The sequence below is a fragment of the Dysgonomonas sp. 37-18 genome (genome assembly GCF_001899125.1).
Lineage (GTDB): Bacteria > Bacteroidota > Bacteroidia > Bacteroidales > Dysgonomonadaceae > Dysgonomonas.
Genome location: NZ_MKVC01000024.1, coordinates 1 through 57,671 on the forward strand (window position 1 = coordinate 1; position 57,671 = coordinate 57,671).

General features: G+C 37.8%; 51 protein-coding genes, 1 tRNA gene and 1 pseudogene (1 of these 53 running past the window's edge). 22 read left to right on the forward strand and 31 right to left on the reverse strand.

Going from position 1 to position 57,671, the window contains the following annotated elements; genetic code table 11:
* The 7 genes and pseudogenes from BGO84_RS09330 to BGO84_RS09360 all read right to left on the reverse strand — a co-directional run.
* A pseudogene (locus tag BGO84_RS09330) lies at positions 1-223 on the reverse strand (arsenite S-adenosylmethyltransferase); the annotation flags it as partial.
* A gap of 21 nt (positions 224-244) precedes the next feature.
* Positions 245-1,279 (reverse strand): ACR3 family arsenite efflux transporter, encoded by a 1,035-nt coding sequence (arsB, locus tag BGO84_RS09335; protein ID WP_291028912.1) that lies wholly within the window; start codon positions 1,277-1,279, stop codon positions 245-247.
* Entirely contained in the window at positions 1,272-1,697 is a 426-nt protein-coding gene (locus BGO84_RS09340; protein WP_291028913.1) for an arsenate reductase ArsC, read from the reverse strand. The genes arsB and BGO84_RS09340 overlap by 8 nt, the downstream gene beginning before the upstream one ends.
* 73 nt (positions 1,698-1,770) lie before the next feature.
* Positions 1,771-2,232, reverse strand: a complete 462-nt coding sequence (locus BGO84_RS09345; protein ID WP_291028914.1) for a GNAT family N-acetyltransferase — start codon at positions 2,230-2,232, stop codon at positions 1,771-1,773.
* 4 nt (positions 2,233-2,236) lie between these two features.
* The gene (locus tag BGO84_RS09350) at positions 2,237-2,557 is read right to left on the reverse strand and encodes a metalloregulator ArsR/SmtB family transcription factor (RefSeq protein ID WP_291028915.1); all 321 of its coding nucleotides are present in this window, start codon (positions 2,555-2,557) and stop codon (positions 2,237-2,239) included.
* Positions 2,558-2,907: 350 nt separating this feature from the next.
* Entirely contained in the window at positions 2,908-3,993 is a 1,086-nt protein-coding gene (locus BGO84_RS09355) for a site-specific integrase (RefSeq protein ID WP_291028916.1), read from the reverse strand.
* Between the two features lie 458 nt (positions 3,994-4,451).
* Positions 4,452-4,524 (reverse strand) — tRNA-Lys (locus BGO84_RS09360).
* Positions 4,525-4,750: 226 nt separating this feature from the next.
* Between BGO84_RS09360 and BGO84_RS09365 the strand changes: the two genes are divergently transcribed.
* The 4 genes from BGO84_RS09365 to queF all read left to right on the forward strand — a co-directional run bounded on the left by BGO84_RS09365 (position 4,751) and on the right by queF (position 8,043).
* Positions 4,751-5,122 carry a BlaI/MecI/CopY family transcriptional regulator gene (locus tag BGO84_RS09365; RefSeq protein WP_135103511.1) on the forward strand — a complete coding sequence of 124 codons (372 nt, stop codon included), beginning with the start codon at positions 4,751-4,753 and terminating at the stop codon, positions 5,120-5,122.
* The gene (locus tag BGO84_RS09370) at positions 5,122-6,753 is read left to right on the forward strand and encodes a M56 family metallopeptidase (protein WP_291028917.1); all 1,632 of its coding nucleotides are present in this window, start codon (positions 5,122-5,124) and stop codon (positions 6,751-6,753) included. Before BGO84_RS09365 ends, BGO84_RS09370 begins: the two co-directional genes overlap by 1 nt.
* 164 nt (positions 6,754-6,917) lie before the next feature.
* Positions 6,918-7,574 carry a 7-cyano-7-deazaguanine synthase QueC gene (gene queC, locus BGO84_RS09375; protein WP_291028918.1) on the forward strand — a complete coding sequence of 219 codons (657 nt, stop codon included), beginning with the start codon at positions 6,918-6,920 and terminating at the stop codon, positions 7,572-7,574.
* 1 nt (position 7,575) lies between these two features.
* Entirely contained in the window at positions 7,576-8,043 is a 468-nt protein-coding gene (gene queF / locus BGO84_RS09380; RefSeq protein ID WP_135103505.1) for a preQ(1) synthase, read from the forward strand.
* Positions 8,044-8,077: 34 nt separating this feature from the next.
* On the opposite strand, the gene BGO84_RS09385 is transcribed toward queF, so the two are convergent.
* Both BGO84_RS09385 and BGO84_RS09390 read right to left on the reverse strand, forming a co-directional pair.
* The gene (locus tag BGO84_RS09385; protein ID WP_283686882.1) at positions 8,078-9,451 is read right to left on the reverse strand and encodes an MATE family efflux transporter; all 1,374 of its coding nucleotides are present in this window, start codon (positions 9,449-9,451) and stop codon (positions 8,078-8,080) included.
* Between the two features lie 9 nt (positions 9,452-9,460).
* The gene (locus BGO84_RS09390) at positions 9,461-10,780 is read right to left on the reverse strand and encodes a YihY/virulence factor BrkB family protein (protein WP_291028919.1); all 1,320 of its coding nucleotides are present in this window, start codon (positions 10,778-10,780) and stop codon (positions 9,461-9,463) included.
* A 289-nt stretch (positions 10,781-11,069) separates the two neighbouring features.
* Between BGO84_RS09390 and dnaG the strand changes: the two genes are divergently transcribed.
* Positions 11,070-13,070 carry a DNA primase gene (dnaG, locus tag BGO84_RS09395; protein ID WP_291028920.1) on the forward strand — a complete coding sequence of 667 codons (2,001 nt, stop codon included), beginning with the start codon at positions 11,070-11,072 and terminating at the stop codon, positions 13,068-13,070.
* A 124-nt stretch (positions 13,071-13,194) separates the two neighbouring features.
* Here the strand turns inward: dnaG and BGO84_RS09400 are convergent, their stop codons facing one another.
* On the reverse strand, positions 13,195-13,476 hold the full coding sequence (locus BGO84_RS09400) for a hypothetical protein (protein WP_006844569.1): 282 nt from the start codon (positions 13,474-13,476) through the stop codon (positions 13,195-13,197).
* Positions 13,477-13,892: 416 nt separating this feature from the next.
* Here BGO84_RS09400 and BGO84_RS09405 point away from each other — a divergent pair, with 416 nt between their 5' ends.
* Together BGO84_RS09405 and BGO84_RS09410 are read left to right on the forward strand one after the other, a co-directional pair.
* Complete coding sequence (locus tag BGO84_RS09405; RefSeq protein WP_291028921.1) at positions 13,893-14,702, forward strand: metallophosphoesterase; 810 nt, start codon at positions 13,893-13,895, stop codon at positions 14,700-14,702.
* The gene (locus BGO84_RS09410) at positions 14,683-15,324 is read left to right on the forward strand and encodes a hypothetical protein (protein ID WP_291028922.1); all 642 of its coding nucleotides are present in this window, start codon (positions 14,683-14,685) and stop codon (positions 15,322-15,324) included. Before BGO84_RS09405 ends, BGO84_RS09410 begins: the two co-directional genes overlap by 20 nt.
* A 4-nt stretch (positions 15,325-15,328) precedes the next feature.
* Here the strand turns inward: BGO84_RS09410 and BGO84_RS09415 are convergent, their stop codons facing one another.
* Complete coding sequence (locus BGO84_RS09415) at positions 15,329-16,393, reverse strand: tetratricopeptide repeat protein (RefSeq protein WP_291028923.1); 1,065 nt, start codon at positions 16,391-16,393, stop codon at positions 15,329-15,331.
* A 112-nt stretch (positions 16,394-16,505) separates the two neighbouring features.
* Positions 16,506-18,596 carry a dihydrofolate reductase gene (locus tag BGO84_RS09420; protein ID WP_291028924.1) on the reverse strand — a complete coding sequence of 697 codons (2,091 nt, stop codon included), beginning with the start codon at positions 18,594-18,596 and terminating at the stop codon, positions 16,506-16,508.
* A gap of 274 nt (positions 18,597-18,870) precedes the next feature.
* On the opposite strand from BGO84_RS09420, the gene BGO84_RS09425 reads away from it, so the two are divergent.
* Positions 18,871-20,778: a TlpA disulfide reductase family protein gene (locus tag BGO84_RS09425; protein WP_291028925.1), complete on the forward strand. Its 1,908-nt coding sequence runs from the start codon at positions 18,871-18,873 to the stop codon at positions 20,776-20,778.
* A 97-nt stretch (positions 20,779-20,875) separates the two neighbouring features.
* Here BGO84_RS09425 and BGO84_RS09430 read toward each other — a convergent pair whose 3' ends face one another.
* The 13 genes from BGO84_RS09430 to BGO84_RS09490 form a co-directional block, all read right to left on the reverse strand.
* Complete coding sequence (locus tag BGO84_RS09430; protein ID WP_006844563.1) at positions 20,876-21,997, reverse strand: universal stress protein; 1,122 nt, start codon at positions 21,995-21,997, stop codon at positions 20,876-20,878.
* Positions 21,998-22,142: 145 nt separating this feature from the next.
* Complete coding sequence (locus tag BGO84_RS09435) at positions 22,143-22,397, reverse strand: DNA-binding protein (RefSeq protein WP_135103488.1); 255 nt, start codon at positions 22,395-22,397, stop codon at positions 22,143-22,145.
* A 78-nt stretch (positions 22,398-22,475) separates the two neighbouring features.
* Complete coding sequence (locus BGO84_RS09440) at positions 22,476-23,171, reverse strand: phosphatase PAP2 family protein (protein ID WP_291028926.1); 696 nt, start codon at positions 23,169-23,171, stop codon at positions 22,476-22,478.
* Between the two features lie 44 nt (positions 23,172-23,215).
* Positions 23,216-24,058, reverse strand: coding sequence for a tetratricopeptide repeat protein (locus BGO84_RS09445; protein WP_291028927.1), 843 nt, complete (start codon positions 24,056-24,058; stop codon positions 23,216-23,218).
* 11 nt (positions 24,059-24,069) lie between these two features.
* Positions 24,070-25,851 carry a BatD family protein gene (locus BGO84_RS09450; RefSeq protein ID WP_291028928.1) on the reverse strand — a complete coding sequence of 594 codons (1,782 nt, stop codon included), beginning with the start codon at positions 25,849-25,851 and terminating at the stop codon, positions 24,070-24,072.
* A 106-nt stretch (positions 25,852-25,957) separates the two neighbouring features.
* Positions 25,958-26,812 (reverse strand): BatD family protein, encoded by an 855-nt coding sequence (locus BGO84_RS09455; RefSeq protein ID WP_291028929.1) that lies wholly within the window; start codon positions 26,810-26,812, stop codon positions 25,958-25,960.
* 2 nt (positions 26,813-26,814) lie between these two features.
* Positions 26,815-27,612, reverse strand: coding sequence for a tetratricopeptide repeat protein (locus BGO84_RS09460; RefSeq protein ID WP_291028930.1), 798 nt, complete (start codon positions 27,610-27,612; stop codon positions 26,815-26,817).
* 110 nt (positions 27,613-27,722) lie between these two features.
* On the reverse strand, positions 27,723-28,751 hold the full coding sequence (locus BGO84_RS09465) for a VWA domain-containing protein (protein ID WP_291028931.1): 1,029 nt from the start codon (positions 28,749-28,751) through the stop codon (positions 27,723-27,725).
* A 24-nt stretch (positions 28,752-28,775) separates the two neighbouring features.
* Positions 28,776-29,759, reverse strand: coding sequence for a VWA domain-containing protein (locus BGO84_RS09470; RefSeq protein WP_135103478.1), 984 nt, complete (start codon positions 29,757-29,759; stop codon positions 28,776-28,778).
* A gap of 11 nt (positions 29,760-29,770) precedes the next feature.
* The gene (locus BGO84_RS09475) at positions 29,771-30,832 is read right to left on the reverse strand and encodes a hypothetical protein (RefSeq protein WP_291028932.1); all 1,062 of its coding nucleotides are present in this window, start codon (positions 30,830-30,832) and stop codon (positions 29,771-29,773) included.
* Between the two features lie 23 nt (positions 30,833-30,855).
* Positions 30,856-31,725: a DUF58 domain-containing protein gene (locus BGO84_RS09480; RefSeq protein WP_283686894.1), complete on the reverse strand. Its 870-nt coding sequence runs from the start codon at positions 31,723-31,725 to the stop codon at positions 30,856-30,858.
* 40 nt (positions 31,726-31,765) lie between these two features.
* Positions 31,766-32,122 carry a four helix bundle protein gene (locus tag BGO84_RS09485; protein WP_291028933.1) on the reverse strand — a complete coding sequence of 119 codons (357 nt, stop codon included), beginning with the start codon at positions 32,120-32,122 and terminating at the stop codon, positions 31,766-31,768.
* A gap of 52 nt (positions 32,123-32,174) precedes the next feature.
* The gene (locus BGO84_RS09490; RefSeq protein WP_135103472.1) at positions 32,175-33,167 is read right to left on the reverse strand and encodes an AAA family ATPase; all 993 of its coding nucleotides are present in this window, start codon (positions 33,165-33,167) and stop codon (positions 32,175-32,177) included.
* Between the two features lie 558 nt (positions 33,168-33,725).
* Here BGO84_RS09490 and BGO84_RS09495 point away from each other — a divergent pair.
* Both BGO84_RS09495 and BGO84_RS09500 read left to right on the forward strand, forming a co-directional pair.
* A complete protein-coding gene (locus BGO84_RS09495) occupies positions 33,726-34,988 on the forward strand; it encodes a phosphoglycerate kinase (RefSeq protein ID WP_135103471.1) in 1,263 nt (420 codons plus the stop codon).
* 91 nt (positions 34,989-35,079) lie between these two features.
* Entirely contained in the window at positions 35,080-35,409 is a 330-nt protein-coding gene (locus BGO84_RS09500) for a hypothetical protein (protein ID WP_291028934.1), read from the forward strand.
* Between the two features lie 72 nt (positions 35,410-35,481).
* On the opposite strand, the gene bglX is transcribed toward BGO84_RS09500, so the two are convergent.
* The 3 genes from bglX to BGO84_RS09515 all read right to left on the reverse strand — a co-directional run bounded on the left by bglX (position 35,482) and on the right by BGO84_RS09515 (position 41,089).
* Complete coding sequence (gene bglX / locus BGO84_RS09505; RefSeq protein ID WP_291028935.1) at positions 35,482-37,755, reverse strand: beta-glucosidase BglX; 2,274 nt, start codon at positions 37,753-37,755, stop codon at positions 35,482-35,484.
* 25 nt (positions 37,756-37,780) lie between these two features.
* Entirely contained in the window at positions 37,781-40,129 is a 2,349-nt protein-coding gene (locus tag BGO84_RS09510) for a hypothetical protein (protein ID WP_291028936.1), read from the reverse strand.
* Between the two features lie 213 nt (positions 40,130-40,342).
* On the reverse strand, positions 40,343-41,089 hold the full coding sequence (locus BGO84_RS09515) for an NUDIX domain-containing protein (RefSeq protein ID WP_283686898.1): 747 nt from the start codon (positions 41,087-41,089) through the stop codon (positions 40,343-40,345).
* Positions 41,090-41,270: 181 nt separating this feature from the next.
* On the opposite strand from BGO84_RS09515, the gene BGO84_RS09520 reads away from it, so the two are divergent.
* The 6 genes from BGO84_RS09520 to BGO84_RS09545 all read left to right on the forward strand — a co-directional run bounded on the left by BGO84_RS09520 (position 41,271) and on the right by BGO84_RS09545 (position 47,575).
* A complete protein-coding gene (locus tag BGO84_RS09520; RefSeq protein WP_291028937.1) occupies positions 41,271-43,697 on the forward strand; it encodes a glycoside hydrolase family 3 C-terminal domain-containing protein in 2,427 nt (808 codons plus the stop codon).
* A gap of 304 nt (positions 43,698-44,001) precedes the next feature.
* The gene (locus BGO84_RS09525) at positions 44,002-44,310 is read left to right on the forward strand and encodes a DUF4286 family protein (RefSeq protein WP_283686900.1); all 309 of its coding nucleotides are present in this window, start codon (positions 44,002-44,004) and stop codon (positions 44,308-44,310) included.
* Between the two features lies 1 nt (position 44,311).
* A complete protein-coding gene (gene ruvC, locus BGO84_RS09530) occupies positions 44,312-44,872 on the forward strand; it encodes a crossover junction endodeoxyribonuclease RuvC (RefSeq protein WP_283686901.1) in 561 nt (186 codons plus the stop codon).
* Between the two features lie 13 nt (positions 44,873-44,885).
* Positions 44,886-45,548: a lipoyl(octanoyl) transferase LipB gene (lipB, locus tag BGO84_RS09535; RefSeq protein WP_291028938.1), complete on the forward strand. Its 663-nt coding sequence runs from the start codon at positions 44,886-44,888 to the stop codon at positions 45,546-45,548.
* Between the two features lie 11 nt (positions 45,549-45,559).
* A complete protein-coding gene (locus BGO84_RS09540) occupies positions 45,560-46,315 on the forward strand; it encodes an SDR family oxidoreductase (protein WP_135103456.1) in 756 nt (251 codons plus the stop codon).
* A gap of 36 nt (positions 46,316-46,351) precedes the next feature.
* Positions 46,352-47,575 carry a hypothetical protein gene (locus BGO84_RS09545; RefSeq protein WP_291028939.1) on the forward strand — a complete coding sequence of 408 codons (1,224 nt, stop codon included), beginning with the start codon at positions 46,352-46,354 and terminating at the stop codon, positions 47,573-47,575.
* Here the strand turns inward: BGO84_RS09545 and BGO84_RS09550 are convergent.
* A complete protein-coding gene (locus tag BGO84_RS09550) occupies positions 47,526-48,692 on the reverse strand; it encodes a PepSY-associated TM helix domain-containing protein (protein WP_291028940.1) in 1,167 nt (388 codons plus the stop codon). The two genes, BGO84_RS09545 and BGO84_RS09550, sit on opposite strands and share 50 nt — an antisense overlap.
* A gap of 93 nt (positions 48,693-48,785) precedes the next feature.
* The gene (locus tag BGO84_RS09555; protein ID WP_291028941.1) at positions 48,786-51,185 is read right to left on the reverse strand and encodes a TonB-dependent receptor; all 2,400 of its coding nucleotides are present in this window, start codon (positions 51,183-51,185) and stop codon (positions 48,786-48,788) included.
* A gap of 659 nt (positions 51,186-51,844) precedes the next feature.
* On the opposite strand from BGO84_RS09555, the gene lpdA reads away from it, so the two are divergent.
* Complete coding sequence (gene lpdA, locus BGO84_RS09560; protein WP_291028942.1) at positions 51,845-53,200, forward strand: dihydrolipoyl dehydrogenase; 1,356 nt, start codon at positions 51,845-51,847, stop codon at positions 53,198-53,200.
* A 15-nt stretch (positions 53,201-53,215) separates the two neighbouring features.
* On the opposite strand, the gene BGO84_RS09565 is transcribed toward lpdA, so the two are convergent.
* Positions 53,216-54,085, reverse strand: a complete 870-nt coding sequence (locus BGO84_RS09565) for an NAD kinase (protein ID WP_291028943.1) — start codon at positions 54,083-54,085, stop codon at positions 53,216-53,218.
* A 203-nt stretch (positions 54,086-54,288) separates the two neighbouring features.
* Here BGO84_RS09565 and BGO84_RS09570 point away from each other — a divergent pair, with 203 nt between their 5' ends.
* The 5 genes from BGO84_RS09570 to BGO84_RS09590 form a co-directional block, all read left to right on the forward strand.
* Positions 54,289-55,020 carry a pyridoxine 5'-phosphate synthase gene (locus BGO84_RS09570; RefSeq protein ID WP_291028944.1) on the forward strand — a complete coding sequence of 244 codons (732 nt, stop codon included), beginning with the start codon at positions 54,289-54,291 and terminating at the stop codon, positions 55,018-55,020.
* A 3-nt stretch (positions 55,021-55,023) separates the two neighbouring features.
* Positions 55,024-55,887 carry an energy transducer TonB gene (locus BGO84_RS09575; protein ID WP_291028945.1) on the forward strand — a complete coding sequence of 288 codons (864 nt, stop codon included), beginning with the start codon at positions 55,024-55,026 and terminating at the stop codon, positions 55,885-55,887.
* Between the two features lie 6 nt (positions 55,888-55,893).
* On the forward strand, positions 55,894-56,436 hold the full coding sequence (locus BGO84_RS09580; protein ID WP_291028946.1) for a DJ-1 family glyoxalase III: 543 nt from the start codon (positions 55,894-55,896) through the stop codon (positions 56,434-56,436).
* Positions 56,437-56,515: 79 nt separating this feature from the next.
* On the forward strand, positions 56,516-57,208 hold the full coding sequence (locus BGO84_RS09585; RefSeq protein ID WP_135103443.1) for a DedA family protein: 693 nt from the start codon (positions 56,516-56,518) through the stop codon (positions 57,206-57,208).
* Between the two features lie 97 nt (positions 57,209-57,305).
* On the forward strand, positions 57,306-57,671 hold the 5' portion of the coding sequence (locus BGO84_RS09590) for an NAD(P)/FAD-dependent oxidoreductase (protein ID WP_291028947.1). It continues 951 nt past the right edge of the window; the window shows 366 of its 1,317 coding nt (coding positions 1-366); its start codon is at positions 57,306-57,308; its stop codon lies beyond the right edge, outside the window.

Sequence of the window (57,671 nt, forward strand, 5' to 3'; positions counted from 1 at the left end):
TACCTGCATACTCAGTAGGTAATCCACAGCCTACACCCAAATCCGCATCGGCTTCATATCCTTTAAGCCCGCTGTAGTCTTGGCTCATAATTGTAAAGACTTTTTTTGAAGGAGTTGCAGGGTTCGTTCCACAACAGCAACCGGATTTTAAAGCATCACTATTCAAAGCCAATTCACTATATCTTTGTTTTACCAAAGCTTTCTTTTCTTCGTTCGTGTTCATATTAAAAGTATTGTAGTTATTTTATTTATAATATTTCTTTTTTAGCCAAAAGGCAATGTTTACCAACAGGATAAGTACAGGAACTTCCACCAATGGGCCTACTACGCCTGCAAAAGCCTGTCCGCTATGCAAGCCGAAGACACCAATAGCAACAGCAATAGCCAGTTCAAAGTTGTTACCTGTGGCTGTAAAAGCTATCGAAGCATTTTTATCGTAAGACGCCCCCATTAATTTTCCTGCAAAGAAGCTGAGGAAGAACATCACTACAAAATAGATTAATAATGGTATTGCTATACGCACTACATCTAATGGTATTTGTACGATCAGTCCTCCTTTGAGACTAAACATTAATACTATGGTAAATAGTAAGGCGATTAAAGTAATTGGAGAGATTGTAGGAATAAATTTTTCTTTATACCATTGTTCCCCTTTTATTTTAACTAATATCAATCGGCTTAGAATACCTATCAGGAAAGGAATACCCAAATAGATAGCTACTGTTTCGGCTATTGTACCTATGGATATATCCACGATTGTACCCTCAAAACCGAACAAGGGAGGAAGTTTTGTTACAAATATCCACGCATAAAAACTGTAAAAAAATACCTGAAAAATACTATTCAGGGCGACAAGTCCCGCACCGTATTCTGTATTACCTTCTGCCAGATCATTCCATACAAGCACCATTGCAATACACCGTGCAAGACCTATCAGGATAACCCCCACCATGTATTCGGGATAATCGTGTAAAAAGAGAATGGCAAGTAAGAACATTAGGGCAGGTCCGATAATCCAATTCAGGACTAACGAGACAGTCAGTATTCTGACATTCTTGAAAACTTTCGGCAGTTGTTTGTAATCTACTTTTGCCAATGGCGGGTACATCATCAGGATTAGACCGATTGCCAGAGGAATGTTTGTTGTTCCGCTCGACATGGAATCTATGTAGCTGCTGAAAGACGGGATAAAATACCCCAATCCTACACCGATAGCCATCGCAAGGAATATCCAAAGTGTTAAGTTCTTATCTAAGAAACTCATTTTCTTTTTACTCATGACCTTTTATCTTATCGGTGTATAATTCATAAAATGCTATTTTGATTTCATCCCTTACCCTAATATACTCGGATTGAATAAATTCGGGTGTTCCCGTAGCTTCGGACGGATCATCAAAACCGATATGCAGACGGTTCTTTACTTTTCCCGAGAATGCAGGACAGCTTTCATTTGCACCACCGCAAACGGTTATCACATAATCCCATTTATCATTCATATATTGCTCCACACTATCGGATGTATGGTGTGAAATATCTACACCTGCATCCTGCATGACTTCTATTGCCTTTGGGTTTACCTTTCCGCTTGCTTTTGTCCCTGCGGAATAAACAGACAATGAAGGATCGAATGCTTGTAAAAATCCGTGTGCCATCTGGCTACGGCAACTATTTCCTGTACACAGAATTAAAATTCTCATATTATTTATAATTTCGCGTTTACACTAACAGTTCCTATTTCGTCGAATAACGAATGCTTGTCTTAAAAAAATATCAGGATAAAACTTTTGACATTTTATAGTTTGTCATGGAAATACCAATGCAAACGGTCTGTTGTTCCAAAATAATATAGCCTTTTTTTGAGAAGAAAGGTTGGGCTGTAATACTGACATCAGCAGTTATTTCTGAAATATCTTTCAACCGTGCATATTCCTCAATTCTCTTAAGTAAGAATGATGCAACACCCTTTCCCTGATAGTCCTTATGAACAAACATAAAATTTAAATACCCTGACAATTTTAGGGCAGCAAACCCTAATATTGTATTGTTTTCCTCGGCAAGTATGAAGTATTGCTCATTAATACGTTCCTCCCATACACTGGGATCCTCTCCTCTTGCAGCCCAGCATCCGACCTGTTTGGGTATATAGTCTTTTAAATTGACTGAAAGGATAGTTGAACGGAACAGTTCTTTAATAGCAGGGATATCCTTTTTTGTTGCAAATCTGATGTTCATAATATCAGCAAATATCGTCTGTATTCTGTAATTGAGTAAAAAAGTCACTAAGCAGTTCTTTCGCTTTATTCCAGTTCTCGCTATTGATACAATATTTCACGGTGGGTAATGTAATCGTCCCCTGAATCAATCCTGCATCTTTTAACTCGTTCAAATGCTGTGACAGTGTACTTTTAGCGATAGGTAATATCTCTGACATGTCGCCATGATAGCAGCATGATTGATTGGCAAGCATTTCAAGGATAGCAATGCGAATAGGATGTCCTAATGCCTTCGCAAAGCGTGCAAGTTGTTCCTGATCGGCTGTTAATTCTTTCTTTGACATAAATTTGATATTTATAGTTCGCAAATATACGAATATAATTTTAATTCGCATATTTGCGAATATTTATTTTGTAAATTATCTTAGAGAAAAATATCCAGATATTAATCTAAAGTTTTCAAAGAGTAGCGAAAGGGGAAAAGTTTTTTAGTATCTTAACTTTGACTATATAGTATCATTTTTTTACTACCACATAAATTCCATTTGAAGATGAAAATCTAAGAAATTCAGTTCTCTAAAACGAAAATTTTATATCTTTACAAAAGATAAGTTGCTCTTTATATATTGAGGAAATTAAGCATATCTAAGAACTAAGCTGGTTTCTAAATCGTTACCTATCACTGAAAATAATCTTATAACAATCTAGTTTTCAGCCGAAAACAAAAATGTATATGTCTGGCTATGTGAAAAGTTAAAGTTTTATCAATATTACAAATTGCAGCTATCTCTTTCAAATAATCATTCATTTTTTGATTAGTAATTACAGGTAATACTTTTCCATTCTTTTGTTTTCCTTTATACTTCTCAAGTATCTTATAAGGAATATCTAACAATCGTACATTGACTTTTACTCCGGTCTTACTCCTTTTAGTCATTATCCACAAACTTTGATCAAAAGCTTGTTGAATGTTAGATTCTGCAAGGTTAAAAACATCTATGTAAGAAAGTCCCGTAAAACATGAAAAGATGAAAATATCACGGACCTGAGATAATCTTTTTGATGCGAATACTTTTGTGTAGATTGTATTAATCTCATCTAAAGTCAATATTTCCCGCTCAACTTCATCATAATGAAATTTGAAATTTATGAATGGATCTGGAATTGTTTCTCCATGCCCTTTTATAATAAAATTAATAACCCTGCGTAGTCGTTGTAAGAACTTCATTGCAGTATTATTATTTATTTCTGATTTATTTCTGAGGTACAAATAGAAATCTTCCAATAATATAGTATTCATTTCTCGAATAGAGATATCTGTTAGGTTATATTTTTCTGATAAAAACTCAATCAGTCTTGTCTTAACTAATTCATATCTTTTGTATGTAGTGTATGTCGTATTTTTACCAACTTTTTGCTGATATTGTTCATTGTGTTTGGTAAAATAATATATTAAAGTTTTATGAGCAGTATCTGTACCCAATAAATCATTCTTTATTTCTTCGGGAAGAGCATACCCATTTTCTTCCATTCTCTTATTGTATGCTTTGTCTATACGCGAGGATAGATTGGTGAGTTTTCTGTTTATTTCTGCAATTTCTTCTGTTCTACCTTTTGCTTTTCCGGCTTTTGCATCCCATTGGTTCGGATGAATATCAATCTTTGTGCTAAATTGTGTAACCTTACTGTTGATCGTTATCCGGAGCATAATCGGATACATACCATTACTTTTAGGTTGATTCTTTCTTAAATAGAAAAGTGTTCTGAATGTTGACTTCATAATCTTCAATTTTAATGTTACAAATTACAGTTTTTGTTATTGAAGAATCTTAGACAACTCTATGACAACTTGTAGTAAATGAGATGTTTATTTAGTAAATCGTTACTAAAATTTAGTGTCAAAAAATAGTAACGATTTAGTAACGATTTATGGCTTTTAAATGTCTTTTTTATCATCCTAAGCTGTCTTTCAAAAACAATAAAAAGCCACCTGAAATCTAATTCTCAGATGGCTTTTCTTTAATTTGTCTTAGTCTATACTTTGACTTTTGTGACCTCGGAGGAGTCGTTTTTTATACCATCTTTGAATTGATATTCAATCATTTAATCAATATAATAAGTTTATAAGTAATGACTTAGGAACGATTTAGGGAGGTATTCATATAAAAGAAAAACCTTCTAAATCTACTATTTAGAAGGTTTCATTTTCATTGGCTCAGATTTGACTCTGGCTTTCTGTGACCCCGGAGGGGCTCGAACCCTCGACCCATTGATTAAGAGTCAATTGCTCTACCAGCTGAGCTACGGAGTCGTTTGGTGAGTGCAAAAGTATAATAATTATTCTTTTTAAGAAAATTAATCTAAGAAAAATTAGCTTTTATTAATCACTCTTTTTCTTCGTCTTAAATAATACACTACTATAAATATAGCTAAACATTGATTTTGAATACAATAATTCTTCAGAGAACACCTTTTAACTAAAAAACATAGTTACAACTAAAACATTTAGTTATATTTGTTTTAAATAAATATCTAACATGAAAAACCTAACAAAAAAAGAAGAGGAAATAATGGACATTCTTTGGTCGCAAGGTCCTATGCGAGTCAAAGACATTCAAGATCTGTATGATGACCCAAAACCTCATGTAAACACAATATCAACATTAATTCGTATACTTGAGGACAAAGGCTATGTGGGCTACGAACCTACAGGAAAAGCTTACAGGTATTATGCACTGGTAAGCAAGGATAGCTTCAAAAAAAACACACTGACAAAGATAATCAGCGAATACTTCAACAACTCTTATTTGGGAGCAGTATCTTCACTTGTCGAAGAAGAGAAAATTTCCGTCGAAGACCTAAAGGGGTTAATAGAAAAAGTGGAAAATGCAGCTAAAAATAAAAAGTGATGGCAGACTTATTAATATACAGCACCAAGGTTTCCTGTGCTTTATTCTTCTTCTATATAATATATAAACTGGTATATAGCCGGAATAAATTTTTCAGAATAAACAGATTTTGTATTCTTTTATTTTATATCAGCAGCCTTTTTATCTTTCTTATAAAAATAAAAACCTCTGCACTAAACGAAGTACATCAGACCATTGCCGCATACGAATCATCACTGACCAGCGAATCGGCTCCGATAGAATTCATCCCCGCCACCTCCGCCACTTCTATAGTAGTCGCAGAACATGCAACAATAGATTGGATTAGGATAGTGGGAATCATTTATCTGGCAGGAGCACTCTTTATACTGATACGTAACACTTACTCTACTTTGCACATATTGGCTATGATAAAGGGATGCGAAAGACTGAAAACAGAGGGGATCAATATTCTTATTACAGATAAAGACATCCCTTCATTCAGCTGGATGAATTACGTTATTATATCTCGAAAAGATTATAATGAAAACAAAGAAATAGTACTGACTCACGAATTATCGCACATAAGGAATAGGCACTCATTCGACTTACTCTTTTCAGAGCTTTTCGTACTTTTTCAATGGTACAACCCCTTTGCGTGGCTTTTTAGAAGAGAACTGCGTAATGTTCACGAATTTGAAGCAGATAACTGTGTACTAAAATCAGGCATCGATGCTAAAACATATCAAATTTTATTAATTAAAAAAGCTGTCGGCTCACAACATCTCACCTTTATGACCAACAGCTTTAACCACAGTAAACTCGAAAAAAGAATCACTATGATGTTAAAAGAAAACAACAATCCGCATGCAAAAATGAAGTATCTACTTCTGGTTCCTGTATTTGCAATTGCCGTATCAGTTTTTGCCCACCCTCAACTAACAAGTAAATTGGACAAGCTTTCAGACGCTGAAGGTATAGAAAAAAATGCTTATTCGCAAAAGACCGACAAGACTGATGAGAAAACTGAGGTAGCCGAAAATACGGAAATAAACGTCGAACAACAAAAAACTGTCACCCACCCTTCCGACACTATCGACCTGAAAAAGTATAGGGTAGAAGCCTACAAAAAGGGCAAAAGAATCGATTTTAATTCATGGAAAAACTTTGAAAGAAAAGACGGCAAGATTCTTGTTACGTCAGACTCCGCATTTTATTACAAAGGTGATAAAATGCTATCCTATACTCACGGAGGAACAATTCACATTGCAGAAAACACCAAAAATTTAAACGCAGCAACAATACAACGCAGAATGATAGCTGCATATGCCATATCCCATGAAAAACAAAAGGATATGATAAATGCAGCAGGAAGCGAAGAAGCTTTTTTTAAATCAATCGATTTGGATAAATACAGGATAGAAGCCTATCGGAACGGAAAGAGAATCAACTTTGATGACTGGAAAAATTTCAGCGAAAAAGATGGTTATATCATTATAGAATTGGATTCGGCAAATTACTATAATGGTGATAAAAAAATCGGACAAGAGTCTGCCACTCCCGGACCGTTTAAAAAAAACATATCTAAAAACACTGAAAACCTGAATGGTGAAACAATCCAACAGAGTATAATCGGTATGGTTCTACTGCTAAATGGAATCAAGCCCCAATAAATAATCTTAAAGTATCAAAGAGAGCTGTATCCCCAAAATAAGGATACAGCTCTTTTTCGTTTTCACTTTTCATTTTTCACCTATTATTCATTACTTTTGTAGCCGAAGAGAGATTTCTCCTCCGTGTATCTTAGGATTAACCACGTAAAAAACAAAGTTATAGAATGAATAAAACAGAATCAGCGTTGGTCTTGTTTTCGGGTGGACAAGATTCAACAACATGCCTCTACTGGGCACTTGAAAATTTCGCATCCGTTCGTACGCTGTGTTTTACCTACGGGCAACGTCACTCCAAAGAGGTAGAAGTAGCAAATGCTATTGCCGAAAAAGCCAATGTACCATTCCAACTGCTGGATGCATCTATTATCAGCCAACTATCCGTCAACTCTTTGACAAGCGATATTGTCATGGATCAGGAAAAACCGGCAGACTCTTATCCAAATACGTTTGTACCGGGACGCAATCTATTATTTCTTACTTTTGCGGCTGTAATTGCTCGCTCGCACGGTATACGCCACATTGTAACAGGAGTCTCAGAAGCTGACTACAGTGGTTACCCCGACTGTAGAGATACATTTATACTTTCAGCAAATGCTTCTATTAATCTGGCAATGGACGAACATTTCCAGATACATACGCCATTGATGTGGAGAGACAAAACTGCAGTATGGCAATTAGCTGATGAGCTGGGTGTTTTCGATATCATTCGTACTCAAACCCTGACCTGCTACAACGGTATCATTGCCGATGGTTGCGGACACTGCCCTTCTTGCAAATTGCGTAAACAAGGATTAGACAACTATCTAAAGACAAAACTATAATATGACAATAGAAGGACTTAGCCATTTAGGCGGAAAAACCGAATATAAAGATAATTATGCTCCTGATGTATTAGAAGCCTTCGAAAACAAACATCAGGGAAATGACTATTGGGTAACATTCAATTGCCCGGAGTTTACAAGCCTATGCCCTATTACCGGACAACCCGATTTTGCAACAATACACATCAACTACATACCTGATGTGAAAATGGTAGAAAGCAAGAGTCTTAAGTTATACTTATTTAGCTTTCGCAATCATGGGGCATTCCATGAAGACTGTGTAAATATTATGATGAAAGACCTTATTGAACTGATGAATCCGAAGTATATTGAAGTGGTAGGAATATTTACGCCACGTGGAGGCATTAGTATTTATCCGTTTTGCAACTATGGACGTCCGGGTACGAAGTTTGAACGACTGGCAGAAGAGCGTCTGATAAATCATAACCCACAGCAAATATATAAATAGTTAAGAGGCTTTAAAGCCTCTTTTTTTATTCTGATTATGCTATCTTAGGTCTTCGTTTTTGTACTCTTTTATAGACTACCGTAAACCAAACAGGCAGTATTATGCCTTTACATACCGTAGATATAGCAATTGCCCACCACACCCCAACAATGCCCATTTGCGAAGCCAGATAATAAGCCAAAGGGATGCGTAGCGCATTGAATGTGATACTTATCACGGCAGGCTCTACTGTGCGGCCAATACCATTAAACATACCTTGTGTAGTCAACTCAAACATCATAAAAATCTGAACCAACCCCATAACAAACAAATATTCGGCTCCGGCTCGCATAGCATTCTCTTCAGGAACAATAATTCCAAAAATTTGAGCACCAAACAAAATAAATGCAATACTGACAAAAATTCCTAACGTAAACATAACACGTATCGTATAGATATATGCCTTTTTACCTCTTTCCAATTTATTGGCAGCATAGTTCTGAGCAACAAAGGCACTCAGCGCCGTAGAAAATCCCTGTGATGTATTCCACGTAACCGCCTCTATCTGTCCTCCCGTTGTCTGAGCCATCATGCCTAGATGCCCACCATGAATAGAAGCAACACGTGCCAAGTTCATATTAATGATGGCATACAATGAGTTCATTATAGAGACAGGCGTTCCTAGAAAAATTATGCGTTTAAGGTAAATACCTTTCGGCTTAATAAAGAAGGAGAAATCGCCTAAAATACGATTACCATATTTAATCTGATAAAAGAACAAAGAAAACACAAACAATTGTGCAGCAACTGTGCCAATAGCGGCACCGTGCAATCCCATCCCCATACCAAACATCAAAATAGGGTCGAGTATCATATTTAACACGAGCCCGGCTGCATTATTTTTGAAAGGAACAGTACTTCGCCCTGCACCATTGTATATCCCTGCGAAATTGTATGACAAGAACTGAAACGGAAGACTAATAGTGAGTATTCGTAAATAAAGTACCGCATCGGCTGTAATATCAGCAGATAGTTTGAAAAAAGATAAGATAGGATTAGCAAAAATAAAGAGTGTAGACACCCATACCACGCTAAGCACAATAGAGGTAGTTGTAGAATGTGAGGCGTATATAGCTGCACGTTTCATTTTCTTCGCACCTATCGATTGACCGACTGCGACCTCCGATCCGATCATAGCCAGATATGCGACCGATGAAGTCAACCACAACAACATACCTATAGCACCGATTGCAGCTTCCGATTTGGTTGCTATTTCGGGATGAGACACAGTACCCAGCCTGCCAACCCACGACATAGCCATCAGCGTGTAAGCCATCTGTAAAAAGCTTGTACCCATCAGGGGTAAAGCCAAACGTATTAAGGTAGAGAATATTTTTCCCTCGGTAAGATTATGAATACCTGATTTCACGTGTATGAATTATAAATTTTTGAGCAGTTTGTCCCCATTTTCGCTATCCGAAAGCTCTTTAATTTCTAAAATAGTCTCCCACTCTTTCCTGAATTTTACATTTGTATCAATCACAAAATCCTCTGAGCCATACATCTCTATTTTCTCAAACAGATAACTTACGGTAATATGATTGATATCCAATGCGGGTATAAAGGCGGGTACTAATGCGTTTTGAGATGGAGTCTCTACAATAAGCCCGATATCCTGCAAATAAAAAAGAGTATCACTAGTCAATTTTGTCGGAATTTTATATTGCTCCGAAAGTTCATCAGCAGTGTAAGGCATATCTCCTTTTTCAAACCGCTTAACAATCAAAGTCATTATTAGTAATGCAACAAAATCCTTATAGCGACGACTTATTTTAGAAGTTTCATGTTCGAAACTAAACTTATTTACATTCTGATAAGCAAAAGATAGCTGCACACCAAACAAAACAAAAAACCATGTCAGTTGCAACCATAATAACAACAAAGGCAAAGCAGCAAAACTACCATATATAGCATTGTATTTAGAGATCCATATCTGACCACCGATATACAGCATTTGGAATACCTGAAAACATATACCCGTAAACACACCGCCTAATAAGGCACTGGTAAACTTAACCTTCGTATTAGGAATATAGATATATAGTATTGTAAAGAGTAAAATGGTAATAAGAAAAGGAACTACTTTCATAAAAGGACCAATAACCAGTCCCAGTATATACTGTTGCTCGGCTGTAGTGCTCAAAAGAATATTAACCCCGGCATTGCATATAAGAAAAACAGGCGCAATAATGATAAGAGCCAGATAGTCCGTGAACATCCGAAAATAGGTACGTCCTTTTTTTATCTGCCATATTTTATTGAAGTTATCTTCTATATTCGAAAGCAGATTGATTACAGTATACAATAACAAGATGACGCCGACGCCCAAGAAAATCCCACCCTGAGCATATTCGATCGATTTGTCGATAAAAGCTGTCGCCTTATTCAATATCTCCTCTTGTCCTGCAAAATAGCTAAAGAGTTGAGTCTTTACAATATTCTGAAAACCAAAGCCTCGAGCTATGGCAAACAATACAGCTAGCATGGGGACGATAGACAGTAAGGTGCTATATGTCAATGCTGATGCACGTGTAAAAAGTTGCTCTCCATCAATATTCCTGATGGCTAGGATAAAAGACTTAATAATATCGTACAATCCCATTTTACGAGACGATCTCTCGCGCTTGTTTATCCGCCAGATATCATACGTAAGAAATCGAATTACTCTTTTTACAAACTCTTTTATTCTTTCAATCATACGAGATTTTTATCCGAAATATTTACAAATATAGCTTGTTCTTTATAAGTAAACATACTTGATAGATAGAATCTTAAAAAATAGTAACAAATATATCTACCAATAAGATCAATCTTCATTGCTAAAATTTGTAAAAAATCTCTACACTAGACCAATAACCTAACCATAAGAGACACTGTGTAGAATATTCACGAAAGAGGAAGACCGATAAGTATAATTTAACTTTGGCATAGAAATATAAAATATCTATACTGGGATATTTTTATTACTTTCGTGTTAGTAAATAACAATGATAGATCAAGCCACCATAGACCGTATAATAGATGCTGCACAAGTAGTGGATGTAGTATCTCAGTTTGTTACGCTCAAGCGTAGAGGTATAAACTATGTAGGGCTGTGTCCGTTCCACGAAGACAGAACTCCATCATTCTACGTTTCTCCATCCAAGAATATATGTAAATGCTTTGCTTGTGGCGAAGGAGGAACCGCTGTTCACTTCATTATGAAGCATGAGCAGCTCTCTTATTTCGATGCACTCCGTTATCTGGCGAAGAAGTATAACATCGAAATACAAGAACGGGAGTTAACCGATGAGCAGAAGCAGGCTTATAACGAGCGTGAAAGTCTATTTATATTAAATGACTTTGCCCGAAATCATTTTGTAAAGACTCTGCATGAACATATCGAGGGTAAATCTGTAGGTCTAAGTTATTTTAAAGAAAGAGGATTCCGTGAAGATATTATACAGAAATTCCAACTCGGATACAGTCTCGAACAAAGAGACAGCCTCACGCAGGAAGCTATAAGAAATGGCTATAAAGAAGAATTCCTTGTAAAAACAGGTCTCACTATAAAAAGTGAGAGTAACGGCGCTCTCATCGACCGTTTTCGAGGGCGAGTTATATTTCCCGTACACACATTATCGGGAAAAGTTGTTGCTTTTGGCGGACGTATTCTAAAAAAGGCAGAGAACACAGGAAAATACGTAAATTCTCCCGAAAGTGAAATATACCACAAAGGAAGCGAACTATATGGAATATATTTTGCAAAACAGGCTATCACCAAAGCCGACTGCTGCTATCTGGTAGAGGGATACACCGACGTGATATCGATGCATCAGGCGGGTATAGAAAATGTAGTTGCGTCATCAGGAACAGCACTTACTCACGGACAAATCAGGCTCATACATCGCTTTACAGAATATGTAACTATACTATATGATGGTGATGCTGCCGGTATAAAAGCAGCACTGAGAGGGATAGACCTCTTGCTTGAAGAGGGAATGAAAATAAAGGTGGTACTCCTTCCTGATGGTGAAGACCCCGATTCATTTGCACGTAAACAAAATGCCGAGTCGCTGACAAAATATGTACAGGAACATGAAGTGGATTTCATACGCTTCAAAACACAATTACTATTAGATGATGCGGGTAATGACCCTATAAAGCGAGCAACCCTTATCTCCGACATAGTAAGCAGTATAGCGGTTATTCCTGACAACATTATACGCAGTGTATATATAAAAGATTGCAGTATACTACTGAATATAGACGAACGGATACTTATTCAGGAAGTAAATAAGAAAAGGCTTGCTCACCTAGAGAAGGCTCCTCAGCCGAAAATAGATCCGGAACTATCGGCAATCAACGTTGACCTCTCACAGCCTGAAGCGCATAGAGGAAAACCCGTTGTAAAAAAGACCAACATTGATAAGTTTGAGTTGGCGATACTCTATTTCATTGTCCGGTATGGAATGGAAATATTGATTGAAGGAGGAGAAAACAATCCGGCAACAGGCGATATGCCGACAACCGTAATAGATTGGGTGAAATTTGACTTGCAAAGAGATGGTTTTTGGTTTACGAATCCTTTGTATAAAACAATACTGGAAGATGCAATAGAGCACTCGGCTAATGAATATTTCAACCCTAGCCGTTACTTTCTGGCGCATACAGACGCACATATAAGCAAAATTGCAGCCGAGTTGGTAAGCGACAGATATCAGTTGAGTAAACTGCATATAAAACAATTTGGTGAGAATCTTAAAAAGGAAGACACCCCTCTTGCCGAAGAAAAGCATCTCTGGAAAAACGTACCTCGTGCAGTTACCGAGTTAAAAGATGCTCATATATCTAAACAGATGAAGGAGATCAAAGAAGATCTGGAAAAGAAACAAAAGGAGAAAGACTGGGACGGGGCTATTATCCTTATGCAAAAGCTTAAGGAAATGGACGAAATAAAAAAGATTCTGGCAAAAGAATTAGGCGAAAGAATTATTCTGCGATGGTAAGTCGCGGTTGAAGTATTTATTGCCGTACCTCATCTTCACATCTCAATGCCTTTAGAAAAGGAAATGCTTAGTCACATATCTATATAAAATACGACAATAACTCTTCGCGGGGACTTAGAGTACCTTATTCTTCATCCTCGACTATAAACCAGCGAGTACTATCTTTTTCTCTTGTAGCAGCTTGTCCCGGTTGCAAATCAGGGAGTTTCTTTAATATCGGTTCCATCTCCAATATCTCGTCTACCGATACCAGATAAGCATCCTCTTCGTCATCAACTTCATCATCCCCAAACAACTGCCAGTCTCCGTCTTCATCATAGAGAACGAAGGTTATCGGAGATCCGTTTGTTAGTACATAACTGGTTGTCAGTACCGATTTGTTTTTTTGTTCTTCTTTTAGCTTCATTGTTATATATTTTGAAAATAAAGGTAAGCATTATTTAATTAGACAAGGCCTGATTAACTCTCCTATTTATAAGCCTTAACAAAGAAGCCTTTTCACATATATACATAAACAGCTTAGTGACAGGTGCGAAATAAGATATCTCAGCCATTATCTTCCGCTTCTTTATTGTTTTTATCACGTCCCTATTTTACTCTTGGAGATTGGTTTCTATCGATGACGATACAACTCTGAATATTTTTCGCAAGTAATCACTAAGCATCATTTATTACAGAATAGTTGACACGAAGAATCAAGGATAGATAAGGACTTTTCGTTAAAACATCCTTAAAAAAGCTCAATAAAATTGCACAGGCCTTTCCTTCTTTTCCTAATTATATTTATTGGCAGTACTCTTGTACCTCCAAATAATAAGTTAAATGAAAAAATCGATAGGAATATTATTGCTTGGTATTTTATGTATATTTCAGTCATGCGAGATGATCGAATATCATCCGTACGATGGTCGCATTTCAGGGAAAACAGATATCAACAAAAAGAATATAGCACGAATAGAGGAAACTTGTAGAAACAAAGAAACAATACGGTTTGCTATGATTGGCGACACCCAACGATGGTATGATGAAACAGAGGCTTTTGTGAATGCACTAAATAAAAGAAACGATATAGATTTCGTCATTCACGGAGGTGATGTATCAGATTTTGGCCTTACCAAAGAATTTCTATGGCAACGGGATATTCTAAACAAACTGAAAGTACCTTATGTAGTCTTATTGGGAAATCACGATTGCCTCGCAAATGGAATAGAAGTCTTCAGGAAAGTTTTTGGTGAAGAAAATTTCTCTTTCATTGCCGGAAGGACGAAGTTCGTATGTTTAAACACCAATGCCTTGGAATTTGATTATTCGCTCCCTGTACCCGACTTTCAATTTATAGAACAAGAAATAAAAGACAAGAAGGATGAATACGATAAAACAGTAATGGCAATGCATGTCCGTCCTTTTTCGGAGCAGTTCAACAACAATATAGCCAATGTATTTCAACGCTATATAAAAGAATTTCCGAATCTTCAATTTTGCCTCAATGCTCACGATCACAACATAGCAGTAGACGATCTCTTCGATGATGGAATAATCTATTATGGCACACCCAATATAGCTAAAAAGAAATATTTACTATTCACATTAAATTCAGATAACACCTATAACTATGAAGTGGTCGCTTATTAAATATATATCTTTTTTATCACTCGTCCTATTATTCAACCTATCCGGTTATTCTCAGAATGGCTACGAAAAACGTGTAGAAAAATATCAGAACCAGTGGGCCAATCTCATTCCTACACATATAAAATTTCAGTATGCAGGCGGGATGGGGCTTATATCCATAGGAACAGGATGGGACTATGGAAAAAACAATCAGTGGGAAACGGATGTATTCTTTGGATTTCTTCCCAAATACTCAACAAAAGAAAATAAGATAACATTTACCTTGAAGCAAAACTTTATTCCCTGGACAAAGCCAATAGGGACAAAAGGATTCTATATAGATCCGCTAGCCTGTGGCTTGTATATCAACACTATTCTTAACGGAGATTTCTGGATAAGTGAACCCGACAAATATCCAAACGATTACTATTCGTTCTCTACGAAGATGCGTTTTAATGTCTATATAGGGCAAAGGCTTACGTATAAGATTCCACACGAAAAGCGTTTTTTTGCTAAGTCTGTTACGGCTTTTTACGAACTAAGTACAAATGACTTATATCTTGCAAGTGCCTTTACGAACAAGTACCTTAAACCAAAAGACTATTTAAGATTATCGTTTGGTTTGAAGCTCCAATTCTTTTAAAAAATCAATATTGATCTTTTACAAACTTGTTTTTAGAAGACAGCTTGATCGGATTGTTGGAGAACCAGTCTGTAAAGCTTTTCCATTTACTTTCATTCGCAGACTTCCACTGAAGAAATTCGGAAGGATCTCCCTGCATCAATATCCAATAGTTATAGGCTTCAAGGTGTCCGGCATTCATCAACAACTTTTGATAGTCGAGCAGTACATTTGGATATATATTCTCTATATTATTTTTATAGTAGATATTCAAAAAATTAGTGCGAATCGTACTCAATGTAGCCAAATCTAAAGTTTTGACATGCGGAAGAGACAACATAAGGATTGGTTCGTAAATCCCACTACCAAAAGAGGATTCCGAATTATTTTTTAAATCCAGTCCTGCATATTTACAAAAACTGACAGACACAGCAGAGTCACTCACAATCGTGATCTCACTCTTATATGTCTCATAGAGCAACTTACTCATCTCAACTGTGCGATGTGTATTACGCTCCAGATTCATAAACAGTTCACCGTAGAGCATCCCCCATACTTCATCTTCTGTATCTAAATATATTTTAGCTGCCCAATAATAATTAGACGGATATTTAGGGTCTGCTGCGATTCCTTTCTCAAAATAAGACAGTGCAGTGTATTTTTCATCTTGAGCCATATACACATTTCCTAATTCAAAATAAAGAGCACCTGAATCGGGGAATTTCTTTATACCTTCCTCAAATGTCTTTATTGCACCTTCATTATTTCCTATAGAGTTATAGCAAATACCCAACATCTGGAAAAATGTATCCGAAGCTTCTTCATTATCCTGTATCGGTTTCAAAATATTAATAGCCTCTTCATAATTTTCTTCGAGACAATGCGCATAAGCTATTTCGTAAGGATACACAATATTGGCCGGATCAAGCTTTTGAGCTTCCTTAAGCAGAGTGATACTTTCTTCTACTTTTCCACAGTCCATTAATTTTACTGCTTCTATTCCCTTTTGTGCCGCAATATCCTTTTTGGACTGCGAAAGCAAGGGAAGAGTTGAAAGAAAGAAGATTGATGATATAATTAAGATTTTCATTTGCGTCTAGTACATGTTTTTTATGGTGTTTAGCATAGCAAATATATAAATAAAAAAGACCGGAGATATAATTTCCGATCTTTTTTGCATTTATCTTAACGTCTATAAAACATTAATCATTGAATGTTGGCAATGAAGAGAACTCTTTCGAGTATCGAATCATTTGCTCTGCATAACCTTCTTTATAATTAATTTTCACATCTGTAATTTTACCATTGCTATCTTTCACCAATTCGAAAGTAGGGTTTACAAATCCCTTGTAAGGCTTCATATTCAACTTCTTATAACGAGCTAAAACTTCACTATGCAATTTTTGGTCTACCTTGACAGCATAATTTTCTACAATCGCTTTTGCCCCTTTAAAATCGCCTTCCGATTTTATACGTTGAATTTCAGCTAACAGATCCCCAAACAGAGTACGTAATTTATTGTAATCGTTCACTACAACGTATGTTTTTCCGTCTCTCACTTTATATTCGACTACATTGTCTGCTTTTCCTTTTTCATAAACCCATTTAGCGATCAACTGACGATTGCGCATGTGCGATTCTTCTATATTCTTACCCGGCTCTATCCTCACCAACTGAGTCATAAGACCGTTCATCATAAACTTGTAATACTCTGATTTGTATGCATCGCCATTCGGTATTATGCCTAGTTCTACAAGCTTAGGATCGGCAAGGAAATAAAGTCCGAACAAATCGGCACGGGCTTCTTCTATTGTCGAGCTGAATTCTCCTAATGCATTCGGATCAACCTCCGGTAGCAATTTACCCGAGCCATGTCCTAAACATTCGTGAAGGTCGGTATGCAATACGTCTGTTATAAAACCATATTGCTTTACGGAGTTAACTTCACGCTCAGACCACATAAACTCATCATTAAAGCCTGTATGTGCTCCAGCAGCGTCGTAGGCCTCCATTATATTTTCTATTGTCACCGATTTTGACCCATGATCTTTCCGTATCCAGTCGGCATTAGGAAGATTAATACCTATAGGTGTTGCAGGATAACAATCTCCGCCCAGTTGAGCTACTGTAATTACTTTTGCAGATACCCCTTTCACACTTTCTTTTTTGAAACGTTTATCTACCGGAGAGTGATCTTCAAACCATTGAGCGTTTGAGCTGATAACTTCTGTCCGTTTGGTCGCTTCTACATTCTTGAAGTTTACCACCGATTCCCAACTTGCTTTAATTCCTAGCGGATCACCATATACTTCGGTAAAACCATTTACAAAATCAACCTGAGATTTCAGATCTTCTACCCACGCTATCGCATATTCGTCAAATGTCTTTAAGTCTCCTGTTTTATAATAAGAAATCAGCTTAGTGATAACAGCTTTCTGTTGATCATTTTCAGCTACAGCCTCAGCCTTCTCCAGCCATCCTACGATTCGTTCAATAGCAGGGGAATAAAGACCTCCTACTTTCCACACATCTTCTACCAGCTTGTTCCCTTGTTTTATAAGGCGGCTGTTAAGTCCGTAAGAAATCGGAGTTTGATCTGTCGTATCTTTCATAGCTCCATAGAAAGCCTGTACTTCTTTCTGAGTGACGCCTTCTCCGTAATAGTTATTAGCTGAAGAAAGAATTAGGTCGTTACCCGACTGATTTACTTTCTTCGCCATCACATTCGGATCAAACATGACAGGAGTAATCATTTTAATAAAATCATCAGCATTCACAGATTCATCCCCCGAACGACTGGTTCTTGGAATCAGATCATCAGGTAAGGCTTTAACCTGTTCGGCAAAAAACTGTTTAGAAAAGCCCGGAAGGAATTTTTCTTCTCCATAGTGGTGATGTATACCGTTAGAGAACCAAACACGTTTCAGATAAACCTCAAACTCTTTATAATCGTTCGTATTCTTGTCACCTTTATAATTTTCATATATAGCTTCGAGCACACGGCGGATAGCCAGATTGTATTTATTATTTTGGTCGTAAAGAATATCACGCCCTTCGATGGCTGCCATCGATAGATAGTAGACCAGTTCCTTTTGTTGTAACGAAAGGTTATTGAACCCGGGAACGTAATAACGTAGAATTTGGAGATCGGCAAAGGCATCAACCTCATATTTAAAATCAGCAGGAACAGAGTCTGTCAATGCAGCCTCTCCATGGGATGCTTTTTGCGTTCCTCCACAGCCTGCAAACAACATTGAAAATCCTGTCATAGCAATTAATACTGTTTTTTTCATTGAGTTATATATTTATTGTTCGATAGTCTCATTATATCTATAATCTCAAAAAGGTGACAAAAGTGACACTTTTTTGATTGTTTTTACGTGTTACCTTTTTATTGCGAAGAACAGGTTAAACGATATATTAGATATTTTATTCCAAAAGTAATAAAAATAGCAAAGAATATATCTTATAATTCATGACATAGTTTATTACAAATGATTCTGGTCTGGATTATTTAACTAACTTAGGAAAATCTTTTGTATTGCTAACTATCATAATAACAATACCATGAAAACAATTTATTTATTTTTTCTCCTTCTTTTGAGTTTATCTATAACCCAGTGTACAAAACCCGGTCCTAAAATAATAGAAAGACCTGTGTATGGATTACAGAATACAAAAACGATTGAAATAGCCAAGATCATCCTGACTGATTCAGCCACAATTTTGTATATAGATGCTTATTCTTATCCGGAAACCTGGATTCGGATAGATTCGGCGACGTATATTCAAGCTGATGGAAAAAAGTATATAATAACAGGAGCAGATAGCATAGAACTCAATAAAGAGCATTGGATGCCCGAGAGTGGCGAGACTCATTTTACACTATTCTTTCCGCCGATACCAAAAGGAACTAAAACAATAGACTTTATTGAATCTGATTGTGATAATTGTTTCAAGATATGGGATATCGACCTTACAGGAAAAGCTAAAGCTTATAAACCCTCTTTACCTGATAATGTATTGAATTATAAAACCAATAAAGATTACAAGCTACCGGAGCCTGTATTTAAGTCCGGCAGGACAAAAGTCACTTTATACCTGACAGGGTTAAAAGATGGGTATGCAATAGGCGAACCCGAGCTTAGCGTAGAAAATATAATTGCACAGGAAAGGGATGAAGTTGCAGGAAAAAAAGAATCAGATGGGAAATACACTTTCGATATAGACCTGTATTCTACATCCACAGGATATCTTTTTTGTAATAATATATCGATAAAGGTAATACTCAACCCGGGAGAAGATATGGAAGTGTATTATGATGCGACGGCTTTCTCAAAACGGAATTCTCGCTATAACCCGCAGCCGGATTTAGCTTTCGGAGGATTCACCGGCGGATTATCCGAGCTGAATACACAGCTTTTACAATACAAAGATTCTGTGATTGCTTATAATTTTATGTTGCATGCATATTGGGATCTTAGCGATCCGGCAATTCTGGACATGGACAGCGAGCAGTACCTTGATTACATCTTTGGGCTTTATGACGAAAAGATACAGAAAGTTGAAAAATCGGACCTGCCTCAGGCTATGAAGCAAATTGTGAAGTATAATCTAAAAAGTTCTCTTATAAACAATATATCTCTGAAACACAGAGTATACGAATTGAGCTATCGCAAAAAGAACAAACTGGATTGGAATAAACCTGTTGAAAAAACTCTTCCTAAAGCAACAGAAAAAGATTTTCTTGCTCTTAAAAAAGTAAATCTTAATGACCCGATGTTCGTTTACTCTGATGATCTTAGTTATACGGTATTAAGCTTGCTGAATAGTAAACCTGCTGATTTAAGTATCGAAGAGATAACAGATACTAAATCCGGATATTTCCAAGACATGGAAAAGGTTTCAAAAATAATAAAGAAAGGTTTTCTTTTGGAAGAACTAACGTCAGATGATGAAAAGAAATTGTCTGAAGCTTCAACACCGTATTATAAAGAGGTATATACACAAATCTTTGAAAAAAGTAAGCGAGAACAGGAAGCAGCATTGGCAAAGGGTGGTTTTATGATTGAATCAACACCGGTTGTGACAAATGATAAAATACTGGAATCTATTATTGCTAAATACAAGGGACAAGTTGTTTTTGTCGATTTTTGGGCAACGTGGTGCGGCCCGTGCCTGATGGCTATGAAAACAATAAAACCAATAAAACCTCAAATGAAAGAGAAAGGGGTTGTTTCTGTATATATTTCGGGAGAAACATCGCCTAAGGGTAAATGGACAAGCATGCTGCCTGAGATCGGTGGTCTACATTATTACCTTACAGATCTACAATGGGGTGCTTTGGAAAAGAAATATAATATAGATGGAATTCCAACCTATATGATTTTTGACAAGAACGGTAAGAAAGTTTTTGAAACTACAGGATATCCCGGAAATGATAAAATCTTAGAAGAATTATCGAAAGTATGGTGAGTGAATAGCATAAGCTCTATTAAAAAAAAGCTATCCGTATCTTGTCTGAGATACGGATATATATATAAAGTACAACTATATGTCTTATCAAGCCGCTCTACCCTCTCAATACAAATAACGGAGTATCTGAGTGGAACAACATTTTGCGGGAGATACTAGGGCTAAACATCCGGGCAAATATATTGCGTTTGCTAGTTGTTAGTGCCAATACCTGTATTCCATCATCTTTTATATATTCGTCGAGGCTTTTCAGCATATCGGAAGTATCGATGAGTTTATAATCGAGATTCAGATTTGGATACTGCTTCGAGAAGTACGTTTTAATACCTTGAAGCTTAATTTCGTCCCACTGATCCGATTTTTTCACAGCAATATGAGTCAAAGAGATACGGATATCCTGATAAGGTTGTAATAATTTAGCTAACAAGTCGAACGAAATAAGGTCTCTTTGGCTAAAGTTTGTAAGAAACGCAATGTGCTTCACATCCTTGAAATCCTTAAACGGAGTATTTTCGGGAATGGCTATCAGCGGCACATGTGTCATTTCTATCACTTCGGCTGTTACGCTACCTATCAGGTCGGCATCCTTCTGGTCTTTCCCTCTAGTGCCCATTACGATGATTGATGGCTTATATTCCTTTGTAAATGTCACAATTTCTTCTTCAGGCAAACCTTCTCTAAGCACATAAGAGTAGTTCACTGACGGAAATTCGCCTTCAGAGACTTTCTTATCGATGGTATTGCAGAGACGTTGAATATTTTCTTTTACTTTCTCTATTATGTTTTGAAATTCCTTTTCCTCTTTCCCTTGATAGGCAAAAGCCTCTGCCATAGGAAGGGCAGTAGGATAATAAGGATTGAAATACACATGGAGTATTTTGACCTTTGCACCCAGCTCACGAGCCAGATTGAAAGCGATACGACAAGCCTTAAGAGAGTAATCGGAGAAGTCCACAGGGATTAAAATCCTTTGGCGTCCATCATCGGTACGATATGTTTCTTCTTCATCGTAACTAAACAAATGGCGACTTTCCACAACACTCAACGCCTTAGGAAGATCAGATTCTTTTATTCGGATACGAACTCCGGCCGATACTCCGGGATTATCAAGATCTACATCATTGATATGTACTTCAATGTTCTCACCTTCCAATACATGTTTTAATATTTGGGCTTTTTCATTTGTATGAATAGCTAGTGTTACTAATTTATCTTCCATAATCGGCATATTTATATAATTTCTTGTACAAATTTTGTAATCGTTTTTTCTCAGTATTGCAAATTATCATGTTTGCAGCTAAAAACGTTCGGATATATTTGAAAAGAGATGAACACTTTCTGGCGTATTCATCTCTCTTATTCTCTTAGGCCTCCCTTGATTCCATCATTTCTAAAGCCATATCCAAAATAGTGGTATCATCAATAGAGACATATCCTCCATCCGGCCCCGGTTCTATATGAATTCCGCAGCTTTGACCTTTTTCGTAACTATATCCGCCAAAGTAGTTCCATACAGTTTCCACCGGGAGTTCTAACTTTTCTGCTATTTGGTGTATACTTCCATCCGGTAAGGTGTCCTTAATCCTTCTTAGCTCTGCAAATCTGATAACTCTAGTCATACTCTCTAAGTTTTAAATGGTAAATGATTAGGAATATGTTCTAAAGTTATAAAATTCTTTTTTGAAAAACAATGGATTTTATGTGGGAATATTAAATACTGCGCTATAAATGGCGATCGAAATCACCAGAACCCAAATCGTGCACATTAGTATCTGAGCCCTAACTTTTGTGTAGACAGGAATTTTGAATTCTTCTTTAGGAACTTTTAAGATATACCTGCGTGAGGTTAAATAAACATAATACATAGAAATACCGACCAATGCACCCCATATTGCACCTCCAACAACGTCGGATACAAAATGCACACCAAGGTATATTCGGGAGTACCCTGTTATGCATGCCCATAAAAGAACGGTGATTGTATAATATTTATATCTGAAAAGTAGAGATGTAAAAGCGACAATACCAAAACCATTAGCGGCATGATTGGATATAAACCCATACTTTCCTCCCCGGTAATTACGAACAGTGTCTACATAGTTCTGAAAGTCGGGATGATGGGTAGGTCTGAGACGTTCAAAAAAGGGCTTTATTAGAGAAGAAGAGACATAGTCACAAAGCACGCCAACCAAAACGGCACAGAGTAATAATAGAAGTGCCTCTTTCCATTTTATTTTGTAGACAAAAACACCTATTGCAACGATTGCGAGTGGAAGCCATACAAGCTTGCCGCTATATATCCACATAAAAACATCCCAATAAGAGGTATGCTGATCATTAAGCCACAAAAAGAGATTCCTCTCATAGGGTAAAATTCGTTCTACTAAACTCATTAAAATAATATTCTCATGTAAATATATAAATGGAAGAAAAGGAATCAGATTATTTCCAGTTTATCGCGCTGTATCCAGCCCACTGTACCATTATCGACTTCTACTTCAAGCCAGTTACGATCTTCTTTTGTTATCGACACTTTCGTTCCTGCGTGCAATACGGTAAGCTCTTTGCTATTTATATCGGGAGAGCTAACCATAGGAGCCGAAGCAGCCATTACTACCGCTGTGTCCCGGTATTCCAAGCGGCTCTTTTGCCTAAACGAAAACACATTGGCAAATATAACGACTATAATGAATACTATGCCGGTATAAAAAGCTATTTTTTTAATCGTAATCAGTTTCGTGAAGAAGAATAACACTAAACAGCCGATCAATAGGAGAAATGAAACAACACCGATATTCGCCCAGCTATTTGAGCTAAACAGATTTTGTACCCCATTGAACCAGATGCTAAGAAAGAACGTATCAGCAACAGGAATCTTATCTTCAATCTTAGTCATAATATAATCTATATTATGCTTCGTATCCCTGTCTCCCGGATCGAGCAAATGTGCTCTTTCGTAATATAGACGGGCTTTTGCAATTTCATTAACCCGATAATATGAGTTACCAAGGTTATAATATAATTCCGCAGACTCTAATCCCTGTTTCTTTTGTTCATTCTTTTCATTTTCGAGCAAATCTATTGCTTTGCGGAAGTCTCCGCTATTGTATAACTCGTTCGCTTTATCAAATACAGTATTATCACCGCCCTTATTGTCTGCAATCGTAGCAGAAGGCTTCACTGTTGCACTATCTACTTTTACATTGGTTGTATCTTGTGCATATGAAGATATAGCGAATACAAAAAGGAAGAATATGTATGATAATATGACTCGTTTCATCTCACGCATCATTATTTTATTTTTTTGATTGTATTTTCCATTTTACCGATAGCATCTACCGTGTCGTTATAGAGCTTATCCATCGCATCGTCCGATTCTGACGGAGCATAACGTGCAAACTCTCCGGTATCGAGTATATTTATAAACGTTCCTATAATATCGTCTCCAACTCCGTATTTTCGAAGCTCTGTTTCAATATTCTCTCTATTGAGATCAGCTACCGGAATAGTCAGTTTATCGCTCAGATATCCCCACACAGCACGAAGTATCTCTTCGTAGAAATTATCTTTTTTATGCGTAAGCAAATATTGTTTAGCAAGTTTCAGGCGTTTAGTCGCAACTTTATTAGCCTTCTTGGTACGCATCAGGGCTATATCTGCATTTGCCTGTATTTGCTTCCTATATATAATCAAGAAGATAATAAACAATGCAAGCGGGATGAGATAGCAAAGAACATAGGAAAGAGAGCCTACAAAGAAGTCGTTCGGATTCTTAAATGAGTAGCTGCCTGTTTTTATATAACGTATATCCTGATTTATCTCCAGTTCTTTCTGATTAGAATAGCTTGTTGATACATTCTTCCCTGCATTCGGATCTTTATCTACATCCAATTCGTAAGATGGAGAAGATACTGTTTTGTAAGTATTGGTACGTGTATCGAAATATGAAAATTCGATAGGAGGAATAGTAAACTTACCCGGATAGCGAGGGATAAACATATATTCTATCGTCTTTGTACCCGACAAACCGTTCTCAGTCAACTTATAATCGTTTTTCACCTGAGGATCGTAAGTCTCTATATCCTTAGGGAATTTTATTTCCGGATTCTTTATAAGCTTCAGGTTACCTGTACCCGAAATATTTAGCTTGATGGTTACAGCATCGTTCGCTTTCACTTTCTGTGAAGAAATAGTAGGCGTAAACGTAAATGCACCCACTGCTCCCGAAAAGTTAGCAGGTTTATCTTGTAACGGAAGAGCCGAAATATCGACAGTAACAGGTGTTGTTTTCAATATCTTCTTAGCTTCTGTCATCACATCCTGAGGACCGAAGAAGGTCTGTACTTTACGTCCTGAAGAAACCTCAAAAACAATCTCCATCGTTCCCGAAGGAATGGTTATCTTGCCCGAGCGTTGAGGGAACAACAAGGTCTTCTTTACATCTATTGCCATGTAGTTTCGACCTTTATAATGCTCAGCTGTCATTTGTCGGTTTGTGGCCATATCAAAATCCTCTGTCATGAAGCCTTCAAATTCAGGGAATTGTATTTTACCAACATCTCTGATATTAAGTACGGTATAGAATCGGAATGTTACTACAACAGCTTCCTGTTCTTTTACTTTAGTTTTAGAGAATATGGCTCTTACAAAGGCATCATCAGGACTCACATTTCCTTCTTTTGATGTCTGCGTAATAACTTGAGGATTACGTCCCGGCTGTTGAGGCTGTGCGTTCTTATCGGGTGGCAATACTTTTATTTGAGCCGTTCCCGACCTATAATTCTTACCATTAGCCTTAATTGACGCAGCAGGTAGTGTAAATGTCCCTTCAGCATTAGCCATCAGTACATAGGTGAAAGTTGTATTGCTCTCCGAGCTAACTTTCCCATTGATATTAGAAGAGCTATAAACCTGAGATACAGAAGGTCCGAAAAGAATATCAAATCCTCTTATCTCATCAGGAATCTGGATATTGTTTCCACTCCCTCCTTTCAATATATATTGCAGTTGTATCTGAGCTCCTTTTACCGTAGATGCAGGAGCATTGATGACAAACGAGATGTCATCGGCCAATATTTTTGAAACACTTATGAGTAATAATATCAATAAAAACGAACACCTCTTCATTACTCTCTCAATTTATTTTTCTAAAGATTATCACAAAAGTAATATTTTTACTTTATATAGCTTTCAAGTCTTGAACACGTATAACTACCGAATCTATTTTCAGCACCTTGTCGTTAGTCACCGACTCGTCGTATACATCTCCCCAAATATCTCTTACTTTCCGTCCGGTAGGAGTCGAATACTGAACAGTCACTGAACCCTCGGGCAATACCATTTCTCCTATTTTGCGAGGTTGCAAGAGTAGTTTTCGCATTTCCACTACTTTGTATGTTTTCCCGTTTATCACTTCTTCAGAAAACGACTGCCTCAAGCGGGTTATATCACTTGAATAGAAATCATTCAGATACGGAAAGTCTGCATCCACGATCTTATATATATCCTTCGTTGTATACAGACGATAAGAGAGGGTTAACGTATCGGAGAGGTTAACACTGGTTTTGGAGGCTACCACTTTTAGAAAAGCATCTACATCCTTCACCTTAGCTATATTCTCTTCCAGAGAGCGTACTTCTATCTTAAAACTTTCCGATTTATACTTCTTACCATCGATATTCACTTCTGCCTGTGGCAAAGAAAACTTACCTTTTTCGGGTGCACGAAGTATATAGGTTGATGTAGCCAAAAAAGACTGTACCCTCTTCCCTTTTTTGAACACGGTAGAACTTGATGCGGACAAAGAAGGCCCGTAAAGAATTTCAAACCCATTCATATTTTTGATGATTACAGGTTCTTTCACTTCCTTATCACTTTCCACAATATAAGAGACTGTAAACTGCTCTCCAACAGTTACCGTTTCAGGTGCTTTTATCCTCACTTTGTTCTCCTGTCCTGCTAAAGAGATATAAAAAGATAAGGCGAAGAACAAAACTAAAAGCCGATGAAATGAGAGAATATTACTTCTTTTCATTATTACCAGTCTTTATTCTGCTTTCTGTTATTTTCATTCTTTTGCTTGCGTTCCTGAGCCTTCGCTTGGTTTACGCGTTCTTGAGTATTTTTTTCGTCTTGCTCTATAGCTTGCAACATCTGTTGCATATTGTCTTGCGACATTTGATTTTGATCCTTCTGATCTTTTTGGTCTTGTTTCTGATCCTTGTTCTGATTCTGGTCTTGGTTTTGATCCTTATTTTGGTCTTGTTTTTGATCTTTGTTCTGATCTTTATTTTGATCCTTATTCTGATCTTCGTTTTGTCGGTCTTGTATCATTTTCTGTACAACAGCCAGATTATAACGTGTATTGTCATCTTTCGGATTCAAACGCAATGCGTTCTTATACGCTTCCATCGACATTTTCAGGTTATCCCCCTGTTGTTGTTGGGGTTGTTGGGGCTGCTGCCCCTGAGGTACGGGAGCTTGTTGACCTTGTCCTTTTTCATTTGCTTTCTTTTTCAAGAAAGTGTTTCCCATATTACTCCAAGCAGCACTCATCTTGATGGGATTCTGATTCTCCAATGTGAGATAATGTTGATACTCTTTCAAAGCATCGTCCCACTTTTGTTGTTTATAATATGCGTTTGCAAGATTGAATGAAGCTTCTTTCGATGCGGCATCATCTTTCAGCGCTTTGTGATATTCGGCTTCGGCAGCACCGTATCGTTGGTCTTTATATGCCTTATTACCTGAGCGAACGGCCTTGCGTGCTTCTTTCTGAGCCGATAAACTAACTGCGATCAGGGTAAAAAGTGTTATAAATATAATTTTTTTCATTTCGTCGATATTCAATTATGATGTCATTTCAAAACAAAGTAATAAATCTTATATCTCTCCGACTAAGCTCTTCTTTACATTAGTATGACAAAAAACGTGCATTACTTATCTTACTTAAACAACCTTATATTTCTGAATATTCTATTCTTCTTTTCGAAGATACAAATCTCTACAAAGAGTAAAACCAATAGAGCCCATGCAAAAATCTGATATTTTTCGTCATATTCAGAATATGCAATACCATCTATTTCTTTCTTCTGTAGTTTATCCAGCTCTGCCTGTAAGCTTTTCAGCGCACTGTTAGAATTATCAGCATGCGCATACAATCCTTCTCCGGCTTTTGCTATCTGACGACACATTTCTTCATTAAGCTTGGTAACTACGGGTTGCCCTTGCGTGTCTCTTTTTATATCTCGTGAATTTTCAGCTTCGGGAATCATTGCACCCTCTGCCGTTCCTATTCCTACTACATTCACATGCACACCTTTACCGGCAGCACGGGCAGCAGCCTCTTCTGCATTACCCTCATGCCCCTCTCCGTCTGTGATAAGCACAATAGCTTTATCTATATCCGCATCATTAGAGAAGCAACTCATGCTCATATCTATAGCACTACCAATGGCAGTACCCTGTACAGGCACAAGACTCGGATTGATCGTTTCGAGGAATAACTTCGCCGATTGGTTGTCAGGTGTCAGAGGTAACTGTATAAATGCCTCTCCCGCAAAAACAACAATGGCTACTTTATCATTCTTACGTTCATCGATGATACGAGTCAGTATTTGCTTTGCCTTTACCAATCGGCTCGGGCTGATATCTTCCGCCATCATCGAATTAGAAACGTCTATAGCAATAACCAACTCTATTCCTTTTTTATCCACTTTCTCAACCTTTGTCCCAAATTGTGGACGAGCCAAAACGATAATACCAAATCCTATTGCAACCATCGTTATCCAAAATTTAAGATAAGAACGTTTTAACGATAGTTCCGGCATCATTTTCTTTACCAATGACAATGCCCCCAGCTTTTCCACACTTTTACGTTTAGCTATATTCAATAAGATAAAGCCAATAACAAATAAAGGTATGGCAAGGAACAAATATAGGAATTCGGGATTTGCAAACTTAAATACACTCATAATTAATGCTTACACTTGTTTTATTTATGGAATATTTCTCAACCATGTACGTCGCAGAATAAGTTCGCCTCCGATCAGCACTAAAGCCATAATTGCAAAAGGCAAATAAAGCTCTTTACGCTTTGTCACAGTATTTACACTTATATGAGACTTTTCCATTTGATCTATTTCGTCATATATGCCACTCAAACTGGTATTGTCCGTAGCACGGAAGTACGAACCTCCCGTTTTAGAGGCTATCTCGGTCAATGTGCGTTCGTCAAAGTCACCCGACACATTCATCGATTGCATTCCGTACGGAGTCATGACACGTGCCACTGACGTTCCTCTAGAACCTATACCAATCGTATACACACGTATTCCGTATGATGCAGCCAGTTCGGCAGCGGTCAACGGAGCAATCTGTCCGGCGTTGTTAGATCCGTCTGTCAGAAGGATAACAACACGAGATTTCGACTGACTGTCTTTCAACCTGTTTACGGAATTGGCTAGTCCCAATCCTATGGCTGTACCATCTTCTATCATTCCGAATTTAACTTCGCTCAATAAGTTGAGAAGTACCCGGTGGTCTGTAGTCAACGGACATTGAGTAAAACTCTCGCCCGCAAAAATGACCAAACCGATACGGTCGCTTTGCCTGTCGTTGATAAATTCGGATGCAACTTTTTTTGCCGCCTCCAAACGAGTTGGAGAGAAGTCATTTGCCATCATGGTTCCTGATATATCCAGCGCCATAATAATGTCTATCCCTTCCGACTTGGATATATCTGAAGAATTGACACTCTGAGGTCTTGCCAAGACTATTATAACAAGGGCAATAGCAATTACCCTCAACAAAAAGGGAAAATGACGCATATATACCCTCAGTGTCGACGGTGCTTTTTCGAATGCATAGCCAGAAGACAACTTGAATGTAGCCTGCATTTTCCTTAGCTTAAAGATATACCACCCAATAAGAGGTATAAGCAATAAGAGTAAGTATAAATATTTCGGATTGGCATATTCCATTTCTGTATCTTTTAGCTTTGTTTATTATTCATATGTTGATTTCCTGTTGCACTTGTTTCTCCCTGCGCTTCTTTTCCTTCCTTCTGTTCTTCCAATGTAGGCCTTTCTTCTATCTTGGTCTGATTTACAAACAAGAATGCATTAACCAAACTAAGGTCGTTTTCATCGGCAAAAGGTGTATATTTTGCAAACTTCACAAGATCGGACAGTTTCAGGATTTGAGCAAGTCCGTCTGTCGCAGATTTTGTATCCGTAACCAGATGAACAGCTGCAATAATATCGTCCGATATCATTTCGGGAGCAGCAATATCAAAACGACGACCAATATACTTACGAAGGATATCCGTCAATTCGGTATAATATTCTTTCTCCATACCTCGCTGCCACATTTTTGAATCCTTGAGTTTATCAAGACCCTGCAATGCTTCGACGTGAGGAGGCAATACTATTTTAGGAGTAAAATAATATCCTTTTTTCTTTTTCCTGTAATAGAGATAAACTAAGGCGGCAATCAATAATATAATAAGAGATGCCAGGAAAAGTATATACAAGTATTCCAAATAGTCGAGCCATACAAATGGAGGAGATTGGACATCCTTGATATCGTTTATCTGAAGCTTAGCAAAATCGATAGAGTCAGTCTCATGATTTTTCAATCGTTCGAGATAAGCCAACGTAGAGTCGGATAGTTGCGGAGCAGACACTTTGAGCCCAAAATCATTTGTCTTCAGGGTATCTGTGCCATCTATCACCATCATATAAGGTACATGATACAGCGTAGAGTCGAATGAGGTAACAATGTATTTCTGATTGATAGTCATCACCTCAGTCATTGTTGTATCCGGCTTCAACATCGCGAGAACTTCTACCCCCCTGATTAGTGTGTCCTTGTAGGCAGGGAAAATAATATTCTTCCCTTTGGGGGCAATAACTTCTACATTTATAACTGCCTGCTCACCAATCAAGATATCCGACGGCTGTATAGTAGCCCTTACGGTCGACTTTTGTGCATGAAGCACAAAACTCAAACAGAAGAATAAGCTAAGCAATATTATATTTTTCAATTTCAACATATATCAATGTATCGATTTTATTTTCAACTTCTCTTTTTAAATAAAGCCAACAATGCTTTCACATAATCTTCATCGGTACGCACCGATACACTGTCCACCTTGCTGCGATTGAATGAGGTCTGCATACTATCCTGTTGTTTCTGCCACCAATCTTTATACGTCTGCCTTACCTTACGAGACGATGTATCGATCCAATGTTCGCTTCCGGTCTCTGCATCCAGTATCTTCATAAGACCAATGCTAGGCAACTGAGTTTCGAGAGAATCATATACCTGCAACGCAACAATATCGTGTTTACGATTTGCTATCGTGAGCGCATTGTAGTAATCTTTGACATCAATAAAGTCGGATATCATAAAGGTTGTACATCTCTTTTTTATAGCATTCGTCAAAAATTTCAGAGCCATTCCCATATCAGTTTTGGGACTTTCTGCCTGAAAGTTGATCAATTCGCGGATAATGTACAGGATATGTTTCTTCCCTTTCTTTGGAGGGATGAATTTTTCGATCTTATCAGAAAAGAAGATTACTCCGATCTTATCGTTATTTTGTATAGCAGAAAAGGCCAGAGTAGCAGCAATTTCGGTTACGACATCTCTCTTTACAGAAAGGTGTGTACCAAAATCCTGACTGGCAGAAACATCGACAAGCAACATAACGGTAAGCTCCCGTTCTTCTTCGAAAACCTTTACATAAGGCTTGTTGTATCGTGCTGTTACATTCCAGTCTATATCGCGGATATCGTCTCCATACTGATATTCTCGCACTTCTGAAAAAGCCATACCACGCCCCTTAAAAGCAGAGTGATACTGACCGGCAAAAATATTGCGGGATAATCCACGGGTTTTAATCTCTATCTGACGTACTTTCTTTAATAATTCGCTTGTTTCCATCTTGTTCAGTTAACAGTTATCAGTTAACAGTCAACAATTATTAAATTTTATTTATTCGAGTTATCTTTAATATAGAGTATAACATTTTAGCTATTTCATCAGCATCTTCATGCATGTCATTAAAAGTATCAGGAGAAATATATCCGGTATCTTTAAGTAAAGAAAGCCAATATTTAGTCTCCAATATTTCCTTATATGCTATACTGATTTTAGCTGAAAAATCCGAATCCGAAATAGCGCCGTTGGCTTCTGCTATATTAGCTCCGACAGAAGTACCTGCTCTCAACAGTTGTTTTGATAGAACAAACTCTTGTTTATCTTTCAAGAACTTATAAGCATTTACAGTTCTTATTGCAAAAGAATAAGCTTTTTCATATACAAGACTGTTTGTTATCATTTCAGTTTATTACATTGCTAACTGCTCTCTGTTAACTGTTGACTGTGATCAATTACGGAACTTCAATCTTATTTAAGATTTCACTTATTATTTCATCAGATGTAGTATTATTTGCCTCAGCTTCGTATGTCAAACCGATACGGTGACGCAATACATCATGACATACTGCACGTATATCTTCCGGTATCACATATCCTCTGCGTTTGATAAAAGCATAAGCTCTTGACGCAAGGGCAAGGCTGATAGATGCACGTGGAGAAGCTCCGAACCCGATCATACCTTTCAAAGACGCCAGCCCGTTATCTTCAGGGAAACGAGTAGCAAATACTATATCTACAATATATTTTTCAATTTTTTCGTCCAAATAAACATCACGAACCACTTCACGGGCACTTATGATTTCTTCGGCTTTCATTACCGGCTGAAGGCTACCATAATCTCCGGCGAGGTTATTTCTGAGGATCAATTTTTCTTCTTCTTTCTTCGGATAGTTAATCACCACCTTCAGCATGAAACGGTCAACCTGAGCTTCAGGAAGCGGATAAGTACCTTCCTGCTCAATAGGGTTTTGTGTAGCCATCACAAGGAAAGGAGACGGCAACTTGTAGGTTTTCTCTCCGATAGTAACCTGACGCTCTTGCATAGCCTCAAGCAAAGCACTTTGTACCTTGGCTGGAGCACGGTTAATTTCATCGGCTAATACAAAGTTAGAGAACACTGGCCCATGTTTCACTAAGAATTCTTCAGTTTTCTGGCTATAAATCATTGTTCCCACCACATCGGCCGGAAGCAAATCGGGAGTAAACTGAATACGACTATATTTAGCATCGATAAGTGACGCCAAAGACTTTATTGCCAACGTTTTTGCGAGACCGGGAACACCTTCCAGCAATATATGTCCATCAGCGAGCAGACCGATAAGCAACGACTCTACCAGATGCTTTTGGCCCACAATAACCCGATCCATTCCCATTGTGAGTGATTCGACGAATGAACTTTTGCTTTGAATTCTTTCGGTAAGCTCCCGAATATCAACATGTGCCATATTTTTCTTCTATTTTGAGTTTATATTGATCTTCATTTTTAGTAAGCACGACAAAAATAGAAATGTTAAATCTTAAAAGCGATAATTCGGAGTTAAAAAAAATTAAGCAGAATGAAGTATTTAAAGGCCTAGAAATAAATATCAAAAAGCAGATATAACATAAATCAGCTTTTTATATTTCCATTCCTTAATTATAGTCTAACAATCATAACACTATGAAAAGATTATCTTCGTATACGCATTGTACAAAAAGAACTATAGCCAAGCGAAAGATTTACCCTTTGATCTCAAAAATATAATAAAGAAAATAGAGAAGTGCATTCTCATTTTAATCACCTATAAAATGAGTGCACTAAAGTTTTATCTTTTTTTTGCAAACTCGGATTAACAAATCTTCGGGTTAAATTAATATTCTGTCAAATTTTACTATAATTTCATTTTTTCATAAAATATCTCTCACAGAATTTAGTATATTTGTATCACTTTTTAAAATGGGCAGCAGCCCCTAACAAAGCATTGATAATCAATAATATTATTTATATTTAACTAAAACAAATCATGATTACAATTGACAAATTCAACTTTGCAGGCAAAAAAGTCTTTGTACGAGTTGATTTCAATGTGCCTCTAGATGCACAATTCAACATCACAGATGACACTCGTATTCGTGCGGCTATGCCTACCCTAAAAAAGATCGTAGCTGATGGTGGTAGCCCGATTATAGCATCTCACCTTGGTCGTCCAAAAGGAGTAGAAGAAAAATATTCATTGAAACATATCCTTGCTCACGTATCTAAACTTCTTGGTGTAGATGTACAGTTTGCAAACGATTGTGTAGGCGAAGATGCAGGAGTAAAAGCTGCTGCCCTTCAACCGGGAGAAGCATTATTACTTGAAAATCTTCGTTTCTATGCCGAAGAAGAAGGCAAGCCTCGTGGTTTGGCAGAAGATGCAAGCGATGAAGAAAAAGCTGCTGCAAAAAAGGCTATAAAAGAAAGCCAAAAAGAGTTCACTAAAACACTTGCTTCTTATGCAGATGTTTATGTAAACGATGCTTTTGGTACAGCTCACCGTGCACATGCTTCGACCGCTCTTATTGCAGATTACTTCGATGCTGAACACAAAATGTTCGGTTACCTGATGCAGAAAGAAATTGACGCTGTAGAAAAAGTATTGAAAGATACAGCACGTCCGTTTACTGCTATCATTGGTGGTGCTAAGGTTTCTTCAAAAATCGACATCATTGAAAACCTATTGGATAAAGTAAACAATCTTGTTATTGGTGGTGGTATGGCATTTACTTTCATCAAAGCAGCAGGTGGTAAGATCGGAAATTCTCTTGTAGAAAATGACAAGCTAGACCTTGCTAACGAAATTGTAGCCAAAGCTAAAGCGAATGGCGTACAATTAGTAATAGCAAGCGATGCTAAAATAGCAGATGCTTTCAGCAACGACGCTAATACTGAAATATCAGAAGCTAACGCTATCCCTGACGGATGGATGGGATTAGATATAGGTCCTAAAGGCGAAAAAGAAATTGCAGATGTACTTATGGCTTCAAAAACTATTCTTTGGAATGGTCCTGTAGGTGTATTCGAGTTCGACAACTTCGCACAAGGAACAAAAGTAACTGCTGAAGCTGTTGCTACTGCGACCAAAGCCGGAGCTTTCTCTCTTGTAGGTGGTGGTGACTCTGTTGCTGCTGTAAATAAGTTTAACCTTGCAGATGAGGTATCTTATGTTTCTACAGGTGGTGGTGCTTTACTTGAATTCATCGAAGGTAAAGTTCTTCCGGGAATCAAAGCTATCAGAGGATACTAAGATTTTAATTAATCAAATAAAATATGTAAAGTCCGTTTAATATTATACGGACTTTTTTTATCTTTATTCTAAAATAATCAAAACAAATGCTATGGCTAAAAAACTATTACTTTTAATTACTTTCAGCATGCTCCTGTTTTCATGTAGCACATACAATAGCATGAAAAATGCAGACAAAAACATCAGGAATATTAGCATAGGAATGTCTCAACAACAGATTGTCTCTATTATGGGAGATCAATATGAAGTAGTGGAAGCTAAGGACAATGTCATAGTCTGGGGCTATAAAGCGTTTGATGAGGGAATATATAAACTCAGGTTTGTGGACGGCAAACTGTTGGGGTGGAATAAAGTATGGTTAAACAAATATGAATTTGAGAACAGACCATCTCCATCCTCGTCCTCTGAAACCTCAAAATAATAATAAAACACCTTCGGACTATTCATCCGAAGGTGTTTTTCTGTTATAATTATAATATTTAAAAAGAATCGATTATTTCACCAACTCGAATTTACTTGATTTTACATCTTGGCTATTCTTTCCAATCATGACTTCAAACATACCCGGCTCACAAACATAATCTATATTATTATTGTAGAATTTCAACTGATCGGCAGTTATTGTAAACTTAACTGTTTTTGTTTCACCTGCTTTCAGGAATATCTTCTCAAAACCTTTCAGTTCTTTCACCGGTCTTGAAATACTGGCAGCCTCATCTCTGATATATAGCTGTACGATTTCATTTCCATCTTTATTTCCTGTATTCGATACAGTTATACTAGCTTCTACACTTCCGTTCTCATTCATCTTATTTGAGTTGAGCTTAACATCACCATACTCGAAAGTAGTATAGCTAAGACCATATCCGAATGGATAAAGCGGCTCATTAACCTCGTCAATATAATTTGCTTTAAACTTATGAGGCCCGCCTTCTACATACGGTCTACCTGTATTCATGTGATTGTAATAGATAGGAATTTGCCCAACCGAACGCGGGAAAGTCATTGTTATCTTACCCGATGGATTGTAATCGCCAAATAAGATATCTGCCACAGCGTTACCTGCTTCACTACCGGGAGCCCAAGCCTCTACGATGGCAGCACAATTCTCATCTTCCCAGGTTAATGTAAGAGGACGTCCGTTGAATAACACCAATACTACAGGCTTACCTGTTTTCACAAGTTCTTTAAGTAATGTTTTTTGGTTTTCGAAAAGATCAATATTTGTTCTTGATGCCGATTCTCCACTTTGGCTATTTCCTTCACCTAAAGCAACAACTACAACGTCAGACTGTTTTGCAACTTCAATAGCTTCTTTTAGTAATTCTTCCGGAGATTTAGGATCTTTGGATACAAATGGGAAACCATAAAAATTTGACTTATCAAAGATAAACTCATCATCAACTATATTTGCTCCTTTTGCATATACTACAGTGGCATTATCACCTACTGCATTTTTAATCCCTTCTTTTAGTGTTATCGAATATTTCTTATCGGCAGTAAGTGCCCATGTACCCATCATATCATATTGGGAATCCATAAGAGGACCGACCAAAGCAATTTTTCCTTTTTTCTGTAAAGGCAAAGTTTGGTTTGCATTCTTCAGTAAAACAGTAGATTGTCTGGCAGCTTCACGAGCTAAAGCTCTCGATTCTGGTGTCACCAATGGCTCTCCTACACGTTTCAAATAGCGGAAAGGGTCTTCAAACAAACCAAGTTTATATTTAGCTTCAAGTACTCTTCTACAAGCCGCGTCTATATCTGCTTGTTTTACAACTCCTTTTTTTACTAATCCGGCTAACTTCGTTAAGAAAGCTTCTCCAGCCATATCCATATCTACTCCTGCATTTAGAGCTAAACCGGTTACTGTTTCCAGATCTCCCATACCATGGTCTATCATTTCGTTGAGAGATGTAAAGTCAGTAACAATAAAACCATCAAAGCCCCACTGTTTTCTCAACACATCTGTAAGCAACCATTTGTTTCCTGTAGCAGGAATTCCTTCTACCAAATTGAATGATGTCATCAAGCTTCCTGTTCCGGCTTCTACGGCTGCTTTATATGGCTCCATGTAGTAATTAAACATCTGAACCCGACTCATATCCACTGTGTTATAATCCTTACCTGCCTCCGATGCTCCATAAAGGGCAAAGTGCTTTACGCATGCCATAGCTGTATTATCAGCACTCAGATCGTCACCTTGAATACCTCTAATCATTGCTTTTGCAACAAGTCCGCCAAGATACGGATCTTCGCCTGCGCCTTCAGCCACACGTCCCCAACGCGGATCGCGAGAGATATCTACCATCGGTGAATATACCCAGTTTATACCTGTACTGGTAGCTTCTACAATAGCTCTGCGTGCTGTTTTCTCAATCAAAGCCGGATCCCATGTACATGCAAGAGCTAACGGAATAGGAAAAATAGTTTTGTAGCCATGAATAACATCCAATCCAAAAAGAAGCGGAATCTTCATGCGTGTTTGCGTAGTTACTATTTCCTGCGCCTTTTTCTGTTCTTCAGGGCTTATAACATTCAAGAAAGCTCCGAGTTGGCTTTTTGTAAGCTTTTCATTTATATTCTCAGTAAAAGTAGTCCCTGTCATCAGAGCAGGTGATGCTGCAAGATTTAACTGCCCCACTTTCTCTTCAAACGTCATTTGCTGCATCAGATTATCTATAAACTGATTCATCTTTGTATCGCCTTTGTTTTGACTATACACACATAAGGATAGTCCCCAAAGAGCTAATAATAAAACTTTTCTCATAATCTCTATTTATTAAAATATTATATTAAAATCTGTACTTAATACCAAATTCTGCTGTAAACGGACGAATATAGGTCGCACCCTGTATAGTTCCGGCAACTGCATTTGCCTGCTCTTGATTATATAGGTCTGTTCCTCCGATTGTACCGCCGATACCTTCTTGATTAAGCAGGTTTACAAAATTGGCATAAAAATCGAAGTGTCCTTTGTAGTTTATATTCAAACCTCCAAATGTTTCCCAGTGACCTTTATAATATAAGTTGTTTGGCAGGTTTGCATATTGCTTGCTATAATAACGACCACTTAGCCAAACTCTTGCGTTTGTATTTTTATCTATACCGAATGAATAGCTAGGATCTATCTCGAGTAAGAATTTAGAAACTACAAGAACATTTTTATCGTCAAACTTTACAGGCTCCGGAAGCATTGCTCCACTCGGGAACTTAGGATTGATCGAATAATTTTTGTAAACAGGATCTTGCAGTGTCACTAAAAAGTGAAGGTTAAAGTTTTTTAGAGAATTGTCGAAAAACTTAAACGGCGTAAACATAAAGTCCGTCGTCCAACCCAGTGTTTGAATGTCGTAGTAAATAACCGTGTTAGCACTTTCATTTCCTAACTTCAGGTCCATGCGTCCAACATAATTATTTTTACTGATAAAAGTACCTTTCGATACCAACTCTACCAGCGGGTGATTGAAGTATAAACCTAAGCCTCCACTTAATACCGTATTTTGTTTGGCATCTACTTCGTATTGACCTGCATAGCTTTCCAAGTGAGGTGATTGCCTGTTATATCCGGCATCAGCTAGTAAACCAAAGCTATTTGTCAGTTTATAAAGAGCATCAGCATTAAAAACAAGATTCAGATAATCATCATTTATTGCTTTATATTTAGATTTGTCTTTAGATAAAGTCCCATCGGCATTACGCGCTGTTACAGACAAAAGATCTCCATTCTTATTATATCTAGGGGCATAAGTTCCCTTAACTTTTTGCCATTCCACTCTCGCACCATATCCCATATTAAAATTTGGGCTGATATTCCATTTATCAGAGAAATATAAAGCCAGTTTTCTTTCATATCCGCTATCGTACTCTGTTCCGATATTGTACATTTCATTTCCTACTATACTTTTGATTTGACCGTATTGATCAAATTGGAATATCTGATTTGAGTTATCAACAACTTTAGAAGGGTTCTCTTTTACGTCTGTATAATATGTTGAGGTTTTTGTATAATATTCTCCCGGATTATACATAGCCCCCATTAAGCCTATATTAAAATCATGCGTATTGGTCTTTTTATTCAGATTCAAAACTCCTGATAGAGTTTTTATAGTCATTTCGGGATTAGAGAAGAGCCAATGCTGAATACCGGCATTACCTTTTACAGGCGTACCATCCATATAGCTATAACCTGTGATATCGTGTGCACCTAACAGCACCTGGATCAATTGAGAGCCTTTGGTTTGTGACAATTTAAATGTATAGTTTAAGTTCCAGTTATTATCAAATTTGTTTTCTCCGATAAGATATAATTCATGTGTTTTCCATTTATTTTGGTCAAACATATCTTCTTCAATCATATTCCCTGAATACACGTCTTTCATCCATACTTTTCCTGATTTTTCAAAGAATGAAGACCGTCCGATTTTTACGCCAGGAATTTCCTTTATACTACCATCCCCATTATAATAAAAGGGACTGAATCCTAAAGATATTCCACCTGTGTTCATATATTTATACATGACACTAATTTTATCCCTGCCTCCGTTATACTTCTGGGTCAATGCTCCTTTAAACATTTGAGTCTGGTCATTATAGTATTTTTTGAAAGGGACGTCTAATGTTCCGGGATCATAATTAAGATAAAACCCTGCTGCAAAAGAAAGTCCATTTTTATTGATCGGAGCACTTATAGCACCGGTAGCTTTCATCAAGCCGTAATGGTTTCCGGTAATGTCAAAATTACCAAATACCCTATCTGTCCCCAGATTATCATACGTAGCAATAGAAATGCCGACATCACCCGTACGCAATGCTGTCTGATTTAAGTTAAGAGTTTCGAAACCTATAGTTGAAGCATCCAATCGCCATGCTCTAGTAGGGAGAACCGGCCAGTAAAAGTAAGAGACAGGCAGTCCATTTTCCATCACCGATGTACCGCCAACGCCGGCAGGCAGTCCGATATTTACCGTACGAGGGCCCGTACTGCTGCTGGCATTCAGCATCATGTTTTTTTCATCCTTAGCATCGGCTGCAACCGTATCCTTTTTTAGCGCCTCAACCTTTTGCGCATATATAGTTGTACTACCCAATAAGGATAGTAAGATAGCGGTATATATTACTTTTTTGATATTTATATTTCTCATATTTATGTTAAAACATTAGGGATTAATTTTGTTAAGTTCAGTCTTTTACGTGTGGTGTATTTAATACGCGATACAAAAGTATAGCATTATTCATTAGCGTACAATATACGCCACAACAAAATAACATGTTTTAAAACATAAAACAAGAAAAAAAATATCCAAGCATGAATAAAACATACTTGGATACACATAAATAATAACAAAATGATTATATCATAAATCCAACAGCTCTTCTATTCTCTTCATATTGAAAGAGTACAAGTTTGGCTGAGGATAGGGATCGGATTCTCTTTTTTTATCGAGACTAACAATTAATTCAGAAGTTAACATTCGTTTTCTAAAATTACGCTTATCAAGTTCCTCTCCCAATATATCTTCATATATCTTTCGCAACTCTACTATCGTAAACTCCTCGGGAAGCAATTCATATCCGATAGGAATAACGTCTATAAGCAGTCGTATATGCTTTATTGCCCGATTTATGATTTCATTATGATCATGGCTGAGTTTAGGTATTTTATCTATATCAAACCACATACTCAAGTCTGTATCGTCTTCGCTCAACGATACCTGATCGTAACGCACGAAAGCAAAATAGCCCAACGTCGCATATCGGCTCATCAAATTGGGGATATCGTCAGGGCTAACACCGTAACTTTCCAGCAGATCTCTATTGTTATCTATATTACAACGATCTTTCTTTCCAAATAAATAGAATTGTCTCAATTTTATGTTAGTCAAACCGGTGCGCTGAAGTAAAACCCTTTGTACAGCTTCATCCACATCTTCTTCTTTATGGACTAAACCTCCCGGCAACATCCACAGTTTACTTAATTTATATTTATTGAGCAATATCTTCATTTTTTGCTCATGAAAAGATATAATAACACAGTCTACAGATAGTCCCGGGTGTATATTCTCTGTCTGTGCTTTAAAAGTCTCCAAGTACAATGATTCCATAAGTATCTCTTCTTTACATCATTAAACCAATATCTATTTTTCAGACGACATGATCCCTCATGCTGCATGTTATACAACATAAAAAATAAAAGCGTATTATGTACGTCATATGGGCATATGTATTAATTTTGCCTCTGGTGTGTAAAATACGTTATTATAAAATTGATAAAAAAATATTGATATGATAAAAAAATATATTTTAACAGGTTTTTGTTTAATTATCGCAACTTTTGAATTATTAGGCCAACCGCCTAAACAAATTGTTGTAGATGGAAAAACATTTCCAGACTTAAATAATGACGGAAAACTACAACCGTATGAAGATACTCGTTTGCCCAACAACAGACGAATTTCAGACTTAATGACTCGCCTGACACTAGACGATAAAATAAATCTAGTGTTGGGAACGGGCATGAAAGGCTTCGAGGGGTTGATAAAAGACATGGTAGTAGGAGGAACGGAATACCTAGTCCCGGGTGCTGCCGGCACAACTTATCCTCTTGACAAATATGGTATCCCCGCTATTGTGATGACAGACGGGCCGGCAGGTGTCCGCATCAGCCCAAACAGAAAAAACACAGATCAAACATTTTATGCAACCGGCTTCCCTGTGGGCACTCTATTAGCTTGCACTTGGGATACAAAGTTGATAGAACAAGTAGGGCGAGCAATAGGAAACGAAGTATTGGAATACGGATCTGACATACAACTTGCTCCGGCTATCAATATTATGCGGAACCCACTCTGTGGACGAAATTATGAATACTACTCGGAAGACCCTTTATTGACAGGAAAAATTGCGGCGGCAATGATAAACGGTATACAGGAGAACGGCTCGGGAACATCGGTAAAACACTTTGCAGCAAACAACAGTGAAAAAAACAGGATGAACTTGAATGTCAACGTATCCCAGAGGGCATTAAGAGAGATTTATTTAAGAGGTTTCGAAATCGCAGTTAAAGAATCAAACCCAGCAACCATAATGTCTTCTTATAATAAGATAAACGGAATATATACTTCTGCCGATTATGATTTGCTGACAACAATACTAAGAGACGAATGGGGATACAAAGGTGTAGTTATAACAGACTGGTTTGGTGGATATAGCAACGGACTAGAGGCACTGATGGGTAAAGGGAAAGAACACAACACATCGCTGCAACTAAAAGCGGGTAATGATTTATTAATGCCGGGCATCCCTTCGCAAAAAGAAGACATACTGAATGATTTAAAATCGGGAGCTCTTACCGAAGCGGATTTGGATATTTGTGTAAAGAGAATATTGGATATGATCTTGTCTTCAAACAAAATAAGAAACTATCAATTTTCAAACAAACCCGACTTGAAGAAACATGCAGAACTCACACGTCAGGCAGCAACCGAAGGCATGGTCTTATTAGAAAATAAAGAGAATGCTCTCCCTCTTGCTCCAAGCACAAAGAATCTGGCTGTTTTCGGAAGCTTATCTTACAATCTCATTGCCGGAGGAACAGGTAGTGGAGATGTAAACAAGGCATATATTGTATCACTAAAAGAGGGACTAAAGAATGCAGGCTATCCGACAGATCAAAAACTAGATCAATTTTATACTCCATTTGTAAATGCTGAGGTAGCCAAAGTAAAAGAAGCGTTGAAAACTAACCCATTAATGCTGGTTCCGCTGATGCCTCAACCAAAACTTAAGGAGTCGATGATAAAAGAAAGTGCCTCAAAAAATGATGTTGCAATAATTACTATAGGAAGAAGTTCAGGAGAATTGGACGATAGAAAGATTGAAGCTGATTTTAAACTGACACAAGAAGAACTGAACCTAATAGATAATGTATCATCTATATTTCACGCTCAAGGGAAAAAAGTGATAGTGGTTCTCAATAATGGAGGAGCAATAGAAGTTACAAGCTGGAAAGACAAAGTGGACGCAATCTTAATGGCTTGGCTTCCGGGGCAAGAAGCAGGAAACTCTGTAGCAGACATTTTATCAGGGAAAGAAAATCCATCAGGAAAATTATCAATGACATTCCCTATAAAATATGAGGATGTTTCTTCTGCCGAGAATTTCCAAGGACTTCCTGCCGACAAACCGACCGAAGTGATGTATAAAGAAGGAGTATATGTAGGATACCGATATTTCAACACCTTCAATGTAAAACCTGCATACGAGTTTGGATATGGTTTGTCTTATACAACATTTGAGTATTCTGATATGAGAATAAGCGACAAGGTGTTTGACAACGAACTGTATGTAAGCGTTAATGTGAAGAACACAGGAAAAGTGGCAGGAAAAGAGATTGTTCAATTATATTTATCCTCGCCAACGAACGTTATAGATAAACCCGCAAAAGAACTTAAGGCTTTTGCCAAGACCCGGTTGCTAAAACCGGGAGAAGAACAAACAATAACTTTACGTTTAACTCTTCGCGAGCTAGCTTCTTTTAATCAAGGAAAGAGCGCATGGGTAGCTGACAAAGGTTCTTATCAGATTGAAGTGGCAGCATCTGCTCTAGACACAAAGCTGAAAGAATCATTTATGTTGCCGGAAACAAAAATTGTAGAAAAAGTAAATAATGTACTGAATAACAAGGCTTCTTTTGTCGACTTAAAACCTTAATTAACTGATATAAATATTCAAAGAGGTTGTCCTGAAAATTGATTCAGGACAACCTCTTTAATTTAAAGATGAGTGATAGAGTAAGATAAGTATAAACAGTCGGTTATCCTTATCTTCATTCTATACGTGCCGCATTAAATGATAGATAGTAAGTTGAAAACATACTTCTCATAATCATAATAATTATCTTTCTCTAATAGATATCTAAATCTATAAAATTCCATAAGCAAGAACAGCTTGTTTCATTCTTGAAGAAAAACCCATAAACTTTTCGTATTTTTGTTTAGAAAAAAAACACTGACAAATGATCATTTTCAATACTACATTTCATGTAGAAGACGAAGTCTGCAACGATTATATCCGTTTTATCAAAGATGTTTACATAATCAAAGCAACGAATAGCGGTTTCTTATACGAACCTCGTTTCGCACGTATCCACGCACAGCATGAGGAAAGTGGAACCAGCTATTCATTACAGTTCAAGGTGAAGAATGTAGATACGCTCAATCACTGGTATGCTACAGAAGGCGAAGCTCTCCAGAAAGAGCTAACCTCTCTGTTTGGAAATAAGGCTTTGGGGTTTGTTACATTATTAGAAGAAATAAGCTTGTAGTATGATACAAAAAGAACGAATAATATTGGGTATCGACCCCGGCACACAAGTAATGGGATACGGTATCTTGCGTGTAGTGAATAACAAGCCTGAATTATTAGCGATGGGGGTACTACAACTTAGCAAGTATGACGACCATTATCTGAAACTCCGACGGATTTTTGAACGGATAATTGGACTGATTGATGAATTCCTACCCGATGAACTAGCCATCGAAGCTCCTTTCTTTGGAAAGAATGTACAAAGTATGCTCAAGCTGGGTAGAGCACAGGGGGTAGCTATGGCTGCTGCATTATCGCGGGACATTCCCATTTTTGAATACGCCCCATTGAAAATAAAAATGTCAATTACCGGAAATGGACGTGCAGCTAAAGAACAAGTTGCCTATATGTTACAACATTTCCTCCATATACCCGACAGTAATATGCCAACTCAGATGGATGCTACCGATGGTTTAGCCGCTGCAGTTTGCCATTATTTCCAAACAAACAACCCTACACAAGAAAAGAAATTTACAAGTTGGAAAGATTTTATAAATAAAAATCCGGGAAAAGTTAAATAAATAAGTAAATACAATGATATACAAAGATCTAGAAAATATAGAATACGGGCATGCATGGAAATACCAGCAAGAGTTATTCGCAGAAGCCCTATCCCTTAAGGAGAAAGGGGAACAGCCCGAAAACTACCTCTTGTTTTGCGAGCACCCACATGTTATAACAATTGGCAAACATGGTAAACATGAAAACCTTCTGTTTCAGGAAAATTTTCTAAAAGAAAAAGGAGTATCACTTTTCCAAATAGATCGTGGAGGAGATATTACATATCACGGCCCGGGACAACTTGTAGGTTATCCTATCTTCGATTTAGAATCATACGACATCGGACTGAGACAATACATCTTTAACCTAGAAGAAATTATAATTCGTTTTTTGGCGTCTTACAATATCAAAGCTGAAAGACTCGAAGGTGCAGCAGGTGTATGGATAGATACAACAGTCTCTGCTCGCACACGAAAGATTGCGGCGATAGGTGTGCGTAGTAGCCGCTTTGTGACAATGCACGGATTTGCATTCAACATAAATACAGATTTATCTTATTTCTCACTTATCAATCCTTGTGGCTTTGTTGACAAAGGCGTAACATCGCTTGAAAAAGAGCTTGGGCATAAGGTAGATATGGAAGAAGTAAAAAGCAGAATGAAAATATTATTTGAAGAGGTATTCATCCCCAAATAAGCACAATAATTATGGAGAGTTTGCAAAACAAGATAGTATTTGTCACAGGCGGAGCCAATGGTATTGGCAGAAGCATAGTAAAAGCTTTTTGCGAAGAAGGAGCAGATGTTACTTTTTGCGATATGGATGAAGAGGCAGGAAAGCGACTAAGCGAAGAGATGAAAAGCTATAAATGCTCATTCGCCCAACTTGATGTTTCCGATGCAAGAGCTTTGAGTGACCTTATTCATACTATTATCTCCCAGAAAGGAAATATAGATATCATTATCAATAATGTAGGAGTTAGCAATTTCGGATCGATACTCGATGTGTCAGTAGAAGACTTCGACAAAGTTCTGAACATCAACCTACGTCCTATATTCATATTAGCCAAATCATTAGCAAAACACCGCTCACTAAATAAAGAATTAAACACCTACGGGCGAATAATCAACATGGCATCTACCCGCTACCTGATGAGCGAACCGAATTCCGAAGCCTATGCGGCATCTAAAGGAGCAATCGTATCGCTTACTCACGCTTTAGCTATTTCCCTTAGTGAATATAATATAACGGTGAACTGTATCAGTCCGGGCTGGATAGACACAGGGCATTATGGCGATTTACGTCCCGAAGACCATAAGCAGCACCCTTCGGGCAGAGTGGGCAAACCCGAAGATATAGCTCGCACTTGCCTGTTCCTTTGCGATCCGGCGAATGATTTTATTAATGGACAAAATATTGTAGTTGACGGAGGTATGACAAAAAAGATGATATATATAGAATAAAATATATTACTTTTATCTGTCTTAAAATCAGTTACTATGAAACGCCTATATTTTATTTATCTTTTGCTATTCGTGCTCTCCGGTCACGCCATAGCATGCACCACCGCTATTATATCAGGTAAAGGAACTATCGACGGACGCCCCTTGCTCTACAAACACAGGGATACAAGTGCCTTACAGAATAAGCTAATGGCTTTTAGCGATGGCAAGTATAATTACATTGGTATTGTAAACAGTACAGATAAGACAGGCAAAGAAGTATGGGGAGGCTACAATTCTACAGGCTTTGCCATAATGAATTCAGCATCGTACAACCTGAATGAGAACGAAGTAGGACCTGAGGAACGTGAAGGGATTGTCATAAAAATGGCTCTGCAACAATGTGCAACGCTCGCCGATTTCGAAAAAATGCTGGAAACATTACCGAAGCCTCTTTATGTAAATGCAAACTTCGGGGTGATTGACGCACAAGGAGGAGCTGCCTATTACGAAACAGGCGATTATACCTTCAAAAAATACGATGCAAATGATCCTTCCATAGCTCCTATGGGATATATTATACGCACCAATTATTCTTTTTCGGGAGATAGAGCCAGAGATAAGGGTTTGAGCCGCTATCAGGCTGCCGAACCGTTATTTTACAATGCTGCTTTATCAGGTTCACTTTCTTACCGCTTCTTGTTACAGGATGTTTCACGTCATCTCACACACGGACTGACCGGGACAAACTTATATGACATAATGCCTCAAGACACTTCAAAGACTGTTTTTGCAGCATTCAGAGACTATATACCCCGCTACTCTACCTCTTCGGTTATCGTTGTGCAAGGCGTAAAAAAAGCTGAACCCGCTTCGCTTACCTCTATGTGGACAATATTAGGTTCACCACTTACCACAGTGGCTGTACCTGTCTGGCTCAACAAAGACAATTGGTACCCATCCACAATGCTTGCCGATGAAACAGGAAATGCAAAGCTATGCGATTGGTCTCTGAAACTAAAGAAACAACTCTTCCCCATAGACCGGGGAGAAGGGAATGACTATATCAATCTAGCGGCACTTATTACCGCTGATGACAACGGCATTCTGCAAAAGATAAAACCCATAGAAAACCAGATATTAAACAAGTCCGATTCTCTATTAAACCATTGGCGCAAGGATGGCTATAATACAGCTGAACTAAAAGAGTTTTGCAAATGGGTAGATAATCTTATTCAGCAATATTACTCTTTTTCACCTTCGTTTTCTTCCTCTTTCTGATATAAAGATATAATCCTGTCAACGGCAGGCTCATACCAAATAGAGTGGAAAGAAATACCAATAATCTGCCCGCTGTACCGCCTATGGCTCCGATATGAATATCATAATTCATACGGCGTAGTTTGTCCGCAAAATCTTTGTTTTCATATTTGCCCTGATACGGATGATCAACCTCAACCTGCTTAAAGCTATATTTGTCAAACGAGTACCTATCGACATTATAATACAATTTCTTGTCGGGGAATACGGTTATCATAATGGCTGAAGCCTTATCTTCTACATTGGGTAGATATATCGAAAAAGCCTGAGCTGTGGGAGCTTTTTGCGACAGATCCGAAAACAATGAATCAATTCCCAGATAAATATCTTTAGCCGGAGTATCAACATGCAACGTATCGGATTGTGCCATTCTCCATTCAGGCATCACCCTGCCACCCGAAGTAACCTTATATACACCCTGCGACCACCATTCCAGTGCCCACACCATACCCGTAAGGCTTATGATAAGAAGTATAAAAGCGGCATAAAAACCAAGAATATTGTGCAAATCATATACTTTCTTATACATTTTGGTTTTCTTCTTCCATCTGAACCAGAGACTGTATTTAAGGGCTTTTTTACTTTTCGGAATCCAAAGGATAAGTCCTGTGATTATTACAATCACAAAAACCAATGTAGAATACCCTACAATGGGTTGTCCTATACTGTAAGGAAGCCAAAGTGAAAAGTGTCCCATCCCAATGAAATCCCAAAAGTCGTAACCCGAAGAACCATCAGATCCTTTTACCGATATCACTTTGCCCGTATAAGGATCCATTTGCAAAGAATAATTATACCCTTGTCCACGAAAAGTTGCTTTAATTGGCGCATCTTCCGAATACTCTATATAATCAGGCGTTTTATCTTTAAATTCTTTCTTGGCAACTTCTATTACCGATGAGGGCGAAACAACCGTCGTATGTTTACCTTGCGATACTTCGGGCAGTTTCTCCTGATCTACCCATCCATTCAGCTTTAATGCCCAAATAGCTCCCGTCAGGCATACAATAAAAAAAATAAGCCCGGAGATAAGCCCCAGGTAAAGATGCAGTTGATAAGCTATCTTTTTGAATGTCATGAGAGTTTTTTTAAAATTAGAAAATTTAATGAGGATATCCCAAAAGTAATTTTCATTATTAAAATATTACTTTTGGAACAACCTCATTATTTCTTAGAATCTATAATTCAATGCAAGAGATATGGTACGCAATTTCTGCGGTGTAACTGTACTCCATCCCCCGTAATATTTTTTATTGGCGAGGTTATCCCCTTTCAAACTGATGGTATAGTTATCTCCATTATAAGAGATCAATGCATTGAAAATAGTATAACTTGGTAAAGTGAAACTACCGGTTGAGTGTCTGTTGAGTGTTTTATATTCTGATGCGTAGTTAGCACCTGCGCCTACTCCCCACCCTTTCAATGAACCTGTAGTCAATTTGTAGCTTACCCATGCATTAAACAAGTTTGCCGGACCTGACTCTTCCGATCTTAGACCGATATAATCACCATCGGCAGCATCCTTTGTTATCTTATTGTAATTGTGGCTATAACCCGCAATCATATTCAACCCTACAACAGGATTGGCAATAAGGCTAACCTCTACCCCTCTGCTCTTTACCACTCCGCCTTGAATTACATTCAACACATTCGCCGGATCAGCCATCGTCTTGTTAGAAACTTTGATGTCATAGTAGCTCACAGTCAACGAAACTCTATCGCTATACAGGTTGCTTTTCACACCCACTTCCCACTGATTCGCTTTCTCAGGTTTCAATATCTTCATAGAAGTATTACCCGAACCATCGTGCTGCGTTACAGGTTCAAGATTTTGAAAACCATTCATATAATTGGCAAACAAAGAAAGATGTTGCATAATTGGCTGGTAAACAAGACCTAATTTTTGAGAGAAAGTCACCTGATTTTTCACCTCTTTAGTATTCCACGAAGTTGATGCTGAATAGTTATCCAAACGAAGTCCTACTAATGCAGACAGTTGAGGAGTAAAGTTGACAACATCAGACAAATAGGTACTCCAAATTTTAACGGTAGAATTGGATACACTTCCCGGATCAGCAGATAAGAGAGCATCCACCCCTGTAGCGGTAAGTACGCCTGTATCTGTCTGATTGGCAAGCGACACAACTCCGTTTGCAACCCAAGCATAACCATTGTCCTGATATTCTTTCTGTAAATAATCTACACCGAAAACAACTCTGTTACGCATGTTACCAAACTTATGATCTCCTGTAAAGTTTTGCTGAACATTTATAGCATCGGTAGAAGAATTTAATCTGGAAATATAGCGTGTAAAATCGCTACCATTTACATTGTCCCATAAATACTGATAATATCCGTCAGATTTTGTATTGCTGGCAGCCACAATAGTCTGCGAGTTCCAGTTTTCATTGATTTTATATAAAGCCTGAGCTTGCATACCGTAGGTTGGATTATTGACAGCAAGGCGATTACTTGTATATGACTTTTTATAGTTCTTTTCAAACAAATCAATATTTGAGAAAGTAACAGGAGCAGAACGGTATAAGAAAATCATAGGAGCTGTTGTTCTCTCCAACGATTTATATTCCGTATTAATAAAGAAAGTCAAGCGATCAGAAGCCTTAAACTTAAAGCTAGGAGCTATAAAAAATGATTTTGAATAGCCATTATCCTGAAATGTATTTTCATAATGGTAAGCTCCATTGATTCTCATACTGGCTTTGTCACTCAACGGTGTGTTTACATCCGCAGTTACTCTATTTAGCCCATAACTACCTGTAATGTAACCAAACTCTCCGCCAAAAGTATCGTACGGTTTCTTGGTAACAACATTGATCAGACCACCATAATAAATAAGGTTTCCACCGTAAAGTGTTCCCGAAGGACCTTTTACCACTTCTATATTTTCTACATTCGCAGGATCCAAAGCTCCGTTGCTGATGTTAGCCACACCATTCACAATGGTTGGTTGCAAAGAAAATCCACGCATGGTGTAATATTCCGCACCATCGCCTGCACGTCCGGTACTTTCCCACAGACGGGTTATACCTGTCGCATTTTTCAATGCTGTATTGAGGCTTGTAACGACTTGTTCTTTAATAACCGTCTTGTTGATTGTATTATATACCTGTGGATTTTCTAAGTCGGCAAGTGGTAGTTTAGCAACCGATGCACTTATTTTTTCAGCAAATGGGTTCTTCTTGGTTGCTATAATTTCTATCTCTTGCAGATTTTCAGTCGTTTCGTTCAAGAAAACATCCTGAACCTGTAGGTCTTTGCCTGACTCTAAAGCGACTTCTACTTTAGACAATTGCAGTCCCACAGATGAGAACAAGAGCGTGTAACGTCCGGCATGAACGCCTGATATCTTATAGAATCCTTGAGAATTCGACATATCGCTCCTATGTAATTCTTCGATCGTTATACTAACGTTAGAAGCTGGTTTTCCATCAGAAGTAAATACCCGACCACTTATAACAGCCGATTTTTGCTGTGCTGACAATGATATGACAATGCCCATAAGCAAAAACATTATACCGAACAGGCGTAAAGAAATACGTTGTTGTTGCATTTGTAAGTAATTTTATGATAATAATTTTGTATGTTAATCAGCTTAACACACGTATGTTTCAGATATACGTAAACAAAGTTTATTTCTACTATCAAAAGATTATAGATATTTTAGTTATCCTTTGGGATGAGCCCGGCATTTTTTGTCTCCTTAATTTGCTTACTCGTTTATATAAAAATAAACAGTGCTTTTTCGGCACAAAAATATAAATCAGTACAAAAAACTACAATCACCATAAATAATGATTTTGAATAGAAAAAACACCTACTTTCAGGTATATAAAGATTAATTATAATTACAGGGGAAAGGATAACATTGAAAGAGTAGATATCTTTCATACAAATAACCTGAGACAATGTATTTAAGTAATGTAAAGCAAAAAACAATAGCAGGTCGAATAATCTAACTTCTATTGGGAGGAACAAATCACTAAATTCCCTATCTTTACCATGTTGCTATATCTTATAATATGACAAACTCGTCTTGTATAAAAACAATAAGATTTTATCTTTATTAGAGTAGGCACAGAGGATAAAAAGGTAACAGATAAAGACAGCGATAAAACTGTCACTTTTGTCACCTTCTACTCATAAGATACTGATAATGAATATCAATTATTTTTGTAACCTTGTTACTTTTTTTTACTATATAATTAGAATATGACTTTATACGATGTTGCTATTATTGGAGGAGGGCCCGCAGGTTATACCGCAGCCGAAAGAGCTTCTGCCAACGGATTAAAAACTGTATTATTCGAAAGGAATGCATTGGGTGGCGTATGCCTCAATGAAGGTTGCATCCCTACCAAAACCCTTCTATACTCGGCAAAGACCCTAGATAATGTAAAAAACTCTGCGAAGTATGGAGTCGGCGTAGAAGGAAGCCCAACTTTCGATCTGCCTAAAATAATTGCCCGCAAACAAAAAACAGTGCGTAAGCTGGTAGCCGGCATCAAACAGAAAATGGCTGCTCATGATGTAACAGTAATCATAGGCGAAGCAACTATCGAAGGTGAAGACGGAGAGCGTAATATCCTCATATCATGCAACGGTGAAACGATTACCGCAGCAAAGGTATTATTATCTACAGGCTCTGAAACAATTATTCCTCCTATCAAGGGACTCAGCGAATCAGGGTACTGGACATCGAAAGAAGCATTAGACAACAAGGACGTACCGGAATCTTTAGCCGTTATCGGAGGGGGAGTTATCGGTGTCGAATTTGCTTCATTCTTTAATAGTCTGGGAGTAAAAGTGACAGTGATAGAAATGTTACCCGAAATACTTGGCGCAATGGACAAAGAACTATCAGCCATGCTTCGTGCAGAATATACCAAGAAAGGTATCGACTTTCACCTGAACACCAAGGTCGTTGAAATAAAAGACGGTCAGATTATTATCGAAAAAGACGGGGAACAATCAACAATCGAAGCCTCTAAGATATTACTGAGCACAGGACGGCGTCCTGTTACAGCAAATCTGAATCTGGATAAGCTAAATATCGAGTTGTTCAGAAACGGCGTGAAGGTGAATGAGAATATGCAGACATCTCATCCCAATGTATATGCATGCGGAGATATTACGGGATATTCACTACTGGCACATACTGCGGTACGTGAAGGAGAGGTAGCCATCAATCATATCCTAGGTAAGACCGACAGCATGAGCTACAAGGCAATACCGGGAGTGGTATATACCAACCCTGAGATTGCAGGAGTAGGACAAACAGAAGAAGAGCTTACGGCTAAAGGTATAAAATACACTGCACACAAACTCCCAATGGCATATTCGGGACGCTTTGTAGCTGAAAATGAACTTGGAAATGGTGTTTGTAAACTGATCATCGACGAAGATTCGAGAATCATAGGTTGTCACATGTTGGGCAATCCCGCCTCGGAACTGGTGGTTATAGCGGGCATTGCCATCGAAAAAGGATTTACTGTAGAAGAATTTCAGAAAATTGTATTCCCTCATCCTACAGTAGGAGAGATTATACATGAATCGCTGTTCCTATAATCTTACGGGAAGGTGTTAGCTTTGGCGAGGATCAACGCCCCACATCAGTTTACTTCTCAACGTTTTGTAGAAGGTATTATCTTTGCGTTTTAATACTTGAAGGGTAAAGTCTGCCTTCTTTACAGTCAGCTTCGTCCCAGTCTGAAATACATTAGACCTTCCGTCCAATGAGATGAGAAAACTATTGTTACGGCTTTCTACATCAAAGGTGATGATACTATCATCTGTTATAACCAAAGGTCTATCGCCCAAGCTATGAGGGGCAATGGCAGCAATAACGAAGTTGTGAGCATCGGGTGCTATTATCGGACCTCCCACACTGAGTGAGTATGCTGTAGAGCCTGTAGGTGTAGCCATAACGAGTCCGTCAGCCTCATACGAAGTCAGGTATTCGTCGTTGATATATGCATGCACGGTGATCATCGAAGCCGTATCCTGCTTCATAATAGCCACTTCGTTGAGAGCATAGTTGAAGCCATGGTATATCTTATGTTCGGTAGTCAGATGCAGTTGACTACGATGTTCGATACGATAGTTACCCGAAAAGACATCTTCGAAGGTAGCTTCCAGATCTTCTTCGCCTACATCTGCCAGAAAGCCTAATCGTCCGGCATTTATACCGAGTATCGGAATATTCTTTTTGCCTATTACCGATGCCGTACGCAGGAATGTTCCGTCTCCTCCGATTGTTACCACGAGGTCAACATCGAACTCATCGTTCTTTATAATACCTGCGACATTATATTGCAAGTGATGACAATCTCTTAGGTAGTAATAGAATTTCTCCTGAAGATAGATTGCTACGTTGTTATCGTTTAAGATTCCAAATAACTTTTCGACCTGTTCTTTCTTCTGATGTTTGCTACCGAATATGGCTATTTTCATCGCATTTACTTTTAACGGAACCTATTTATATACAAACAAATGATTTTCTAAGCTGTTAATAAAACGGAACTGATACGCGCATTCTCATCAAATCATATTACATTTGTAGTTTGATATCGTTCCACAAAGGTGCTAAAAAAGTTTTATCTATTAACATCTATCTCTGGCAATTTGTGAAGAACGGCGGTTTTTAATGGTTTGACATGACAAAGTTAAGTGTAAATATTAATAAGATTGCAACACTACGCAATGCTCGAGGAGGTAATGTTCCGGATGTTGTACAAGTTGCTCTCGATTGCGAAAAATTTGGTGCAGAAGGTATAACAGTTCATCCCCGTCCCGACGAAAGACATATTCGATTCAAAGACGTGTATGACTTAAAGGCAAAGATCAGAACTGAATTTAATATCGAAGGTTATCCTTCACAAAAGTTTATAGACCTTGTTACAACGATACGTCCCACACAAGTAACACTTGTTCCGGACAAGCCCGATGCGATTACATCCAATGCAGGTTGGAACACTGTTGAACATCAACAATTCCTATCCGATTTGGTTGATACATTCAGGGCTGTAGGTGTACGCACATCTATCTTTGTTGGCACAGAACTCGAAATCATAGAGGCAGCAGCAAAAACGGGAACAGACAGAATTGAGCTATATACAGAGCCTTATGCCTTCAATTATGTCAAAAACAGAGAAGCTGCCATAGAGTCTTTTGTAGCTGCGTCCAAATTAGCGAAGAAACTTGGACTAGGATTAAATGCAGGTCATGACCTCAGTCTCGAAAATTTGAATTATCTATATGAAAATATACCCACAATAGATGAAGTCTCTATTGGGCATGCCCTTATCAGCGACGCATTGTATTTGGGTCTTGAAAATACAATAAAGGCATACAAGGATTGCCTGAAACCAAAAACTGAAGTAGACTAAAAAATGGAAGCTCAGAAGGATAAAATAATAGGTCTAGGTGCAACAATCGGATTTCACTTGCTAATTATCTTAGCTCTTATTTTTTATACCCTCGATTTGACACCAATGGCAAGAACTGCCGAAGATTTGGGAGGAGTTCCTGTTATGTTTGGCAACGTACCCGATGCATTTGGAGACGATGAGCCCTTTGGCAGAGGCAATGGAGACGTTGGTGCTGAAGAAGCCACTTCACCCAATGTGGTTGAAGATCCTATCCCGATGGTAGAGAATACTGCAACCAAAACAAAACCGGCTGTATCGAACACAAAGGAAGCTCCTGTTACTCAAAATCTGGAAGAAACAGTAGCTATAAAAGAAGCTAAGAAAAAAGCTGAAGAAAAGAAACAGCAAGAAGCAGACGAAAGGCGGAAGAAAGCTGAAGCTGACCGTGTAGCACAACAAGAAGCGGCTAAGAAAGGACAGATCAACAACCAAATGGCGGGACTGTTTGGCAATAGAACAGGCAGTGGCAGCAGAGGCAATACTGAAGGAACAGGCACACAAGGTGTACCAACAGGAAATGCCAGTTATGGTAAAACGTCAGGAGTTGGCGGCTGGGGATCGTTCGATCTTGGAGGACGCAGCCTTGGCAGTGGCGGACTAATCAAACCGAACTATTCGGTAGATGATTACGGTACTGTTGTTGTCGATATATTGGTAAATGCTAAAGGTGATGTAGTAGAAGCCACTATCGGAAAAGGTACAAATACGCCAAACACAAATCTACGGAACGAAGCTCTAAGAGCAGCAAAAAGGACAAAGTTCAATACAGTGTCATCTGTCACCAATCAAAAAGGAACAATCACATATAAGTTTAATTTAAATTAAATGGATATGAAAACTATATTTTTATTTCTGACCACAGGATTTGAAGAGATTGAAGCTCTTGGCACAGTCGATGTTCTTCGCCGTGGAGGTTTGGATGTGAAAACAGTTTCGTTGACTGATAGCAAACAAGTGGTTGCCAGTCATCAAATACCTGTAATAGCCGATCTGATGTTCGACGAGGTTGACTTCTCTAAAGCAGAAATGCTTGTTTTGCCCGGAGGTACAACAAAATTCAACGAACACGAGGGCTTGAAAAAAGAACTACTCGCTTTTGCCAACAAAGGTGAAAAGGTTGCTGCAATATGCGCTTCACCGATGGTATTAGGAGGCTTAGGTCTTTTGGAAGGGAAGAGCGCAACAGCCTATCCCGGATATGAACAATACCTGAAAGGAGCTACATTGCAAACAGAAAAAGCTGTTGTAATAGATGGAAATATAACTACCGGAAGAGGTCCCGGACTGACTATCGATTTTGCGCTAAGCCTTGTTGAACAATTGGCAGGAAAGGCAAAGAGAGATGAAGTCGCAGCCGGCTTGTTGGTTCAGTGAAAAATTTAATGGGAAATGATGAGGTGCGAATCTCATCATTTCTCGTATTACCATAAAAATTAAGTAACACAACATTAAAATGGAATTCTTACACGAAGTTTGGAACTTCTTTCTTAACCTGTTAAGAGATACAGGCGGAACATTAGACATGCTGGTAACTGAATATGGCTTATGGGTATATGCCATTTTGTTTTTGATCATTTTCTGCGAAACAGGTTTGGTTGTAACACCATTTTTACCGGGTGACTCTTTATTGTTTTTAGCGGGAGCTATCGCTGTACGCCCCGACAATCCGCTACATATCTATTACCTTGTCGGTATACTGATTGTAGCAGCTGTTATAGGAGATGCAGTAAATTATTCGATAGGCCGTCTCTTTGGAGAAAAGCTCTTCAGCAATCCCAAGTCGAAGATATTCAAGCAAGAATATCTTGAAAAAACAAACAAGTTTTACGAAAAGCATGGAGGCAAAACCATCATACTTGCCCGCTTTGTGCCTATTGTTCGCACCTTCGCTCCTTTTGTTGCAGGTATGGGCAAAATGAGCTATAAACATTTCTTCTCTTACAATGTTATAGGAGGTATAGCATGGGTGGTTATCTTTTGTGCTTTAGGTGCTATTATAGGAAGTAACGAATGGGTAGAAAAAAATCTCGACAAGGTAGTCATTATTATTGTTGTCGTATCTATCCTTCCGGGTGTTTACGAAGTAGCTAAGGCTAAGTGGGAATCAAAAAAGGAAGCGAAAGCTAAAGCCAAAATAGGAAATTAAGAAAGATAATTAAATTTATCTTTATATATAAATAAAACCACCTTACTGATCAACTCTTATCAGTAAGATGGTTTTTTAATTTAAATATATCTATAATATGATTATAAAAGCAAACTTGCCCGACTCCGGAAAGAAGAAACGATTGGTTATTATCGGAGGAGGCTTTGCCGGACTCGAACTTGCAAAAAGAGCGGATAAGAATCAATATCAGGTAGTACTGATAGACAAGAACAATTACTATCAGTTTCAACCTCTATTCTATCAGGTAGCTATCGGGGGATTAGAACCGAGTTCGATATCTTATCCATATAGAAAGAACTTTCAGAAAAACAAAGACTTTCATTTCAGAATGTGTGAGGCTTTAAGTGTGAATACATCTGATAAGAAGATTGAAACAAATATCGGCATCATTACATACGACTTATTGGTTATCGCCACAGGATGTGATACAAATTATTTCGGA

Bases quoted from the DNA above. Each gene is read 5' to 3' on its own strand.
- arsB (WP_291028912.1), bottom strand. From the start codon at position 1,279: ATGAGTAAAAAGAAAATGAGTTTCTTAGATAAGAACTTAACACTTTGG.
- BGO84_RS09340 (WP_291028913.1), bottom strand. From the start codon at position 1,697: ATGAGAATTTTAATTCTGTGTACAGGAAATAGTTGCCGTAGCCAGATG.
- BGO84_RS09345 (WP_291028914.1), bottom strand. From the start codon at position 2,232: ATGAACATCAGATTTGCAACAAAAAAGGATATCCCTGCTATTAAAGAA.
- BGO84_RS09350 (WP_291028915.1), bottom strand. From the start codon at position 2,557: ATGTCAAAGAAAGAATTAACAGCCGATCAGGAACAACTTGCACGCTTT.
- BGO84_RS09355 (WP_291028916.1), bottom strand. From the start codon at position 3,993: ATGAAGTCAACATTCAGAACACTTTTCTATTTAAGAAAGAATCAACCT.
- BGO84_RS09365 (WP_135103511.1), top strand. From the start codon at position 4,751: ATGAAAAACCTAACAAAAAAAGAAGAGGAAATAATGGACATTCTTTGG.
- BGO84_RS09370 (WP_291028917.1), top strand. From the start codon at position 5,122: ATGGCAGACTTATTAATATACAGCACCAAGGTTTCCTGTGCTTTATTC.
- queC (WP_291028918.1), top strand. From the start codon at position 6,918: ATGAATAAAACAGAATCAGCGTTGGTCTTGTTTTCGGGTGGACAAGAT.
- queF (WP_135103505.1), top strand. From the start codon at position 7,576: ATGACAATAGAAGGACTTAGCCATTTAGGCGGAAAAACCGAATATAAA.
- BGO84_RS09390 (WP_291028919.1), bottom strand. From the start codon at position 10,780: ATGATTGAAAGAATAAAAGAGTTTGTAAAAAGAGTAATTCGATTTCTT.
- dnaG (WP_291028920.1), top strand. From the start codon at position 11,070: ATGATAGATCAAGCCACCATAGACCGTATAATAGATGCTGCACAAGTA.
- BGO84_RS09400 (WP_006844569.1), bottom strand. From the start codon at position 13,476: ATGAAGCTAAAAGAAGAACAAAAAAACAAATCGGTACTGACAACCAGT.
- BGO84_RS09405 (WP_291028921.1), top strand. From the start codon at position 13,893: ATGAAAAAATCGATAGGAATATTATTGCTTGGTATTTTATGTATATTT.
- BGO84_RS09410 (WP_291028922.1), top strand. From the start codon at position 14,683: ATGAAGTGGTCGCTTATTAAATATATATCTTTTTTATCACTCGTCCTA.
- BGO84_RS09415 (WP_291028923.1), bottom strand. From the start codon at position 16,393: ATGAAAATCTTAATTATATCATCAATCTTCTTTCTTTCAACTCTTCCC.
- BGO84_RS09420 (WP_291028924.1), bottom strand. From the start codon at position 18,596: ATGAAAAAAACAGTATTAATTGCTATGACAGGATTTTCAATGTTGTTT.
- BGO84_RS09425 (WP_291028925.1), top strand. From the start codon at position 18,871: ATGAAAACAATTTATTTATTTTTTCTCCTTCTTTTGAGTTTATCTATA.
- BGO84_RS09430 (WP_006844563.1), bottom strand. From the start codon at position 21,997: ATGGAAGATAAATTAGTAACACTAGCTATTCATACAAATGAAAAAGCC.
- BGO84_RS09435 (WP_135103488.1), bottom strand. From the start codon at position 22,397: ATGACTAGAGTTATCAGATTTGCAGAGCTAAGAAGGATTAAGGACACC.
- BGO84_RS09440 (WP_291028926.1), bottom strand. From the start codon at position 23,171: ATGAGTTTAGTAGAACGAATTTTACCCTATGAGAGGAATCTCTTTTTG.
- BGO84_RS09445 (WP_291028927.1), bottom strand. From the start codon at position 24,058: ATGAAACGAGTCATATTATCATACATATTCTTCCTTTTTGTATTCGCT.
- BGO84_RS09455 (WP_291028929.1), bottom strand. From the start codon at position 26,812: ATGAAAAGAAGTAATATTCTCTCATTTCATCGGCTTTTAGTTTTGTTC.
- BGO84_RS09460 (WP_291028930.1), bottom strand. From the start codon at position 27,612: ATGAAAAAAATTATATTTATAACACTTTTTACCCTGATCGCAGTTAGT.
- BGO84_RS09465 (WP_291028931.1), bottom strand. From the start codon at position 28,751: ATGAGTGTATTTAAGTTTGCAAATCCCGAATTCCTATATTTGTTCCTT.
- BGO84_RS09470 (WP_135103478.1), bottom strand. From the start codon at position 29,759: ATGGAATATGCCAATCCGAAATATTTATACTTACTCTTATTGCTTATA.
- BGO84_RS09475 (WP_291028932.1), bottom strand. From the start codon at position 30,832: ATGTTGAAATTGAAAAATATAATATTGCTTAGCTTATTCTTCTGTTTG.
- BGO84_RS09480 (WP_283686894.1), bottom strand. From the start codon at position 31,725: ATGGAAACAAGCGAATTATTAAAGAAAGTACGTCAGATAGAGATTAAA.
- BGO84_RS09485 (WP_291028933.1), bottom strand. From the start codon at position 32,122: ATGATAACAAACAGTCTTGTATATGAAAAAGCTTATTCTTTTGCAATA.
- BGO84_RS09490 (WP_135103472.1), bottom strand. From the start codon at position 33,167: ATGGCACATGTTGATATTCGGGAGCTTACCGAAAGAATTCAAAGCAAA.
- BGO84_RS09495 (WP_135103471.1), top strand. From the start codon at position 33,726: ATGATTACAATTGACAAATTCAACTTTGCAGGCAAAAAAGTCTTTGTA.
- BGO84_RS09500 (WP_291028934.1), top strand. From the start codon at position 35,080: ATGGCTAAAAAACTATTACTTTTAATTACTTTCAGCATGCTCCTGTTT.
- bglX (WP_291028935.1), bottom strand. From the start codon at position 37,755: ATGAGAAAAGTTTTATTATTAGCTCTTTGGGGACTATCCTTATGTGTG.
- BGO84_RS09510 (WP_291028936.1), bottom strand. From the start codon at position 40,129: ATGAGAAATATAAATATCAAAAAAGTAATATATACCGCTATCTTACTA.
- BGO84_RS09515 (WP_283686898.1), bottom strand. From the start codon at position 41,089: ATGGAATCATTGTACTTGGAGACTTTTAAAGCACAGACAGAGAATATA.
- BGO84_RS09520 (WP_291028937.1), top strand. From the start codon at position 41,271: ATGATAAAAAAATATATTTTAACAGGTTTTTGTTTAATTATCGCAACT.
- BGO84_RS09525 (WP_283686900.1), top strand. From the start codon at position 44,002: ATGATCATTTTCAATACTACATTTCATGTAGAAGACGAAGTCTGCAAC.
- ruvC (WP_283686901.1), top strand. From the start codon at position 44,312: ATGATACAAAAAGAACGAATAATATTGGGTATCGACCCCGGCACACAA.
- lipB (WP_291028938.1), top strand. From the start codon at position 44,886: ATGATATACAAAGATCTAGAAAATATAGAATACGGGCATGCATGGAAA.
- BGO84_RS09540 (WP_135103456.1), top strand. From the start codon at position 45,560: ATGGAGAGTTTGCAAAACAAGATAGTATTTGTCACAGGCGGAGCCAAT.
- BGO84_RS09545 (WP_291028939.1), top strand. From the start codon at position 46,352: ATGAAACGCCTATATTTTATTTATCTTTTGCTATTCGTGCTCTCCGGT.
- BGO84_RS09550 (WP_291028940.1), bottom strand. From the start codon at position 48,692: ATGACATTCAAAAAGATAGCTTATCAACTGCATCTTTACCTGGGGCTT.
- BGO84_RS09555 (WP_291028941.1), bottom strand. From the start codon at position 51,185: ATGCAACAACAACGTATTTCTTTACGCCTGTTCGGTATAATGTTTTTG.
- lpdA (WP_291028942.1), top strand. From the start codon at position 51,845: ATGACTTTATACGATGTTGCTATTATTGGAGGAGGGCCCGCAGGTTAT.
- BGO84_RS09565 (WP_291028943.1), bottom strand. From the start codon at position 54,085: ATGAAAATAGCCATATTCGGTAGCAAACATCAGAAGAAAGAACAGGTC.
- BGO84_RS09570 (WP_291028944.1), top strand. From the start codon at position 54,289: ATGACAAAGTTAAGTGTAAATATTAATAAGATTGCAACACTACGCAAT.
- BGO84_RS09575 (WP_291028945.1), top strand. From the start codon at position 55,024: ATGGAAGCTCAGAAGGATAAAATAATAGGTCTAGGTGCAACAATCGGA.
- BGO84_RS09580 (WP_291028946.1), top strand. From the start codon at position 55,894: ATGAAAACTATATTTTTATTTCTGACCACAGGATTTGAAGAGATTGAA.
- BGO84_RS09585 (WP_135103443.1), top strand. From the start codon at position 56,516: ATGGAATTCTTACACGAAGTTTGGAACTTCTTTCTTAACCTGTTAAGA.